This is a genomic window from Alteribacillus bidgolensis, assembly GCF_002886255.1.
GTDB lineage: Bacteria > Bacillota > Bacilli > Bacillales > Marinococcaceae > Alteribacillus > Alteribacillus bidgolensis.
Genome location: NZ_KZ614149.1, coordinates 1,091,134 through 1,148,804 on the forward strand (window position 1 = coordinate 1,091,134; position 57,671 = coordinate 1,148,804).

59 protein-coding genes and 2 pseudogenes (2 of these 61 only partly in view) are annotated in these 57,671 nt (G+C 40.5%); 3 read left to right on the plus strand and 58 right to left on the minus strand.

What is annotated here, in order from left to right; genetic code table 11:
- From frr to CEF16_RS05650, 12 genes and pseudogenes are all read right to left on the minus strand, one after another.
- On the minus strand, nt 1–248 hold the start of the coding sequence (gene frr / locus CEF16_RS05595) for a ribosome recycling factor (protein WP_091583083.1). Its footprint begins 310 nt before the window's first position; only the first 248 of its 558 coding nucleotides appear in the window; the start codon lies at nt 246–248; its stop codon lies off the left edge, out of view.
- On the minus strand, nt 248–967 hold the full coding sequence (gene pyrH / locus CEF16_RS05600; RefSeq protein ID WP_091583081.1) for a UMP kinase: 720 nt from the start codon (nt 965–967) through the stop codon (nt 248–250). The genes frr and pyrH overlap by 1 nt, the downstream gene beginning before the upstream one ends.
- A gap of 257 nt (nt 968–1,224) precedes the next feature.
- Nucleotides 1,225–2,106: a translation elongation factor Ts gene (gene tsf, locus CEF16_RS05605; protein WP_091583078.1), complete on the minus strand. Its 882-nt coding sequence runs from the start codon at nt 2,104–2,106 to the stop codon at nt 1,225–1,227.
- Between the two features lie 164 nt (nt 2,107–2,270).
- Nucleotides 2,271–3,026, minus strand: a complete 756-nt coding sequence (gene rpsB, locus CEF16_RS05610; protein ID WP_091583075.1) for a 30S ribosomal protein S2 — start codon at nt 3,024–3,026, stop codon at nt 2,271–2,273.
- A gap of 150 nt (nt 3,027–3,176) precedes the next feature.
- On the minus strand, nt 3,177–3,710 hold the full coding sequence (locus tag CEF16_RS05615; protein WP_091583073.1) for a DUF6115 domain-containing protein: 534 nt from the start codon (nt 3,708–3,710) through the stop codon (nt 3,177–3,179).
- Between the two features lie 347 nt (nt 3,711–4,057).
- The gene (locus CEF16_RS05620; protein WP_091583070.1) at nt 4,058–4,963 is read right to left on the minus strand and encodes a flagellar assembly protein A; all 906 of its coding nucleotides are present in this window, start codon (nt 4,961–4,963) and stop codon (nt 4,058–4,060) included.
- A 30-nt stretch (nt 4,964–4,993) separates the two neighbouring features.
- Nucleotides 4,994–5,437, minus strand: coding sequence for a flagellar assembly protein A (locus CEF16_RS25095; RefSeq protein ID WP_091583068.1), 444 nt, complete (start codon nt 5,435–5,437; stop codon nt 4,994–4,996).
- Between the two features lie 62 nt (nt 5,438–5,499).
- Nucleotides 5,500–6,270: a FliA/WhiG family RNA polymerase sigma factor gene (locus CEF16_RS05630; RefSeq protein WP_091583065.1), complete on the minus strand. Its 771-nt coding sequence runs from the start codon at nt 6,268–6,270 to the stop codon at nt 5,500–5,502.
- Nucleotides 6,271–6,283: 13 nt separating this feature from the next.
- Nucleotides 6,284–6,622: a heme biosynthesis protein HemY gene (locus tag CEF16_RS05635; RefSeq protein WP_139185921.1), complete on the minus strand. Its 339-nt coding sequence runs from the start codon at nt 6,620–6,622 to the stop codon at nt 6,284–6,286.
- Nucleotides 6,619–7,119 (minus strand): chemotaxis protein CheD, encoded by a 501-nt coding sequence (locus CEF16_RS05640; RefSeq protein WP_091583059.1) that lies wholly within the window; start codon nt 7,117–7,119, stop codon nt 6,619–6,621. The genes CEF16_RS05635 and CEF16_RS05640 overlap by 4 nt, the downstream gene beginning before the upstream one ends.
- Nucleotides 7,116–7,752: pseudogene (locus CEF16_RS05645) on the minus strand (chemotaxis protein CheC). The gene CEF16_RS05640 and the pseudogene CEF16_RS05645 overlap by 4 nt, the downstream one beginning before the upstream one ends.
- 27 nt (nt 7,753–7,779) lie before the next feature.
- Entirely contained in the window at nt 7,780–8,829 is a 1,050-nt protein-coding gene (locus CEF16_RS05650; RefSeq protein ID WP_091583057.1) for a protein-glutamate methylesterase/protein-glutamine glutaminase, read from the minus strand.
- A gap of 483 nt (nt 8,830–9,312) precedes the next feature.
- Between CEF16_RS05650 and CEF16_RS24300 the strand changes: the two are divergent.
- Nucleotides 9,313–9,611: pseudogene (locus CEF16_RS24300) on the plus strand (IS21 family transposase); the annotation flags it as partial.
- Between the two features lie 731 nt (nt 9,612–10,342).
- Here the strand turns inward: CEF16_RS24300 and codY are convergent.
- From codY to smc, 27 genes are all read right to left on the minus strand, one after another.
- Nucleotides 10,343–11,119, minus strand: coding sequence for a GTP-sensing pleiotropic transcriptional regulator CodY (gene codY, locus CEF16_RS05665; protein ID WP_091583049.1), 777 nt, complete (start codon nt 11,117–11,119; stop codon nt 10,343–10,345).
- Between the two features lie 23 nt (nt 11,120–11,142).
- The gene (hslU, locus tag CEF16_RS05670) at nt 11,143–12,534 is read right to left on the minus strand and encodes an ATP-dependent protease ATPase subunit HslU (RefSeq protein ID WP_091583046.1); all 1,392 of its coding nucleotides are present in this window, start codon (nt 12,532–12,534) and stop codon (nt 11,143–11,145) included.
- Nucleotides 12,535–12,574: 40 nt separating this feature from the next.
- On the minus strand, nt 12,575–13,117 hold the full coding sequence (gene hslV / locus CEF16_RS05675) for an ATP-dependent protease subunit HslV (protein WP_091583232.1): 543 nt from the start codon (nt 13,115–13,117) through the stop codon (nt 12,575–12,577).
- Nucleotides 13,118–13,129: 12 nt separating this feature from the next.
- A complete protein-coding gene (xerC, locus tag CEF16_RS05680) occupies nt 13,130–14,053 on the minus strand; it encodes a tyrosine recombinase XerC (protein ID WP_245917771.1) in 924 nt (307 codons plus the stop codon).
- Nucleotides 14,054–14,120: 67 nt separating this feature from the next.
- Complete coding sequence (gene trmFO, locus CEF16_RS05685) at nt 14,121–15,425, minus strand: FADH(2)-oxidizing methylenetetrahydrofolate--tRNA-(uracil(54)-C(5))-methyltransferase TrmFO (RefSeq protein ID WP_367888731.1); 1,305 nt, start codon at nt 15,423–15,425, stop codon at nt 14,121–14,123.
- A 172-nt stretch (nt 15,426–15,597) separates the two neighbouring features.
- Nucleotides 15,598–17,670: a type I DNA topoisomerase gene (gene topA, locus CEF16_RS05690; protein WP_091583041.1), complete on the minus strand. Its 2,073-nt coding sequence runs from the start codon at nt 17,668–17,670 to the stop codon at nt 15,598–15,600.
- A 330-nt stretch (nt 17,671–18,000) separates the two neighbouring features.
- Nucleotides 18,001–18,831 carry a DNA-processing protein DprA gene (gene dprA / locus CEF16_RS05695; protein ID WP_091583040.1) on the minus strand — a complete coding sequence of 277 codons (831 nt, stop codon included), beginning with the start codon at nt 18,829–18,831 and terminating at the stop codon, nt 18,001–18,003.
- Between the two features lie 62 nt (nt 18,832–18,893).
- Nucleotides 18,894–19,805, minus strand: coding sequence for a succinate--CoA ligase subunit alpha (gene sucD / locus CEF16_RS05700; RefSeq protein ID WP_091583037.1), 912 nt, complete (start codon nt 19,803–19,805; stop codon nt 18,894–18,896).
- Nucleotides 19,806–19,824: 19 nt separating this feature from the next.
- On the minus strand, nt 19,825–20,985 hold the full coding sequence (sucC, locus tag CEF16_RS05705; protein ID WP_091583035.1) for an ADP-forming succinate--CoA ligase subunit beta: 1,161 nt from the start codon (nt 20,983–20,985) through the stop codon (nt 19,825–19,827).
- A 248-nt stretch (nt 20,986–21,233) separates the two neighbouring features.
- Nucleotides 21,234–21,407: a hypothetical protein gene (locus CEF16_RS23600; RefSeq protein WP_170031626.1), complete on the minus strand. Its 174-nt coding sequence runs from the start codon at nt 21,405–21,407 to the stop codon at nt 21,234–21,236.
- Nucleotides 21,408–21,615: 208 nt separating this feature from the next.
- Nucleotides 21,616–21,900: an EscU/YscU/HrcU family type III secretion system export apparatus switch protein gene (locus CEF16_RS05710; protein ID WP_091583032.1), complete on the minus strand. Its 285-nt coding sequence runs from the start codon at nt 21,898–21,900 to the stop codon at nt 21,616–21,618.
- Nucleotides 21,897–22,784 (minus strand): hypothetical protein, encoded by an 888-nt coding sequence (locus CEF16_RS05715; protein ID WP_091583029.1) that lies wholly within the window; start codon nt 22,782–22,784, stop codon nt 21,897–21,899. Before CEF16_RS05715 ends, CEF16_RS05710 begins: the two co-directional genes overlap by 4 nt.
- Before the next feature lie 39 nt (nt 22,785–22,823).
- Complete coding sequence (locus tag CEF16_RS05720) at nt 22,824–23,714, minus strand: hypothetical protein (RefSeq protein ID WP_091583027.1); 891 nt, start codon at nt 23,712–23,714, stop codon at nt 22,824–22,826.
- Between the two features lie 110 nt (nt 23,715–23,824).
- Nucleotides 23,825–24,598 carry a ribonuclease HII gene (locus tag CEF16_RS05725; protein ID WP_091583024.1) on the minus strand — a complete coding sequence of 258 codons (774 nt, stop codon included), beginning with the start codon at nt 24,596–24,598 and terminating at the stop codon, nt 23,825–23,827.
- Nucleotides 24,599–24,655: 57 nt separating this feature from the next.
- A complete protein-coding gene (gene ylqF / locus CEF16_RS05730; protein ID WP_091583021.1) occupies nt 24,656–25,528 on the minus strand; it encodes a ribosome biogenesis GTPase YlqF in 873 nt (290 codons plus the stop codon).
- Between the two features lie 15 nt (nt 25,529–25,543).
- The gene (gene lepB / locus CEF16_RS05735) at nt 25,544–26,098 is read right to left on the minus strand and encodes a signal peptidase I (protein ID WP_091583018.1); all 555 of its coding nucleotides are present in this window, start codon (nt 26,096–26,098) and stop codon (nt 25,544–25,546) included.
- A 339-nt stretch (nt 26,099–26,437) separates the two neighbouring features.
- Nucleotides 26,438–26,782: a 50S ribosomal protein L19 gene (gene rplS, locus CEF16_RS05740; protein ID WP_091583015.1), complete on the minus strand. Its 345-nt coding sequence runs from the start codon at nt 26,780–26,782 to the stop codon at nt 26,438–26,440.
- A gap of 119 nt (nt 26,783–26,901) precedes the next feature.
- Nucleotides 26,902–27,636 carry a tRNA (guanosine(37)-N1)-methyltransferase TrmD gene (gene trmD / locus CEF16_RS05745; protein ID WP_091583227.1) on the minus strand — a complete coding sequence of 245 codons (735 nt, stop codon included), beginning with the start codon at nt 27,634–27,636 and terminating at the stop codon, nt 26,902–26,904.
- A complete protein-coding gene (gene rimM, locus CEF16_RS05750) occupies nt 27,636–28,160 on the minus strand; it encodes a ribosome maturation factor RimM (RefSeq protein ID WP_091583224.1) in 525 nt (174 codons plus the stop codon). Before rimM ends, trmD begins: the two co-directional genes overlap by 1 nt.
- Entirely contained in the window at nt 28,141–28,560 is a 420-nt protein-coding gene (locus tag CEF16_RS05755) for a YlqD family protein (protein WP_170031628.1), read from the minus strand. Before CEF16_RS05755 ends, rimM begins: the two co-directional genes overlap by 20 nt.
- Nucleotides 28,551–28,673: a hypothetical protein gene (locus tag CEF16_RS24765; RefSeq protein WP_281259149.1), complete on the minus strand. Its 123-nt coding sequence runs from the start codon at nt 28,671–28,673 to the stop codon at nt 28,551–28,553. Before CEF16_RS24765 ends, CEF16_RS05755 begins: the two co-directional genes overlap by 10 nt.
- A gap of 155 nt (nt 28,674–28,828) precedes the next feature.
- A complete protein-coding gene (locus CEF16_RS05760) occupies nt 28,829–29,059 on the minus strand; it encodes a KH domain-containing protein (protein WP_091583010.1) in 231 nt (76 codons plus the stop codon).
- A 63-nt stretch (nt 29,060–29,122) separates the two neighbouring features.
- A complete protein-coding gene (gene rpsP, locus CEF16_RS05765) occupies nt 29,123–29,395 on the minus strand; it encodes a 30S ribosomal protein S16 (RefSeq protein ID WP_091583008.1) in 273 nt (90 codons plus the stop codon).
- Nucleotides 29,396–29,490: 95 nt separating this feature from the next.
- Nucleotides 29,491–30,837 carry a signal recognition particle protein gene (gene ffh, locus CEF16_RS05770; RefSeq protein WP_091583005.1) on the minus strand — a complete coding sequence of 449 codons (1,347 nt, stop codon included), beginning with the start codon at nt 30,835–30,837 and terminating at the stop codon, nt 29,491–29,493.
- Nucleotides 30,837–31,184, minus strand: a complete 348-nt coding sequence (locus CEF16_RS05775) for a putative DNA-binding protein (RefSeq protein ID WP_139185920.1) — start codon at nt 31,182–31,184, stop codon at nt 30,837–30,839. The genes ffh and CEF16_RS05775 overlap by 1 nt, the downstream gene beginning before the upstream one ends.
- A gap of 96 nt (nt 31,185–31,280) precedes the next feature.
- Nucleotides 31,281–32,306, minus strand: coding sequence for a signal recognition particle-docking protein FtsY (ftsY, locus tag CEF16_RS05780; protein WP_091582999.1), 1,026 nt, complete (start codon nt 32,304–32,306; stop codon nt 31,281–31,283).
- A 25-nt stretch (nt 32,307–32,331) separates the two neighbouring features.
- A complete protein-coding gene (gene smc / locus CEF16_RS05785; RefSeq protein WP_091582996.1) occupies nt 32,332–35,904 on the minus strand; it encodes a chromosome segregation protein SMC in 3,573 nt (1,190 codons plus the stop codon).
- Between the two features lie 196 nt (nt 35,905–36,100).
- On the opposite strand from smc, the gene CEF16_RS05790 reads away from it, so the two are divergent.
- The gene (locus CEF16_RS05790; RefSeq protein ID WP_091582993.1) at nt 36,101–36,328 is read left to right on the plus strand and encodes a DUF1128 domain-containing protein; all 228 of its coding nucleotides are present in this window, start codon (nt 36,101–36,103) and stop codon (nt 36,326–36,328) included.
- Nucleotides 36,329–36,459: 131 nt separating this feature from the next.
- Here CEF16_RS05790 and rnc read toward each other — a convergent pair whose 3' ends face one another.
- From rnc to CEF16_RS05840, 10 genes are all read right to left on the minus strand, one after another.
- Nucleotides 36,460–37,260 (minus strand): ribonuclease III, encoded by an 801-nt coding sequence (gene rnc, locus CEF16_RS05795; RefSeq protein WP_091582990.1) that lies wholly within the window; start codon nt 37,258–37,260, stop codon nt 36,460–36,462.
- Between the two features lie 316 nt (nt 37,261–37,576).
- The gene (gene acpP, locus CEF16_RS05800) at nt 37,577–37,810 is read right to left on the minus strand and encodes an acyl carrier protein (RefSeq protein WP_091582987.1); all 234 of its coding nucleotides are present in this window, start codon (nt 37,808–37,810) and stop codon (nt 37,577–37,579) included.
- Between the two features lie 164 nt (nt 37,811–37,974).
- Nucleotides 37,975–38,718, minus strand: a complete 744-nt coding sequence (fabG, locus tag CEF16_RS05805) for a 3-oxoacyl-[acyl-carrier-protein] reductase (protein ID WP_091582984.1) — start codon at nt 38,716–38,718, stop codon at nt 37,975–37,977.
- Nucleotides 38,719–39,669: an ACP S-malonyltransferase gene (fabD, locus tag CEF16_RS05810; protein ID WP_091582982.1), complete on the minus strand. Its 951-nt coding sequence runs from the start codon at nt 39,667–39,669 to the stop codon at nt 38,719–38,721.
- Nucleotides 39,670–39,672: 3 nt separating this feature from the next.
- Complete coding sequence (gene plsX / locus CEF16_RS05815; protein ID WP_091582979.1) at nt 39,673–40,662, minus strand: phosphate acyltransferase PlsX; 990 nt, start codon at nt 40,660–40,662, stop codon at nt 39,673–39,675.
- A 165-nt stretch (nt 40,663–40,827) separates the two neighbouring features.
- Nucleotides 40,828–41,382 carry a transcription factor FapR gene (gene fapR, locus CEF16_RS05820; RefSeq protein WP_091582976.1) on the minus strand — a complete coding sequence of 185 codons (555 nt, stop codon included), beginning with the start codon at nt 41,380–41,382 and terminating at the stop codon, nt 40,828–40,830.
- Between the two features lie 82 nt (nt 41,383–41,464).
- Nucleotides 41,465–43,507 carry an ATP-dependent DNA helicase RecG gene (recG, locus tag CEF16_RS05825; RefSeq protein WP_091582972.1) on the minus strand — a complete coding sequence of 681 codons (2,043 nt, stop codon included), beginning with the start codon at nt 43,505–43,507 and terminating at the stop codon, nt 41,465–41,467.
- Nucleotides 43,508–43,683: 176 nt separating this feature from the next.
- Nucleotides 43,684–44,550: a DegV family protein gene (locus tag CEF16_RS05830; protein WP_342750465.1), complete on the minus strand. Its 867-nt coding sequence runs from the start codon at nt 44,548–44,550 to the stop codon at nt 43,684–43,686.
- A gap of 79 nt (nt 44,551–44,629) precedes the next feature.
- Nucleotides 44,630–46,303 carry a DAK2 domain-containing protein gene (locus tag CEF16_RS05835; protein ID WP_091583219.1) on the minus strand — a complete coding sequence of 558 codons (1,674 nt, stop codon included), beginning with the start codon at nt 46,301–46,303 and terminating at the stop codon, nt 44,630–44,632.
- 62 nt (nt 46,304–46,365) lie between these two features.
- Nucleotides 46,366–46,728: an Asp23/Gls24 family envelope stress response protein gene (locus CEF16_RS05840; RefSeq protein ID WP_091582969.1), complete on the minus strand. Its 363-nt coding sequence runs from the start codon at nt 46,726–46,728 to the stop codon at nt 46,366–46,368.
- Nucleotides 46,729–47,064: 336 nt separating this feature from the next.
- Here CEF16_RS05840 and rpmB point away from each other — a divergent pair, with 336 nt between their 5' ends.
- Nucleotides 47,065–47,253, plus strand: coding sequence for a 50S ribosomal protein L28 (rpmB, locus tag CEF16_RS05845; protein ID WP_091270303.1), 189 nt, complete (start codon nt 47,065–47,067; stop codon nt 47,251–47,253).
- Between the two features lie 137 nt (nt 47,254–47,390).
- Here rpmB and spoVM read toward each other — a convergent pair whose 3' ends face one another.
- From spoVM to priA, 9 genes are all read right to left on the minus strand, one after another.
- A complete protein-coding gene (spoVM, locus tag CEF16_RS05850; RefSeq protein ID WP_091270301.1) occupies nt 47,391–47,471 on the minus strand; it encodes a stage V sporulation protein SpoVM in 81 nt (26 codons plus the stop codon).
- A gap of 360 nt (nt 47,472–47,831) precedes the next feature.
- Nucleotides 47,832–48,485, minus strand: coding sequence for a ribulose-phosphate 3-epimerase (gene rpe / locus CEF16_RS05855; protein ID WP_091582966.1), 654 nt, complete (start codon nt 48,483–48,485; stop codon nt 47,832–47,834).
- A 3-nt stretch (nt 48,486–48,488) separates the two neighbouring features.
- Nucleotides 48,489–49,367, minus strand: coding sequence for a ribosome small subunit-dependent GTPase A (gene rsgA, locus CEF16_RS05860; protein ID WP_091582963.1), 879 nt, complete (start codon nt 49,365–49,367; stop codon nt 48,489–48,491).
- Nucleotides 49,368–49,375: 8 nt separating this feature from the next.
- Nucleotides 49,376–51,352 (minus strand): Stk1 family PASTA domain-containing Ser/Thr kinase, encoded by a 1,977-nt coding sequence (gene pknB, locus CEF16_RS05865; protein ID WP_245917772.1) that lies wholly within the window; start codon nt 51,350–51,352, stop codon nt 49,376–49,378.
- Nucleotides 51,352–52,104, minus strand: a complete 753-nt coding sequence (locus CEF16_RS05870) for a Stp1/IreP family PP2C-type Ser/Thr phosphatase (protein WP_091582962.1) — start codon at nt 52,102–52,104, stop codon at nt 51,352–51,354. The genes pknB and CEF16_RS05870 overlap by 1 nt, the downstream gene beginning before the upstream one ends.
- Nucleotides 52,105–52,113: 9 nt before the next feature.
- Entirely contained in the window at nt 52,114–53,199 is a 1,086-nt protein-coding gene (rlmN, locus tag CEF16_RS05875) for a dual-specificity RNA methyltransferase RlmN (protein WP_091582959.1), read from the minus strand.
- Between the two features lie 22 nt (nt 53,200–53,221).
- Complete coding sequence (gene rsmB, locus CEF16_RS05880) at nt 53,222–54,562, minus strand: 16S rRNA (cytosine(967)-C(5))-methyltransferase RsmB (RefSeq protein ID WP_091582956.1); 1,341 nt, start codon at nt 54,560–54,562, stop codon at nt 53,222–53,224.
- Nucleotides 54,552–55,499: a methionyl-tRNA formyltransferase gene (fmt, locus tag CEF16_RS05885; RefSeq protein WP_245917773.1), complete on the minus strand. Its 948-nt coding sequence runs from the start codon at nt 55,497–55,499 to the stop codon at nt 54,552–54,554. Before fmt ends, rsmB begins: the two co-directional genes overlap by 11 nt.
- A 70-nt stretch (nt 55,500–55,569) precedes the next feature.
- Nucleotides 55,570–57,671, minus strand: partial view of a primosomal protein N' gene (gene priA / locus CEF16_RS05890; RefSeq protein WP_091582951.1) — the 3' portion only. The gene runs 313 nt beyond the window's last position; the window shows 2,102 of its 2,415 coding nt (coding positions 314–2,415); its start codon lies off the right edge, out of view; it ends in the stop codon at nt 55,570–55,572.

A 57,671-nucleotide genomic window follows, 5' to 3' on the forward strand; every position in this document is an offset into this window, starting at 1 on the left:
TGTATTCCTTTTTCAACATCTCCAATAGAAGATTTATCGAACGGAGTAACAATAAGAAGTCTTGCTTCTGGTACAGAAATCGTGGCAAGTTGATTCAAAGGTGTTTCTGCTCCATAGTAATTAACCATTACTTTATCAAGCATCGACGGATTTGCCCGTCCCGCTCGAAGCGTTGCCAGTTCTCTGTGAAGAGAATCGACAGATTTGCCCATTTTTTCAGTTGCTTCTTGAATTTTTTCTTTCGCCATTATTCGTTCCCCCTGACCACGGTTCCTATATCTTCTCCAAGAACCGCTTTTTTAATATTTCCTTCTTCCATAATAGAGAAAACAAGCAGCGGAATATTGTTATCCATGCATAGAGTAGAGGCGGTTGAATCCATAACCCCTAACCCGCCGTTTAAGAGATCTAAATATGTTAATTCCTGGTATTTTTTTGCATTTTCATTTACAAATGGATCTGCGTCATATACTCCATCTACTTTGTTTTTAGCCATCAATATAACTTCTGCTTCAATTTCCGCTGCTCTAAGCGCTGCAGTCGTATCGGTCGAAAAGTACGGGTTTCCTGTACCAGCAGCAAAAATAACAACGCGTTTTTTTTCGAGATGACGTATTGCTTTACGGCGTATGTATGGTTCTGCTACCTGTCTCATTTCAATAGAGGTCTGCACTCTCGTTTCAACCTCATTATCCTCTAAGCTGTCTTGCAGAGCTAATGAATTCATCACCGTAGCTAGCATGCCCATGTAATCAGCGGTAGCCCGGTCCATCCCTTTTGAACTGCCTGCCATACCGCGCCAAATATTGCCGCCGCCGACAACTACAGCTACTTCTACATCTAATTTTACAATTTCTTTTATCTGCGAAGCAATGGATTGAATGACATCCGGATCAATTCCATATCCTTGCTGCCCTGCCAAGGCTTCTCCGCTCAATTTCAATACTACCCTATTATATTTTCCCATGTTTAACCCCCGTTTTCCTTAAGTGCAGTGTGCGGCATGGTTAAAGCGTTAAACGTTGGACCGTTTTAATATTTGATTTATCACTTATGAAAAAGAGGGGCTGCCTTTATATACGAAGCAGTCCCTGTTTCTCAAACACAAAGAAGGGGCCGGGGTAGACCTTCTCAATAGAAGAGGGTACCTGGTTTGTACCACCAGACTGCCGATGTAAATCATTTGAGACAGCTACGCCTTTCAGCCCCTGTCAAAGTGTTTTATTATTTTTTCACTTGTGACATTACTTCTTCAGCGAAGTTGTCATCACGTTTTTCCATGCCTTCTCCTACTTCATAACGCACAAATGTTTTGACAGAAGCACCTTTACTTTTCACGTATTTACCAACTTTTTGATCGGAATCTTTTACAAATTCTTGATCAAGCAGGCAAATTTGTTCAAAGTATTTATTGATGCGGCCTTCAACCATTTTTTCTACAATATTTTCTGGTTTGCCTTCATTTAAAGCTTGCTGCTTTAACACTTCACGTTCTTTTTCAGTTTCTTCTGCAGGCACTTCATCGCGGGAAACATAACTTGGGTTGATAGCAGCTACATGCATTGCAATATCTTTTGCCAAGTCTTCATCTGTTGTACCTTCTAAGAGAGTCAGCACGCCAATACGGCCGCCCATGTGCAAGTACGCACCAAATGCTGCATTATCGTCTTTTTGAACAACTTCAAAACGGCGGAGAGAGATTTTTTCACCAATTTTTGCAATCTGGTCATTAATGTATGCTTCTAATGTTGCACCGTTTTCGATTTCTCCGGAGAGAGCAGCTTCTACATCAGCTGGCTCCTTTTCAAGCAAGTAGTCTGCGATATTTTGAACGAGAGTTTGAAAGTTTTCATTTTTTGCAACGAAGTCAGTTTCTGCGTTCACTTCAACAATAACTGCTTTGTTTCCTTCATTTGTAACGTAAGTAAGACCTTCTGCTGCTACACGGTCTGCTTTCTTAGCTGCTTTAGAAATTCCTTTTTCGCGAAGGTAATTTACTGCTTCATCCATATTACCGTCCGTTTCTGTTAACGCTTTTTTGCAGTCCATCATACCTGCACCTGTTTTTTCACGAAGTTCTTTTACCATGCTAGCCGAAATTGCCATGGATTATTCCTCCTCCAAATAGTTTAAAGGTTGTGTTAAGTACATTTTCACTGATTGTATGGCTAATTATGCAAGGAAAAAGGGTGACAAAGGGCATGCCCCTTTTATCACCCTTTATAGTTAAGCATATATCTGCCTGCTAAAGAGCAGGGATGCTGTGAAGATTAGGAAAGGGTTTCTTCTTCTTCCTTCTCTTCTGCTTCGTTTTCTTTTGGCTGTTCAGCAACAGCTTCTTCTGCTCCTTGAGTAGCTTCGATAACAGCGTCTGCCATTTTAGAAGTTAAAAGACGCACAGCACGAATCGCGTCATCATTACCAGGAATTACTTTATTAATTTCATCAGGATCACAGTTAGTGTCCACGATAGAAATGATCGGAATGTTTAATTTATGAGCTTCCGCAACGGCAATACGCTCTTTGCGCGGGTCAATGATAAAAATCGCGTCCGGAAGTTCGTTCATTTCTTTAATACCGCCGAGAAATTTCTCAAGACGATCCATTTCTTTTTTCAAAAGCATAACTTCTTTTTTCGGAAGAACATCAAATGTTCCATCTTCCTGCATTTTTTCAATGTCTTTTAGACGTGCGATACGCTTACGGATTGTTGCAAAGTTTGTAAGAGTTCCGCCGAGCCAGCGCTGGTTGATATAATACATTCCAGAGCGCTGCGCTTCTTCACGCACAGAATCTTGTGCTTGCTTTTTCGTTCCAACAAACAAGATTTTACCGCCGTCTGCTGCGAGATCACGCACATACTTGTACGCTTCTTCTACTTTCTTCACCGTTTTTTGTAAATCAATGATGTAGATGCCGTTTCGCTCTGTAAAGATATAACGGCTCATTTTCGGGTTCCAGCGACGTGTTTGATGTCCAAAGTGAACCCCTGCTTCTAACAGTTGTTTCATGGATATAACAGCCATGTTCTATTCCTCCTTAGGTTTTTTCCTCCGTCTGCTTCATATTTAAGCAAGACCCTGTCAAGGGCACCGTTGCTTAAATCAGTCAGACGTGTGTATTAACACCGTGGATTAATATACCATACGTTTTATAGCAACGCAAGATTGTCAGCACTATTTATGATAAAATTTTAAAAGTAAATCGACTTCTCCTTTTCCCATGTTAAGTTTTTTTGCAATCTCATCTTGCTTATATCCTTGTGAAGCAAGAGACAGAACTTGCGCTTGGGAAGACTGTTCCAACGTATCCTCTGTCTTTTGCTCTGTTAGAGGAGAATAATTTTCAAATGAAGGATCCAAAGGAGAGGAAGCTTGTTCATGGAAAGATTGCTCTTTGTCTTTATATTTTTGTGACTGACCCTCATTCTTTTCCACAGTAGTAAGATGCTCATTCGTATTTGTCGGAAAAACAGCCTGCTCTTGTTTAAGATTGGACGTGCTCCTTTCATCGAATAAATGTTTTAATTCTTCATTTTCTTTTTTTATATCTGCTGTACAGCTTTCCAATAGTTCTTCCAAATCTTCACGCATATCATATAGCTCACGCCGCTCTTCTTTTAATTTTTGCTGTTGTTGATAAAAAAGAATGAACACAAAAAATGTAAGCAAATGGAAAGCCATGCTGATAACAAGTAAAACAATGGTCATTTTTTATTCCTACCCTGTATAATCAATCTTTTTTCCTTTATAAGGATGATCTATCGTTTCGTCTTCTTCATTTTTCCTTTGCTGCTTTGGAAACCCTCTCGGCTCGGCTCGCCGTCTTTTTGTTTTTCAAACTGGTTTTTATTCGTTTTTTGTTTATTAGTAACTTGTGTCTGTTCAATTTTTCTTGTTTAACTGACATCCTGTCCTGAGCCGCTTGAGATCAATGATGAAGCTGCTCTTGAATCTTACCTGCATCTTGTGTCCTTGGAATAGCTACTTGTAACTCAACTGCTTTCCAACTCATTATACCGCCTCCTAATCAGGACTATTACGAACGTATAATGAACCTATACTATTTTTAATGCAACTTCTCCTTCTTCATATAGCATTTTTACCTTCTTGTAAGTCGAATTTATTTTACGGCGGTACTTTCCAAAATGAAAATCCACATTCGGATGCAGTGTACCTTCAACAATTACTAAACCTTTTTCTTCATTATTACACATACCTTGCATTTCTTCTAATTCTTCAGCTGCATCTTTTGCCCGCTCTTTCCAAGACTTCAGTGTATTGCGAGCTCTTAGTTTCATCACTCTTTCTTTAGACGACAGAGGTGTTCCTTGCTTCTCTTTTGCCTCCAAAGCTTTTAACAGCTGCATGATTTTTTGGCTTTCTTCTTTCGCTTCTATTAAAGTATGTTCGTATTGACGCTGCACGTTTAAAAAATGATGTGGAATACCAATGAAAAAAGAAGTGGCCGTATTCATAGGGTTACCAGCTTCTTTTACGTGTATGGAACGAACAGCAGATAAATTCCCCCCTACAACGAGCCCTCTATTTTGCAGACAATAAATGCTTTCTCCTGCCTCACAATTACTATGCATGATAGCTTGTTTGACAGTGATTGTCCCACCTGCTTGTACATTCGCTTCATTTAAATATGTTGTTTCAATATCCTTTCCTGCTTGAATAAATCCTTTATTTTGAGCAGTAACTCCTGAAGAAATATAAATCGAGCCTTCCGCTTCTAAATAGGCACCTTCTACTGTTCCTTGTACTCTTATGTCTCCCTTAGCTTTTACTTCAAAACCTGCTGGAATATGACCGCGGATTTGAACGTTCCCAGTAAAATCAATATTTCCGGTCTTCAAGTCTAGATCGCCGTTAATTTCATACAATGGATAAACATGGATGGTCTTTTTTTGGATACTTACTTGTCCAGATGTTACCGCGTAAAGACTGCTGTCTTCCACTTTCGTGTTTTTCCCGGACGAAGCACAAAATCACGCCCATCTTTTTGCTTCTAACGGCTCATTATCTACTGCTCTTCCATCACTGCCTTTTTCAGCTGCTACTTTTTCACCGACAAGCTCGCCTTGCTCTACCATTGGAATGTCCACGACATTTTTTAAATTGACTGCCCCTTTTGTTTCTTTCATTTCTTGCTGTTTCTCATCCTCTATTGCTGGCTTTATATATGCATGTGCTCCATCTTTAGGAGCGATTCCTATGGCCACTTCTATTGGAAAGTCAACAGAAGACGGATCATTTACCAAAGCGTCGATGTTTTCGTCAAGGACCCCAAAAACGACACCCTCTTCCTTTAAAAAAACATCCCATTCTTCTCGCGTCCAATCAGAAGTTGACTCTAGTGAAGCTGCTGCCAACACATGAGCTGAAAGCTTATCTTCTGAAATCCTCACTTCGAAAAAATCTTGTAAACTCATAGCATCAAGCCTTCTTTGTTACGAAATGAAATACAACATATGACGAAAAACCGATTTTTTACTTAGTTCTCCAAGCGTTTCATCAAAGCCTGTTTTAATCGAAAAAGGGCTTTAGAATGGATTTGAGATATCCGGGAAGTGGAGAGATTCATTATTACTCCTATTTCTGTTAATGTCATTTCTTCTTGATAAAATAACCCAATTACTGACTTTTCCTTTTCCGGTAAGTGCTGAATGACCTCAGCGAGTTCCTGTAATGCTGCCGTTTTTATTAATGTTTCTTCTGGAGACAATACGTCTCTATCTTCTATGGAAGCACTGAACGTTTCTTCTCGTTCCCCTTCTGGTGTTTCTTCATCAATTGATAAGGTATTAGCAAAAAAACTCTCTGATGTAATTTTTCTTACCTCTTCTCCACTCATACTAAGGGCTTTTCCTACTTCTTCTTCCGAAACATAGCGACCATATTTTTGTTCAAGACTTTCCATAGTTTCTTCTATTTTTTTTGCTTTTTCCCTTAAAGATCTTGGCATCCAATCTTCTTGGCGCAGCCCGTCAATAATGGCGCCTCGAATACGAAAAGAAGCATAAGTATCAAATTTTAACTCCCTTGAAAAATCAAATTTTTTCATTGCGTCATATAATCCTGTTAATCCATGGCTGATTAATTCTTCTCTTGCTACATTTTTGGGAAGGTTTGATCCAATTCGCTGAACATGGTAATGAATGAGCGGCATATATGCTTCTACCAATTGATCGGCAGCATTCTCATCGCCGTGTCTTATCCATTTATCCCATATCTCTTGATGAGCATGCGTAGTCGAACGTGCCATAAAGAGCCTCCTTTCATTCGTTCAGCTTTTCTTTCATAAATCGAGACGCCAATTCTATTTCTTCTTCTGACAAAGAATCCTCATTTTCTTGTTTTTCTTCAGACTCCCTGCCTTTTTGTTCAACAGAATCCCCTTGTGCTTCAATGTGATCATCATCTTCTATTGGGGCCGCTTGTATTTTACGCAGCATCCAGCGAAACAAAAAAGCAGTTACGAAGATAATGAGACTAAAAAGTCCTGCTCTCATCAACGAAGTCGTTAATAGATTTACTCTCCATGATAAAAAAAAGAAAACAATAAAACCTATAAGTGCAGCAAAAACATTTGTTTTCCAAGAATCAAATTTCATCAAATCACGGCCTCTCCTTGATTAACCGTACGAATGTGAAGCGTGCTAAACTCTGGGTCAAATTCAATTGTTCTTCCTTTGTTCCCGCCAATATCTTCTGCTGTCACAGGTATATGATATTTTCGTAATATATTTTTTACAGCCTCTGCATTTCTCGGACCGATTTTCATGATGTCATTTGCTGAAGAAAAAGAGAACATTTGGGCACCTCCTGCTATTTTTGCTTTCATATTCTGGATGGAACACCCCTTTGTTAGCAATACAGCTACGACATCCTCTATAGCTGTATCTGCAAATTTAGCCCGGTTGATTTGTTTGTGCCTTGCCATCGTAGAATCTGGGAGCATAATATGGGCTAAAACAGCTTTCTTTCTCCATTGATCGTAAACAACTACACCTACACAAGAGCCAAGTCCGGAAGTGCGTATTGTATTTGGTGATTCTATTAGCTTCCATTCAGCCATTCCTACTTTTATTACCTTTTTATGGTCGATTTTCATGGCAGCTCTACCCCTAAGGCTTCAAAAATTTTTATAAACGCATCAGGATCAGGAAACAGAAAAAATTGACCAGTGGCTGCCGACGACAAGTTTCCTTCGTTTTCTTCCATAATCGTATCGATCACAATTGCATAATCACCTGCTTGAGAAATTTCTATCAACCCTGAACTCATCACAGCTCCTGCCATGTCTACAGCCAATGACGGGACAGAAGGCTGCATATTAATCGATGTAAAATCAGATAATGCAGACAAGTACGAACCAGCTAATATGTTTCCTAATTCTTGCAGGGCAGAACCCGCCAACTCATCAAATGTTCCTTCTGCGATATCTACCTTCTTACCCGTTAGATAATAGGATAACTCTTCTGCTTCTTCTTTTTGCAGAATAAGAAATATGCTGCCAGGTGCTTCTCCTGTGATACGAAGAAATGTGGCCGCAACTATCGTTTCTTCCCCGCCTGCTAACACCTTGCAGTTCCTGAAAACCAGCAATACGAACAGAAGGCACTTTCATATCTATTTTTTTATTCAACAGTTGTGATAAAGACGTTGCTGCATTACCAGCTCCAATGTTTCCTGCCTCTTTTAGTACATCTAAATGAAAGGGTTTAATTTGCTGAATAACTTCCATTTTCTTATTCCCGCCTTTACACAAAATTCAAGTCCTGCAAAATTGTTGGTTTAAAAAAGGGGCTATTTCGTCAAGATCTAGATTGTAGTCAGTCTCAGCTGTGTTGGCTGCTGCTTTAGGCATTCCGTAAACAACAGCTGTTTTTTTCGATTCTGCCACTGCGAGACAGCTTTGGTTCTTTTTGATTTCAAGTAAGCCTTTTGCACCGTCACTTCCCATTCCTGTCATGATTAACGCAGCTGTATGATACTCTTTTAATTCAGCTAGTGAGGAAAAAAGTACATCTACCGAAGGCCGATGACCATTTAACGGTGGAGCGTTTGTCACTTCATTAACAAGAGACATCCCCATTTTTCTCACTTTTAAATGTTTTCCTCCTGGGGCTATGTATGCTGTTCCTTTTTTAGCTACTTCTCCATCTACTGCTTCTTTAATGGAAATACTGCTTAAATGATCCAGGCGTTTAGCTAATGACTCCGTAAATGCTGGCGGCATATGCTGTACTATAAATATAGGTGCTGGGAAATTTCTTTCTAAACACGGCAATACGTTCTGAAGAGCTTTTGGTCCTCCGGTTGAGGTACCAATAGCCAAAATTTTCTTTTCCTCTATCTTGTGAGGAAGTGTCTTTTTTGCTGGCAACCTCCCTGGAATAGTCTTTTTATTTAAATGAGCGCTCATATTTACCTTTGCAGCAGCTTCGATCTTAAAAATTAAATCTTCTTTTATAAGGTGTAAATCTAAAGAAATAGCTCCAGAAGGTTTCCCAACAAAATCGACAGCTCCTTCTTCCATTGCCTGCATGGTCTGTTCGGCCCCCTCTTGGGTTAAAGAACTAACCATAATTACCGGACAAGGGTGATCGTTCATTATATGGGTTAATGCTTCTAAGCCCCCCATTTCAGGCATCTCTATATCCAAGGTTACAACGTCGTACTTGTGTTTTGTTAATTTTTGCAGGGCATCTTTGCCGTTTCTTGCTGTGTCGTTTGCTTTCATGCCAGGGTGTTCATTAATAAAATCAGATATGAGTTTGCGCATAAATGCTGAATCATCTACCACCAATACATTAATCATTCCTAGACCCCCTCCATCATACCCGTATTTTGTATGCATTTTAAGCAAATGTTTCCTTTATATTCAAAAATTTAGCCATTACTACCCATAAAACTATTGTACTATTAAACATTTAAATATTTATTAGATTTCACACACGTGATGAAAGTCTCATTCATTTAGTTCACTATATATAACCCAATCTGCTCTGGTTGTTCACTAAATATAACTTATATACCATGAAATTTCTTGTAATGTTCACAAAAATTTTAATAGGTCTTTTTTCCTATCATTTTCTATTCTTTCAAAATGGATACATTTTGCTCTCTACCCTGTCTTTAAAACTAAACACGAATTATATTTTTAGCATTACCGACATTATTTTTATTTTTTTCAAATAGAAAAACTCGGCTTACTGCCTATTCCTTATCGCTGAGGCCGTAGTTTTTCTTTAACAAAGTTAAACTTTCCAAAAGTACAATCGAGTAGGAGGGGATGACTAATGGACACGTAGGAAAGTATATGAAAGCAAAAGTAGGTGCCGAGAAAATTAAATTATTTATGGAAGGAGAACTGGTCACAGAGCATCCGCGTAATTGGGGCGTACACTAATGGGAAATGAATATTTATCATTATTTAAAAACATTCCAAAAGAAAAAAGGTCCGTAGCTCAAAGTGAATGTTTGAAGCAGATACCAACAAAAATTAAAAATTTATACAACGATTTTTATATAGGAAAAGAGAAAGAATTCATAGAGTTACTCCTCTATATTAAAGAAAAGAATGGGAAGGACCAAATCATGTAAGGAGAATAACCACCTTTGCTTACGCATCCTTGATGAAGCAGAAACATGAAAACCTTCCTAACGGAGGAAGCGGTGAATCCCGCGGGGGACGTTAGAAGGGTGGAGAGACGATGCCACACAAGAAGAACGGTTATTCACGAGGGAGTCGATAGCATGTTGGAGAGAATCTTGAATGATCAGAATCTACATCAGGCACTGGAAAGAGTGGAGAGAAACAAAGGAAGCCATGGCATAGATGGCATGCCTGTAAAATCCCTGCGAGAGCATCTTCTATCGGAATGGCCTACCCTTAACTGCCCTCATTACACGATCAAAGTTTGTCTTTCCGGAAAGGCAGGTACTACGACCTCGGCTGACTTCTGATCGTTCAGCGACCTCTCATGAAGCCGGTTACCGTAAGTGTACGGCATATTTCGATCAGACCTCCCCGGTTAAGCGCACAAACTTCCTCTCCATGTACCCGCCTCATTTACAGCCCTTCCCTTTGATCGTAAGGAATTCGGCTTGTTTTACAGCCTCGGCCTTGTATGAGATTCGTGTTCCTCGGGTCGGAGATTTGCCTCCAGCTTCCTTCAGATTCCATTTCGCAATGGACACCCTTGCCTTCAGCTAACGGCTACTACGACCTTCGCCGTTCAGGACTTGAACCTTAAAGCGTGTACGCATGCCAGGCACACAAAAAAACAGAGAAAGAATTTATCTTTCCCTGTTCTTCAACACTTTAGTTTTTACGTTTTTACTTTTTCAAGTTCATACAGGAATTTATTATTAAGTACTTTAATGTATGTTCCTTTCATACCTAGTGAACGAGATTCAATTACTCCTGCACTTTCTAACTTTCTTAGGGCGTTTACGATAACGGATCTAGTAATGCCGACGCGGTCAGCGATTTTACTAGCTACCAGCAGACCTTCGTTTCCTTCTAGCTCTTCAAATATATGTTCTACCGCTTCTAGTTCACTGTAAGACAGCGAGCTGATAGCCATTTGAACAACTGCTTTGCTTCTTGCTTCCTCTTCAATTTCTTGTGTTTTTTCATGTAGAATTTCCATACCGACAACCGTAGCACCATATTCGGCTAGAATGAGGTCATCGTTATCAAATGAATCATTTAACCTGGCAAGGACGAGTGTCCCAAGACGCTGCCCGCCGCCGATGATCGGTACAACGGTTGTAAGCCCGGAACTGAACAGTTCTTTGCTTTCGACAGGGAAAGCAGTGTATTCACTTTCAATTCCTAGGTTAGGTGAAGTCTCTTCAATCTTAAATAAACCCGATGTGTATTCTTCAGGAAATTGTCTTTCTTCAAGCATTTTTTTCATTCGATCATTTTCAATTTCTTGTTTGATGGCATAACCTAATAACTTCCCACGGCGGCTGACGACAAATACATTTGCCGTGATTATATCCCGCAGTGTTTCTGCCATATCTTTGAAGTTCACATGATCCCCAGCAGTTTTTTGAAGCATGTCATTGATTTTTCGGCTTTTTGATAATAAATCCATTTTAATGTCTCCTCCTGTTTTCCTTATAAAATATATCGACTCATGTCACGATTTTTTGCAATGGTTGCTAATTTTTCTTCCACATATTCTGGAGTAATCGTTATTTTTTCCATCGTAATATCGGGTGCTTCAAATGAAAGATCTTCAAGCAGTCGTTCTAACAATGTGTGAAGCCTTCTAGCCCCTATATTTTCAGTATGCTGATTGACATCTTCAGCAATTTCTGCGATTTTATGCACAGCATCGTCAGAAAATTCCACATTTATACCTTCAGTTTGCAATAAAGCTTGATATTGTTTCAATAAAGCCTGGTCTGGCTCTCTTAAAATCTTCTTAAAGTCTGCAGGACCGAGACTATTCAGCTCAACTCTTATCGGAAACCTGCCTTGCAGTTCTGGAATTAAATCAGAAGGTTTAGACATGTGAAACGCTCCAGCGGCGATAAATAAAATGTGATCTGTTTTTACAGGACCGTGTTTTGTAGTAATGGTAGAGCCTTCCACAATCGGAAGAATATCACGCTGTACCCCTTCTCTAGAAACATCTGCACTGCTTTGCTGCTGTTTGCCGGTCACTTTATCAATCTCATCTATAAAAATAATACCCAGCTGCTCGGCTTTTGAAACAGCCAGTTGTCCCACTTCGTCCATGTCTATTAATTTTTGGGCTTCTTGTTCAGTGAGAATTTTTCTTGCATCTTTCACTGGCAGTCTCCGCTTTTTCTTCTTTTTAGGCATCATACTGCCCAGCATTTCCTGCATATTCATCCCCATTTGTTCCATTCCAGAACCCTGGAACATATCCATCATATTAGCAGCTTGTTCTTCCACTTCAATAGTCACCATATGGTCCTCAAGCTCTCCGAGGGCGAGCTGATGTTCCATCTGCCTGCGTTTTTGAGCAAGATTCTGGTCTTCTTGTGGCTGATCTTCTTCATCGTTATTTTGCTGCTGAAAAATCATTTCAAATGGGTTTTTATAATTTTGCTGTTTCTTCCTTTCCGGAACGAGCAGCTTAACAAGTTTTTTGTTTGCTTCTGTTTCAGCTTCTTTTTGGACTTCCTGCATTTTTTCCTCTTTTACAAGGCGAACGGATGTATCAACTAAATCGCGCACCATAGACTCCACATCGCGGCCTACATATCCGACTTCTGTAAACTTTGTTGCTTCCACCTTTGTAAATGGAGCCCCAGTTAATTTTGCGAGACGTCTTGCAATCTCTGTTTTTCCGACTCCAGTGGGCCCTATCATTAAAATATTTTTAGGAGTGATTTCCTCTCTTAGGTTTTCGCTTAATTTACTCCTGCGGTACCGATTACGAAGTGCGACAGCTACAGACCTTTTTGCTTCCTTTTGGCCAATGATATATTGATCAAGTTTCTCTACTATTTGTTTCGGCGTAAGCGGGGTTTCCATTTAGTTGCAATCCCCTTTCTTTTCAAAAAAATTTTTAACGTTATTCCGAAAGCTCTTCCACAACGAGCTGATCATTTGTGTATACACAAATATCGCCCGCAGTTTTTAACGAAGCTTCTGCTATTTCTTTTGCTTCTAAGTGGGCGGCATGCTGTTTAAGCGCTCTGCCAGCAGCAAGTGCATAATTTCCTCCGGAGCCAATCGCAATAATCCCGTCATCCGGTTCAATTACTTCCCCTGTACCAGCCACTAATAGTAAGCTGTTCTTATCCATAACGACCAGCATTGCTTCTAGTCTGCGCAGCATTTTATCACTTCGCCACTCTTTTGCAAGTTCAACCGCTGCTCTTTGTAAATTGCCATTCCATTGTTCGAGTTTCCCTTCGAACATATCAAACAATGTAAAGGCATCTGCTACTGAACCAGCAAATCCAGCTAGCACTTGATTGTTATAAATTTTTCTGACCTTTTTTGCTGTGTGCTTCATAACAACCGCCTGCCCAAACGTGACCTGACCATCGCCTGCCATTGCTCCTTTGCCGTTATGTCGTACCGCAAATATTGTTGTTGCGTGAAAGGACATATCCAATTGTCATCAACCTTTCTTACGTGCCCGAGGATGGGCACTTTCATACACACTTTTTAAACGGTCTTTCGTTACATGAGTATATATTTGGGTGGTTGATAAATGTTCATGACCTAGTAAATCCTGTACGGTCCGCATATCCGCCCCGTTGTTTAACAGATGGGTGGCAAACGTATGCCGCAGATCATGCGGAGAAATATTAAGCGTTTGTGATACAGCTTTCACCCTCTTATTTACTACATAACAAACTCCTCTTTCCGTTAGAGGAGCGCCGTTATTATTCAAAAACAACGCTTCGGCCGGTTCTCCTTTATTCTTTTGTGAAAGTCTTTTTCTAGCATGTTTTTTATAATAAGCTATTGCTTCTAGAGCAAAGCTGCCGACTATCACGAAGCGTTCTTTTCTTCCTTTTCCTTTTACAAGTAATGTGGCTAAATCTTCATCTACATCATCTACTCGAACGCGGCAGCATTCACTAACGCGTATCCCAGTAGCATAAAAGAGCTCAAAAATAGCTAGATCTCGTTGATCGAGATCTTTCGTTATATCAAAGGAATGAAACAATTTGGTCAATTCATCTTCGTACAAAAAACGCGGCAGTTTCCTCTCTTTTTTCGGCAAACTAGAGGACAAAAAAGCATTGTTTTCTACATAGCCTTCTCTTTTTAAAAACTTGTAAAACGTGCGAAGAGCAGATATTTTTCTTGCTACGGTGGCCCGATCGTATTTTTTGTTATATAAATGGCTGAAATAAACCCGGGCAATGCGTGCATCTGCCTCAATCGGACTTGTTAATCCCTCTGTGTGTAAAAACTCATGGAAATCTGTTAAATCTCTTTCGTATGCCTTCAAAGTTAAATCAGAGACACTTTTCTCCACTTGAAGGAATTTTTTAAAACCGTTTAAGTAATACGAAAACATTTTTTCAGCCATTTACTCACCCTTTACACAAAAGCTATTAAATTTTATCATAGTCGTTCATAGCAGGCAAGGGAATTGATTATTTTTTCATAAAATTCTGAATGGACCCAAGTGCTCGTTCTGCTAATTGTTCATTTCGTTCTTTTTTATTTTTGATTTTTTTTGAAAGAGGCGGCAGCAAGCCAAAATTAGCATTCATAGGTTGAAAGTTATTTGGATTTGCTGTGGTTATATACTGGGCAAGTGCTCCAATCACTGCATCCTCAGGAAGCACCTCAGGGCTTTTATCTTCATTTAAAAGAGCAGCATTTCTTCCAGCAATCAGCCCTGCCGCTGCAGACTCCACATACCCTTCTACTCCTGTAATCTGTCCAGCAAAAAACAAATCCTCTCTTTTTTTGAACTGATATGTCGGATGGAGAAGATTAGGCGAATTGATAAACGTATTCCGGTGCATAACCCCATATCTTACAATCTCTGCGTTTTCCAACCCAGGTATCATTCGAACCACCTCTTTTTGAGGCCCCCATTTTAAGTGCGTTTGAAAACCGACTATATTATAGAGGGTGCCAGCCTGGTTATCCTGCCGAAGTTGAACAACAGCATAAGGCCTTTCTCCTGTTTCAGGATGCTCAAGCCCAACTGGTTTCATCGGGCCAAACAACAACGTTTTTTTTCCTCTTGCCGCCATTACTTCAACAGGCATACACCCTTCAAAAAAGATTTCTTTCTCAAATTCCTTTAACGGCACGGTTTCTGCTGTCGTTAATGCCTCATAAAACCGATTAAATTCTTCTTCGGTCATCGGACAGTTAATATAAGCAGCCTCCCCTTTATCATAACGGGATTTTACATAGGCTCTATTCATATCGATGCTGTCGGTTTCTATTATCGGTGCTGCTGCATCATAAAAATAAAGATAATCTTCGCCGCTTAATGCTTTAATGTTTTTGGACAGCCCTTCTGTTGTGAGGGGGCCAGTTGCAATGATGGTCAGTCCTTCTGGAATTTCGTTGATTTCTTCTTGGTAAACATTAACATTTTCATGACCTTTTACACGTTCCGTTACATTGGCTGCAAATTCGTGACGGTCTACTGCAAGCGCCCCTCCAGCAGGAACAGAACACTCATCAGCAGCTCGGATAATAACGGAATCAAGTATACGCATTTCTTCTTTTAGAACTCCAACCGCATTGGTTAAACTGTTCCCTCTTAACGAATTGCTGCATACAAGCTCAGCAAATTTATCAGTATGATGTGCTGGTGTCTGTTTGTTTGGCCTCATTTCATAAAGGTTTACTTGCACTCCTCTTTTTGCAAGCTGCCAGGCAGCTTCACTACCAGCTAGTCCTGCTCCTATAACATTTACTTTCTGTTTATCTATACCCATACGTACATTCTCTCCTTTTTGGTTCATACCTAAGCAAAACTTAGCAAACTGCCAAATCATTATAGCATTGTGGTGATATTCTGCTGACCGGCTCCTCTTAAGGTCTTAACAGCGAGACATAGGAAAACCCCCTTTTTTAAAAGGGGATCTTTCCGTTTTTATATTGTTAATTTGGTTCTTCTTTATAATCACATTCGCTGCATTGAACGGTTACGCCTTTTTTCGTTTTCTTTTCAACTAACAAAGATTCGCATTTTGGGCAAGGTCTTGCTATTGGTTTGTCCCAGGAAACAAAGTCGCATTCCGGATAGCGGTCGCAGCCAAAAAACTTTCGCTGCTTTTTGCTTTTTCTCTCGACAATATTTCCTTCTTTACATTTTGGACATTTTACCCCGATTTCTTTAACAATAGCCTTTGTATTGCGGCAGTCTGGAAAATTAGAACAGGCCATAAATTTACCATACCGGCCCATTTTATACACCATAGGATGTCCGCATTTTTCACAATCCTCACCGGCGGGTTCATCACGAATCTCAACTTCTTTCATTTCTTCTTCGGCAACTTTCAGCCGTTTTTCAAATCCATGATAAAACTCATCAATGATCTGAATCCAATTCTGACGTCCTTCTTCAATATAGTCAAGGTCATTTTCCATTTTTGCCGTAAATTCTACGTCTAATATTTCCGGGAAAAATTCAACGATTAGCTCAAGCACTATTTCACCGAGTTCAGTAGGAACAAACCGTTTATCTTCTAACGCTACATAATTTCTGCGCTGAATTGTATCGAGTGTCGGCGCATAAGTAGAAGGCCGGCCAATCCCCATTTCTTCCATTGTTTTTACTAGACGTGCTTCTGTATAGCGTGGAGGCGGCTGAGTAAAATGCTGGTTTTCATTTAACTCTTCTTTGTTGACCGTTTCCTCTTCCTTCAAATCAGGAAGAAATTTATCCTGTTCTTGTTTGCCATCATCTCTGCCTTCGATATATACCTTCATAAAACCTGGAAACTTTAGTTTGGATCCGTTTGCACGAAAGGTTACTCCGCCGTTTTCCAAATCTACAGACATCGTATCCATGATGGCAGGTGCCATTTCACTTGCAACGAGACGTTCCCAAATAAGTTTATAAAGCCTGTATTGATCACGACTTAAATATTGTTTAATGGTCTTTGGGTCTTTTTCTACTGTAGTTGGTCGAATTGCTTCATGAGCGTCCTGTGCATTATTGCTGTTTTTTGTTTCTCTTTTGCCTTTTCTCGTATATTCACTGCCATATTTTTCTTCAATGTAAGCCTTTGCGCCTTCTTTTGCAGTATTAGAAATACGAGTGGAATCGGTTCTCATATAGGTAATTAAACCGACCGTTCCTTCCTTGCCAATATCAATCCCTTCATATAGCTGCTGGGCAATCATCATCGTTTTTTTCGCTCGAAAGTTTAATTTCCGGGCAGCTTCCTGCTGCAGGGAAGACGTGGTGAACGGCTGGACAGGGTTTCGTTTCCGTTCTTTTTTAGTAACTTTTTGTATCGTAAAATCGCTGCCTTTTAAACGAGATAGGACCTCATCTACTTCTTCTTTAGAACGAAGGTCTTTCTTTTTTCCGTCGATTCCATAAAATTTGGCTTCAAATTGATCTTTTCCTCGTGTAAAAGTGCCCTCAATACTCCAGTATTCTTCTGGCACAAAGTTTTTAATTTCTTTTTCACGGTCTATAATCATCTTTACCGCAATCGATTGAACACGCCCGGCACTGAGACCTTTTTTGACTTTTTTCCATAATAACGGGCTGATATTATACCCTACAAGCCGGTCTAAAACGCGTCGTGCCTGCTGCGCATCAACTAAATCCATATTAATAGGTCTAGGGTCTTTAAAAGCGTCTTTAATGGCACTTTTCGTAATTTCGTTAAAAACGACCCTGCATTTTGAATGCTCATCAATTCCAAGGCTGTATGCTAAATGCCAGGCAATAGCTTCTCCTTCTCTATCAGGGTCGGCTGCGAGGTAAATTTTCTTTACTTTTTTCGCAGCTGCTTTTAACTCTTTTAAGACAGGACCTTTACCTCGAATCGTTATATATTTAAGGTCATAATTATGCTCTGTATCTACTCCCATTTGACTTTTCGGCAAATCCCGAACGTGACCCATGGAAGCTTTGACAGTATACTTCTTCCCAAGATACTTACCGATCGTTTTTGCTTTAGCGGGAGATTCAACGATTACTAAATAATCTGCCATATCTCTTGTTTCCTCCCCCTTTTTTATTCTTAGAATTCTACATATTATCATTCAGTTTAAGGTACTTTGTCAAATTGTATACATCATAATATTAAAATAACAAACCGCCTGATTTTTATACTTCATTTCTTTTTCTCCGCTAAAAGTCCAAATCGCATCGTTTTTGGGAAACAAATCACAATCATTTTTTCACAGTTTATGTGCCGTGTCTACCCAAAATGTCTATGTTTCTCTTTTATGCGCATATTTCAGGAAAAATGAAGCCTATTTTTCACACCCATCGCTCATACCATAAATCTTTGCTGCTCAAGACAGGAGCAGCTCCTTCTGCTAGTAATTGATTGGTACCTTTGGACTTGGAGAAAATATAGATCCAGGCAGCACTCTCACATCTTTTCCTTGTTCTAAGGCTTGATATGCAGTAATCAGAGAACCGCTTCTCTCCCCCGCTTCTGAAATAAATGTTATATCTGATAATGCGCTGATAAGACGGTTTCGCATGGGGAATTGCCATTTTCTTGGAGGGATTGATGGAGGATATTCACTAAGCAATAAATGCTTTTCTGCAATGACGGATGCAATACGGGAATGATGTCGGGGATAAATATGCTCAAATCCAGAACCGAGCACAGCAATGGTTTTTCCACCTTTATTTATTGCGATATTGTGAGAAAATGCATCTGTTCCTTTCGCAAGACCGCTGACAATTGTTACTCCGCTTTTTATCAGTTCTGGCAGAAGATGATGCAGAGCGTTTTTACCATATTCTGTAGGTGTTCTCGTTCCAACTACAGCTAAACTTAAAGGGGAATGGAGTAAACGAAGATCTCCTTTTGCATAAAGGATCCATGGGGGATCATACATATAATTCAATCTTTCCGGAAAGCATTTGTCAAAAGAAGTGAGAATATGAATGCCCTTATCTTGATACATTGTAAGTTTTTCATTTGGAGAGCAGGAGTGTAAGTAATGGTAAGTGAGAGATGCTTGAGCAGGAGAAATACGTAAAAAAGAGGAAAGATCGGAAGGATTCATTTGATAGGGAAGTTCAAAAGCAGGATCGGCTTGATAAAAAGCAAGTATTCTCTTCCAATGAATACAGGGGGCCTCGTGAAGATGCAGCAATTTTTCAGTGAAAGTAAACGTATACCATCCCTCCATTTTTTTAAGGAAGGACAGGCTTTTTTGAAGCCTGTCCTTCCTGCCTTATTCCTATGGATATGTTATTGCGGATCGTGGGTTTTGCATTTTTCATAGATGCCATTGTCTTTTAAAGAAGAAATAAGGGTTTCCCCAATTTCTGCAGGTGTGTCTGCTACACTTACTCCGCATTTTTCAAGCGTTGAGATTTTTTCGTCCGCTGTTCCTTTACCTCCGGAAATAATCGCACCAGCGTGGCCCATACGTTTTCCTGGAGGTGCAGTACGTCCGCCAATAAAGCCGACTACTGGCTTTTTCATGTTGGCTTTAATCCATTCAGCAGCTTCTTCTTCTGCTGTACCGCCGATTTCACCAATCATAATTACAGCTTCTGTATCATCATCATCATTAAATGCTTGCAGCACGTCAATGAAGTCTGTTCCATTCACCGGATCACCGCCAATACCTACAGCTGTAGACTGGCCAATCCCAGCTGTGGAAAGCTGATGTACTGCTTCATAGGTGAGTGTACCAGAACGTGAAACCACACCTACGTGGCCTTTTTTATGAATGTAACCAGGCATAATACCGATTTTGCATTCTTCTGGTGTTATAACGCCTGGGCAGTTTGGCCCAACAAGACGAGTTTTCTTGCCTTCCATAAAGCGTTTCACTTTTAACATATCAATAACAGGAATACCTTCTGTGATACAAATAGCAAGGTCCATTTCTGCGTCTACCGCTTCCATAATAGCATCAGCGGCAAATGCAGGCGGCACATAGATAACGGAGGCATTCGCACCTGTTTCTTTCACTGCGTCTGTTAATGTGTCAAATACAGGAATGCCTTCTACCTCTGTTCCGCCTTTACCAGGCGTTACACCGCCGACAATCTGCGTGCCGTACTCGACGGCCTGCTGGGTATGGAATAAACCAGTAGAACCGGTGATCCCCTGTACAATCACCTTTGTATCTTTATTAATAAAGATGCTCATTAGTCTTCGTCCCGCCTTTCTATTTCACTAGAGATACAATTTTTTGTGCCCCGTCTGCCATAGAATCAGCAGCTGTAATGTTAAGTCCGGACTGTTCCAAAATTTCTTTTCCTCGTCCTACGTTCGTACCTTCGAGGCGCACAACAAGCGGAATTTTAAGGCCGATTTGCTTTGTCGCTTCTACGACGCCTTCCGCGATGACATCACACTTCATAATTCCTCCGAAGATATTAACGTAAATGCCTTTTACGTGCTCATCGGAAAGAATAATTTTAAACGCTTCTGTTACTTTTTCTGCCGTAGCGCCGCCACCTACATCTAAGAAGTTGGCTGGGTCGCCCTTGTAGTGTTTAATAATATCCATCGTTGCCATCGCCAAACCGGCTCCATTAACCATACAGCCGATGTTGCCGTCAAGAGCGATATAGCTCAAATCAAACTTCGAAGCTTCAATTTCTTTTGGATCTTCTTCATCAAGATCTCTAAATTCTAAAACATCTTTTTGACGGTACAATGCGTTTGAATCAAAATTCAACTTGGCATCAAGCGCCATTACATTACCGTCCCCTGTCGTAACGAGCGGATTAATTTCTGCAATGGAGCAGTCTTTTTCTGTGAAAACTTTGTAAAGCCCAAGCATAAATTTAACTGCTTGTCCGACAAGCTCTTTTGGGATATTGATATTAAATGCAAGACGGCGTGCTTGATAGCCTTGCATGCCAACAGCCGGATCAATAAATTCCTTAAAGATCTTTTCCGGCGTTTTTTCAGCTACTTCTTCAATTTCAGTTCCGCCTTCTTCTGAAGCCATCATTACGACTCTAGAAGTAGCACGGTCAAGAACAAGGCCGACATAGTACTCTTTTTTAATATCGCAGCCTTCCTCAATAAGTAAACGCTTTACTTCTTTGCCTTCAGGTCCTGTTTGATGCGTGACAAGCGTTTTACCAAGAATCTCATCAGCATATGTACGTACTTCATCAAGGTTCTTGGCAACCTTTACACCGCCTGCTTTTCCGCGGCCTCCAGCGTGGATCTGAGCTTTTACGACATTAACGTCAGATCCTAGTTCTTTTGCAGCTTCGACAGCTTCCTCAACAGAAAAGGCTACTTTTCCATTTGGTACGGAGACACCGTACTTTCTGAGGAGCTCTTTTCCTTGATACTCATGAATATTCATGTTCTCTCCATCCTCCTAACGATTCGATACGAATACCATGCAGTAAACCTGCGTGCAAGGATCGGGTGGAATCATTGGCTTGTGTTGCGGCCATTGTTTCGCACACATCAATTATCGTATAAAAAAAATCCGATAAATTCAACAATTCGTCAAAAAATTTATGAAAATCTTTTTATTATTTACTCGTAAAAATGCAAAATCCCCCGGTAAATTAGTACCAGGGAAATTTGTCATTTTAAAATTGTTATTTAACAATTTTTTTCATTTTCATTATTGCCATTGTCTTTTTTCCACCATTTTCCTATAGATGCAAGGGCTTTTATTTCTGCCATATTTCGAAAAAATCCTAATTCGTGGCCTGCTTCTTCCATGTATTGACCGTTTCGAGCCCGCTTTACCACTGGTTTTCTTTGTTCTTTCATAGGATACTCCTTTTTTTATACTTTAGGAAAGTTTTACTTAGCTAAAGGATCAAAGTATATTGCCATAAGGACTTGGCGGTAAGCCAAGTTTTTCTAATACTTTAAGAAAGTTTAACTTTACTAAAGGATTAAAGTATAAGGTAAACTAAGGCTTCCGCCATAAGGACTTGGCGGTAAGCCAAGTTTTTCTAATGTTAGGTTATCCTGTTTACTCCTTTTCATGCGTATTTTGATCAATTCTATATAAAAACGCGAACACTTCTGCGGCCACTTCATAAAGGTCAGGCGGAATTGTTTTATTCATTTCTAGTTGAGACAAAAGTTCTACGAGCGATGGATCTTCTTGAACAGCTATATTATTTTCTTTTGCTTTTTTTATTATTTCACTGGCAATATATCCATTCCCTTTTGCTTTCACCATAGGTGCAGCATCAGATTGAGGTTGATACCCTAAAGCAACGGCCGATTTTTGTGCATCTTTTTTGTTTTTCATATCCGCACATCCACTCCTCTAGATTGTGTGTATGGCTGATAAGCGTTTCTTTGTTTATTAGAAGCGTTTTCTTGCAGCCTTTTCCAATTAACAGAGCTCAGCATATATTGGTGTTCGTTTAATCTTTCTTTTAAAAAAGGCTGCAGCAGTTCCATTAACAATATTGGTTTTTCGTTATCGTTAAAAATGTTGACCGTTACAAAACGATTCTGAATTTGGACATCAGCTATCGTTTCCCCAAGCCGTTCCATTTCTAAATAAAACAAAATTCGGCAGTGGTCGGGATGAAGCTGTCCGTCTTCTAGTTTTCTGCCTTCCCATTGTACTGTTAAATCAGTGTGATAGTCTCCTAGCACTAAAGGAAACTGTAATACAGCTTGTTGTATCGGCCCATGCTGGTCTTGTGCCAGAAGCTGTTGACCCGTTAGTCTGAACAGCAATGATTCAGCGCTTTCTCTCGCTGAAGCTGGAAGTTGAGGAATATGCTGCAGCAAAGATTGTTTTAATTGGTCTTTTGTTAACTCATTTTTTTCAGACTGTGCAGTAGTAAGACTAAGGTCTGATTCATGCTGGAAGCCAAGCTGTATCAGCAATTTTGACAGCTGTACTGCTACAGAAGACATCACTTGAGCACCGGCTGATTCGTTGGAAAATGAACCTTGTAATATGACCGTTAAAGCTTGTTTTTCTTGCGATGACAGAGGTATCTCCTGCATGCCTTGAATGGCTCTTGATAGCTGCCCTGACGTTAGTTCTACACGTCTTGATCGCCCTTCTGCCTGCTGAAACAATGACAGGAGCTGATTCATTTGCTGACGGCCGCTCTCTCCCTCTTGAAAGGACAGTCGATTCATTAATGCTTGAAAAAGCTCTTTAGGTTCCATGCTGCTTAGAGGGGTTCTCTCTCCTTTTGTTATACCCGGTCACAACTGTTGGATAACAGTACGGTTAGAGGAGTAAAGAATCGTATTTTTAAAAGATTCGAGCCAAGATATTGATCCAGTTGATTCGGGCACAAGGCCTATTTTTTGCAATAATGCAGCTGCTCCACCTTTTACTATAACAGGTGCTTGAGAAGTAGCAGATAACTGCAAAAGCTGCTGTACAAGTTTGTGTCCGCTTTCACCATTCATCGTACCTTTCATAGAGGCTATTTCCATTGTTCTAGTAAGTTGTTTTTGAAGTGTGGCTGCTGCTTGTATTGCTGAAGGATCAGCTGTTTTTTCACTCATCCCATCAAGCAGAGAAGAGAGTTCTTGCATTTGAGAAGAAATAGGGGCGCCGTTTTTTACTTGATAAAGAGCTTGAAACGTTTGCTGTGTCAACGGAAATTGCTTTTGACTCATCACAGCCAGTATTCGAATGCCTTCTTGGTTCAATGCGTTCGCATTCTTAAGGATTTTACCCCCTTCTTCAATCATTTCTTTGGAAAAAGAAATTTGTTCTGCAAGCAGCATACGAAGCATGGTTTGGCTTTGTTTATTATCTGAAAGACCTAACGCTTGCAGCACGTTTGCTGTTTCTATTGAACCAGACGAATTTCTAAAAGAGGAATATTTTGTATCCAGCACTTGCAAACGAGGGATCCCTTCGTTTTGTTTCACTTGAAATAAATAACGTTCTCCTGCGCTTAAAGCTGCTTCTAGACGAGCAGTAACATTCATGGATCCTAAGCGGAGAGCTGCTGTTTGGTTGGGAAACAACTTTAATACTTTCCCTTCAAACATTTGGCCTTTTTTTAATGGGAGCGTTTTTCCGCGAATATTTTGTGTGTGAGACATCGAAGCAGATGACAATATTTCTGGTCTTCTCATAAGGGAGCACACCTCCCGCTTTTTGTTGTATGTAGTATATCGTTTTGTGATGTAAAACGAATGAAGCTGAAAGAGACTGCTTTAAGCAGAGAAACGAATAAAAGCCTGTGTTAGGATAAACATGCTTTAACCGGCGAGAAACTTTTACGGTGTTCTGGAGTGGGTCCATAAGTTCGAAGGGCTTCAAGATGATGTTTTGTTCCGTAGCCCATATGTTTCTCAAATCCGTACTCTGGATAAGAGTTGGCCTTTTCTTTCATATAACGGTCTCTTTCGACTTTAGCAAGCACCGAGGCAGCTGCTATAGATGCACTTTTTGCGTCCCCTTTAGTCAATGATAATTGTTTCAAAGGAAGGGGCAGCGACATCGCATCAATAAACAATGCATCTGCTTTTATACTTAAGCCAGCAACGGCTTGTTTCATTGCTTCTTTAGAAGCCTGGTAAATATTGATGGAATCAATTTTTTCAGCAGGAATATGAACAACATGATAAGCAATTACCTGTTCTTTTAGAAGGTTATAATAGTATTCTCTTTTTTCTTCACTTAGTTTTTTGGAGTCGGTCAGACCTGGAAATAAAGCATTATCTGGTAAGATTGCAGCTCCTGCTGTGACCGGTCCGGCAAGCGGGCCTCTTCCTACTTCGTCTACTCCAGCAATATAACGATACCCCAACGCCTGCCATTCTTTTTCGTTACGAAGAAGGGTTGCATACTCTTCTTCTAATTTTTTATTATAAGCAAGCTTTTTTTCATACTGAGCTATCAGCTGCTGCACACCTTTTCTTTCGTCTTTGCGCAGCTTTTCCAGCCATTTGTCTTCTACATTGCTGCATGCTAATATTTGTTTTATCTCTGAAATAGTTTTCTTTTTTTGTTCCATGTGATCTTCCCCATTAATAAATATCGGTATGTTTTGCCTTTTTAACAGTATTATTATTTATTCGTCTTGTATTTGCTCTCTGTCTGCAGGAGTTTCAAGCGTAATTTTTCCGAGCTTTTCATTTCGCAGATCTCTTAAAATAATTTCTGCTGCTTTCTCATAGTCTACGTATCCGCCTGCTTGCAAGCAGCCCCTTTTCTTCCCTATGACATCAAACAACTCCACTCCGTCTTCTGGAAGAGGGTCCTCTAAGTTATATCTGTCTTTTAATGCGACAGGATACCTTTCTTTAAAAATGTTAAGCACAAACAATGCGATATCTTCAAAATCAAGAAGTTCATCTTTAATCGCTCCAGTAGCTGCGAGACGGTATCCAATCAGCTGATCTTCAAATTTAGGCCAAAGAATCCCAGGAGTATCCAACAGTTCCATGTCACGTCCGACTTTCAGCCATTGCTGTGCTTTTGTAACGCCTGGTTTATCTCCGGTTTTTGCGCTCTTTTTTCCTACAAGCCGGTTAATAACTGTTGATTTTCCTACATTAGGAATACCTACAATCATCGCTCGGATCGCGCGCGGCCGAATGCCTTTTCTCGCCATTTTTTCAAAGATAGGAGCGGTCAGCTTTTTTGATTTTTCAATAATCGGTTTTGCTCCTTGGTTTTTCAATGCATTGATAGAAAGGGCTTCCATCCCTTCTCGTTGAAATGTTTGAAGCCATTCGTTTGTCATAGCAGGATCAGCCATATCACTTTTTGTCAGAACTAATAGACGCGGTTTTCCCTGCAAAATAGAATCAAGCATAGGATTCCTAGAAGAATGGGGTATTCTTGCATCAGCCAGTTCTATTACCATATCTACTTTCTTTAATTGTTCGGTTACTTCTCGTTTAGCTTTTGCCATATGTCCGGGAAACCATTGTATACTCATCTGTTCACTTCCTTTCTAATTACGCAGCCAGTTAAGATGAGAGACGGGCCAAAAGGTTATCTCTGCTTCTCCCACGATATCTTCCGTTTCCACAAGCCCGATACTTCTTGAATCGAAGCTGTGCCTGCGGTTATCTCCAAGTACAAATACATGCCCTTCCGGAATAGTGCTCATACCTGTAGCATCTACTAAAGTGAAATCAAAAGTAACTGGTTTGTCATCGTTTGTTTCTTTTAATGATTGTAAATATGGTTCTGGTATTTTTTTATCGTTTATATATAACGAATCATTATCGTAATATAGAGTGTCTCCAGGCACACCGATCACTCGTTTAATATAGTCTTTCTCTTCTGAGGCGTGAAATACTATTACATCAAATCTTTCTGGGTCTGAAAACCAGTAGCTTGTTTTATTAATGATCATGCGGTCATCGTCAGCCAAAGTTGGAGCCATCGATTCTCCATCTACAATAATAGGGGCAATTAAAAAAGTACGTGCAACAATGGCTATTGTCACTGCAAAAAACAACAGTCTGATCCACTCTTTCCAGCTATCACTCATTTGGTACATATGTATCTCCTCTTAAGCTCGTTCATCGAATATCTATTATTATAGCACGATCCTGCAGGACATAAGAGTATTCTGAGTGTCTTCGAAAAATTGAATTTATCTCCAAGCTTTAATGACAGATGTCCTCGTTTTCTTAAATAGTTAACCAGCTGTACAATGTACTTATTTAGAAAAACTTGGCTTACCGCCAAGTCCAAATGGCGGAAGCCTTAGTTTTACTTATACTTTGATCCTTTAATAAAGTTAAACATTCTTAAAGTATAAAAATAAAAAGTATAAAAATAAAATGAAAAAAAGACTGTAACGGTTCGGGCCGCCACAGTCTTTTTATCTTTTCTTTTATCGAATTTCTTTGATGCGGGCTGCTTTTCCGCGCAGGTTGCGAAGATAGTAAAGCTTCGCTTGACGGACTTTTCCGCGACGCTTCAATTCGATCTTGTCAATACGCGGGGAATGTACAGGGAATGTACGCTCTACACCAATGCCGTAAGATACTTTACGAACAGTGAATGTTTCGCTGATTCCGCCTCCGCGACGCTTAATAACGACACCTTCGAACACCTGAATACGTTCACGGGAACCTTCTACAACTTTCACGTGAACACGTACAGTGTCTCCGGCACGGAATGCTGGAAGATCCGTTTTAAGCTGTTCTTTTGTAATTTCGCGAATAAGGTCTTGCATCGTATTCGCCTCCCTTTCTCCAAATGCTCATGCCTTGCATTAAACGGCAGCGGAACATCGTAGTAAACGGCTTTCGCCACAACGTAAATCATATCATAAGCAAACTTTGTAAGCAATGTTTAGTTATCATTTTTCAATGTTTCCAGCACCTTTTTTTCTTCTTCTGTCCATTGTCTGCCTTCTAGAAGATCGGGACGTCTTTCCATTGTACGTTTTAGAGATTGCTGTTTTCTCCATTTAGCAATATTTTCATGATGACCAGACAATAATACTTCAGGTACTTTCCAGCCTTTAAAATCAGCAGGTCGTGTATAATGCGGGTGTTCAAGCAGCCCATTGGAAAACGAGTCTTTTTTTGCAGACTCCGCGTTGCCTAAAACGTCTGGAAGCAATCTTGTGATGCTGTCTGCCATGACCATCGCTCCCAGCTCACCTCCGGTTAATACAAAATCTCCAATAGAATATTCATCTGTTACTAAATTTTCGCGTATTCGTTCATCATATCCTTCATAATGCCCGCAAATGAAAATTAAATGTTCTTCAGACGCCAGCCTTTCAGATTCAGCTTGACTAAAAGGTTTACCTTGCGGACAAAGCAAAATAACACGAGGTTTCCCGCGAGCTTCATTAGCTGCAAAAGCAGCAGCGTCAAAAACCGGCTGCGGGGTAAGTACCATTCCTGCTCCGCCTCCGTAAGGATAATCATCTACTTTACCGTGCTTATTTTCAGAGAAATCCCGAATGTTAAGCACATTAAAGGAAACTGCCTTTTTTTCAGCAGCTTGTTTTAATATCGACGATTCAAGTACTCCTGGAAACATTTCCGGAAACAGCGTTAAAAAATCCATTCTCATCATGGGAGCAGCCCCTCCATTAAATGCACGGTAATTTTTTTATGGACGGTGTCTACTTTTTTTACCACATCATCAATATACGGGATCATAATATCTTTTTTTCCTTCCAAAGGCTTTACGACCCAGACATCATTTGCCCCCGGAGATAAAATTTCAAAAACTTCACCGAGCAGTTCTTCTTCTTCCGAGTAGACCTGGCATCCGATGATTTCATGGTAATAATACTCTCCTTCATCAAGTTCTTGAAGATCAGCTTCAGGAACGTAAATCATCCCGCCTTTCCATTTTTCTGCTTCATTTAAAGAAGAAATTTCTTCAAGCATTAATAAAACAAATTGCTTATGAGAGCGGACATTTTTCACGGTTACTTTTTCTTTGTCATTGCTTGTTTCTTGACTAATGTACAACTCTTTTCCCTTTGCGAAGCGTTCTTGTTCAAAATCAGTTATCGGAAGGACTTTTATTTCTCCACGGACACCATGGGTATTAACGATTTTACCGACATTAAACCATTCCATTATTATCATCCGCCCTATTGTTACGAATAGAAATTATTTTTCCGTCTTCGACTATTATTTCTTGTTCGGCTAGAGGCCAGTCGTCTCCTGTCTCTATTTCTTCTATCGCATCGACTTGTCCAGCAGTAATCTCTGAAAAAAGCGGCAGCTGTTCGAGCTGAGAACGCTGAAACAATACTCTATTTATTTTTTCTTTTCGTTTTTCGACTTCCTTTTCAAACCGTTCTTTTATTTCTGTTTTGCGTCTCGACGTTTCCTCTGCTCTCCACTGTTTCTGCATTTGAAACCGGAGCTGTTCGATTTCTTTTTCCAGCCGGTGCTGTTCTTCATAGAAATCATCTGTCATTTTTTCTTTTAATGACTCCGTAAGTACATGCTTTACCGTTACTTTTTTAATTATTCGCATGATCCACTCCATCCAGATTCAATTTGAGAGGCTTTGAAGTTAGACATACTATTATCATATTTAGAAAAACTCGGTTTGCCGCCAAGTCCAAATGGCGGAAGTCTTAGTTTCACTTATACTTTTATCCTTTAGCAAAGTTAATCTTTCCCAAAGTATAACAAATGTGTCGTTCCATTATGTGTTCTTAGTTAAAAGCGATATGCTTATTTTTAATATTCTATCATCGCAAAAAAGGCAAGGACCGAATCCTCACCTTTTTTGTCTGCTATTATTCTACGATATCAAGGCGAACACGCTTTTTTTGATGAGAAGCGGATGCGTACAAAACAGAACGTATCGCATTAGCAATTCTGCCTTGTTTTCCAATCACTTTTCCCATATCACTCTCATGGACAGACAACGTTAAGACGAGGGTGTTGTCCTGCTGACGTTCTTCTACATCAACACTGTCTGGATAATCCACGAGGGCGCGGGCTATCGTTTCAACAAGCTCTTTCATTGCTCTCCCCCGCCTCCTTAAAGTAATGATCCTTCACGCACTTCTTTTAGAGTGCTGAGACAATTACTTTTCGTTTTTAGCGTTGTGAAGCTTTTCCATAAGACCTTCTCTAGAGAAGAGGTTACGAACGGTATCAGATGGTTTTGCACCGTCAAGCATCCACTTGAGTGCTTTATCATCATTGATGTTCACTTCTGCAGGTTCTCTCAATGGATTGTACGTCCCGATTTCTTCGATGAAACGTCCGTCACGCGGCGCGCGGGAATCTGCTACCACCACACGGTAAAAAGGCTTTTTCTTTGAACCCATACGTTTTAGTCTAATTTTTACTGCCATTTATGACACCTCCATAATTATTCACAAAAAATTATTTCACACAATAGCACATTATAATAGGAATTGGATTCCCTGTAAAGGTTTTTTCCTTTTCACTACATAAAAGGCAATTGGAAACCGCCTTTTCCTTTTTTCTTACCCTTTTGCATAGACGTCATCTGCTTCATCATTTTTTTCATATCTTCAAACTGTTTTAACAGACGATTGACATCTTGAATAGTTGTACCGCTCCCTTTAGCAATACGGCGTTTACGGCTGGCATTCATTACAGAAGGGTTTTGCTTTTCATGTGCTGTCATAGAGCGCACTATCGCTTCAACACGGCCAATTTGACTCTCATCAATCTGAATGTTCTTCATCGCCTTTTTGTTGGCGCCAGGCATCATCGCTAACAATTCATCGAGCGGTCCCATGCTGCGAACTTGTTCTAACTGTTCGAGAAAATCATCAAAGGTAAGATCCGCTGAACGTATTTTTTTCTCAAGTTCCTTAGCGCGCTCTTCATCTACGTTGGTTTGAGCCTTTTCGATGAGAGAAAGTACGTCTCCCATACCTAAAATACGGGAAGCCATCCGTTCAGGGTGGAAAGGTTCAAGCTGATCTACTTTCTCCCCCATCCCCGCAAACTTAATCGGAGTTTCCGTTACTGCTTTAACGGATAGAGCGGCGCCGCCTCTTGTGTCACCATCAAGTTTTGTCAGGACAACGCCAGTCAGGCCAAGCTGTTCATTAAAACTTTCAGCGACGTTTACAGCATCCTGCCCTGTCATTGCATCCACAACTAAAAGAATTTCATCAGGCTGAACTGTATCTTTTATCTCCTGAAGTTCTCCCATCAGCTGTTCATCTACATGCAAACGGCCGGCGGTATCGATGAGAACATAATCTTGATGTTCTTCTTTCGCCTGATTTACCGCACCGCTCGCTATATCAACAGGATTTACTTGATTACCTAGAGAAAATACAGGCATATCAAGCTGTTTCCCTAATGTATTCAGCTGATCAATAGCGGCCGGGCGATATATATCAGCAGCAGCCATCAGCGGTTTTCGATTATTATTTTTGCGGAGATAGTTGGCAATCTTCGCTGTCGTCGTTGTTTTCCCGGCACCTTGCAGACCAACCATCATTACAACGGTAGGCGGCTTTTGAGCGTGAGCGATTTTGCTTTGTTCACCGCCCATCAGCTTTGTGAGCTCTTCATTAACCACCTTAATAACTTGCTGGCCTGGGGTGAGGCTTTTCATCACTTCTTGGCCGACTGCACGGTCTTTCACGTCATTGACAAACTTTTTCACGACTTTAAAGTTAACGTCTGCTTCAAGAAGGGCAAGACGCACTTCACGCATCATTTCTTTAACGTCTGCCTCTGAAACTTTCCCTCTGCCCTTCATTTTGTCAAAGGTTGCCTGCAGTCGTTCCGCCAAACCTTCAAAAGCCATTATTTTGTCCCCTCCTCCTCTAATTTTTCGAGCGCATCAATGGTTTTCATCAGACCGGGGGAAGGAGAGCTTTCTTCAGCGTACTTTCTTAACTGACGGTATCGCTTTGTCCGCTCTTTATATTTTTGATAAAGACCGAGTTTTTCTTCATACTCTTCTAGCATCGCCTCAGTCCGTCTAATGTTATCATAAACGGCTTGACGGCTGACGTCGAATGTTTCGGAAATTTCTCCTAGCGAAAAATCGTCAAGAAAGTAAAGCTCCATATACTTCTGCTGTTTTAACGTTAACAAGGGCTGATAAAAATCAAATAAAGCGTTCATGCGTACAGTTTTTTCGAGCATGATCGTTCACCCTCTTAATGTTAAGTCAAATCCCTTTACAAACAAGGATGATACTAAAATTATCACTGTCTGTCAAGAAAATACCTTTACGTCCAATTATTATTCACGTGTATTTTCTATTTCTCCTTCTTCCATTTCTTCCCCTGTCTCTTCTTCGACTAGTTCTTTAAAAAGACCATATACAAACTGTTCTGCATCAAATGGCTGCAGATCATCCATGCCTTCCCCTAAGCCTATCAGCTTAACCGGTATATTTAATTCGTTTCTTATGGCTAGTACAATACCGCCTTTTGCAGTACCATCCAGCTTTGTCAACACAATCCCGGAGACTTCCGTTGCTTCACCAAATGTCTTGGCCTGGCTCATTGCATTCTGACCTGTGGTGGCGTCAAGTACCAAGAGGACTTCATGAGGGGCATCGGGTATTTCACGCGAAATCACCCGCTTAACTTTTTCAAGCTCTTTCATCAGATTTACTTTGTTTTGCAGTCTTCCTGCCGTATCACATAAGAGTACATCTGCCTTTTTAGCACGAGCCGATTGGATAGCATCATACATAACAGCAGCAGGGTCAGAACCAGCTTGCTGCTTTATGACATCAACTCCCACTCGATCCCCCCATACTTCTAGCTGCTCAATCGCGCCTGCCCGAAACGTATCTCCCGCAGCCATAACAACTGTTTTCCCTTTTTCTTTAAACGAATGAGCCATTTTTCCGATAGTTGTCGTTTTACCTACTCCGTTAACGCCGACAAAAAGAATGACAGTCATTTGATCGTCCTGCATGTTAAGGTCTGCATCTTCTCCACTTTTATCCAGTTTTTCAGCCAGTTTTTCACTAATGACTGGTGCAATCTCTCTTGATTCTTTAATGTTGCGAAGTTTTACTTCATCTTTTAATTCGTCAATAAGCTCCATGACGGTCGAAACACCGACATCTGCCCCAATTAAAATTTCTTCTAGTTCTTCAAAAAAGTCTTCATCCACCGTGCGGTACTGGGCAAATAACTCGTTCATCCGGCCGACAAAAGAGTCTCTTGTCTTCGTCAGTCCATCTTTAAACTTTTCTGTCACTGTTTCTGTCTGTTCAGTAAATTTATCTTTTAATTTTTTAAAAAAACCCATAATAAATATGTAAACTCCCTTCTGATTAAGTGGCGGATTCTATTAGTTCAGACGTTTCTTCAAGTCTGACAGAAACCATTTTAGAAACACCTGATTCTTCCATCGTAATCCCGTATAGCACATCGGCCTCTTCCATTGTGGCTTTTCGATGACTGATTACAATAAATTGAGTGGTCTGGCTGAATGTTCGCAAGTACTTGGCAAAGCGTGTGACATTTGCTTCATCAAGGGCTGCTTCCACTTCGTCAAGCACACAAAACGGTACAGGTTTTACTTTGACAATGGAAAACAATAACGCTATCGCTGTTAATGCTTTCTCTCCCCCTGATAACAAAGAGAGGTGCTGTCGTTTTTTCCCGGGAGGCCTTGCAATAATATCTACTCCCGTTTCAAGCAGCTGCTTCGGGGCTGTTAAGTGAAGATCTGCCTCTCCACCGCCAAACAGCTCTGTATAGGTTTCTTGAAAATGATGGCGTATCTCGGTAAAGGTCTCTGAAAAACGCCGCTTCATTTCTTCATCCATTTCATTAATCACATCACGCAGGGATTGCTGCGCTTGAAGCAAATCACTTCTTTGCACTGATAAAAACGACACCCGTTCATGTATTCTTTCATATTCTTCAATGGCACCGAGGTTCACCGTGCCTAATTCTTCTATTCCCAATTTAATTAATTTAATTTTCTTTCTAGCCTCTTGTGTCTCCATAGTGAGAGGATACATGTCTTTTGCTCGTTCGAACGTCAGCTCATAAGTGTCCTGGAGACTGTTCAGCCTTGTATCTAGTTCCACGTCAAGCCGGTTCAGCTCCACTTGTTTGTCGTGAAACGTCTTCTGATGTTCATTATAGTCATAGGAAAGCTGTTGAATACTAGCCTTCAAACGTTCCGCTTTTTCATAGCCTTCGACCCGGTCTCGGCGAAGGGCTGTCATTTCTTGGGTTAACTGTTCTTTCTTTTCTTTTATGGCTTCAATATCTACTTGCAGAGCATCGTCGCCCCCATCTAAGGAAGACAACTGTTCTTGTAAGATTTCAATGTCTTTTTGCAGCGTCTCAAGGTCTTTTTCTTCTTCTTTATGTTGAGACACTAAGCGTTTCATTTCAGACGAATCATGAGACATCGTTTCCTTTGCAGCTGCTAGTTCGACTTTCCAAGCCGTTTCTTCTTCCTTTAATTGCTCTAATTTTTGACCGCGTTCTTTTTCCATCGACTCAAGCTCAGTCATCTTTTCTTCAACTTGTTTCAGCTTAGCTTTAATCGATTCTTTATTTTCACTAAGTACCTTTTGACGGTGGTCAAGTTTTCTTTTTTCTTCTTCAAGAGAAGTTGATTCTTTATCAAACAGGGACAGACGAGAATTAGCGCGGGAAAGCTCTGCTTCTGCTTTTGCAAGTTTTTCTTTTGCAAGCTCGAGCTTGTCTCTGGCTTCCTCTCCTTCTTGACCGCGCGTTTCTAATTGTCTAGTAAGTTGTTCTCTCTTTTCTTTTAAGGTTTTAACGGTGAGCTCCAAGTTTTCTGTTTTTTCCTGCATGATTTTATACTTTTTCTTTAATTCTTCAAGCTCTTGCTGCCGTGCAAGCAGCTGCCCTTTTTTCTGATTAGCTGCTCCTCCGCTCATTGAACCGCCTGGATTAACGACATCGCCATCCAATGTTACAAAACGAACTTTATAGCCGGAAATTCTAGCCATGTTGTTCGCTGCCTCTAATGTCTTAGCAAACACAACCTGGCCGAGCAGGTTTTCGATAATATGCTTATAAGCGTCTTGTATTTTCACCGCTTCTGAGCCAACTGTAATAAACCCTTCCGCAGCCTCAAGTTTTTGTTTTATGGAAGCAGACAAGGGCCTTTTACGGATAACGTTTGACGGCAAAAAGGTTGCTCTTCCTTTTTGTCTGCTTTTTAAATATTGAATAGCTTGTCTAGCATCACTTTCTGTTTCGGTTACGACATGCTGTAAAGAACCGCCAAGCGCTGTTTCTACAGCAGTAACATACTTTTTTTCCACATCAATTAATTCTGCTACTGCTCCGACAATCCCTGTTAGATTTGATTCTTTAGCTTTTAATACTTCTTTTACGCCTTGAAAAAAACCAGAATAATCAGCTTCCATTTCTTCTAGTACATTCATTCGTGATTTCGTCTGATCTAAATAACGATAGGCTTCATACAACTTTTTCTCTTGCTTGTCTGTTTCTTCTGTATGTTCACTCCATTGTTTGTGAAGTTGTTTGTATGCTGTTTTCATTTTTTCATAATGCGCTTGCAGGTTTTCGGTTTCTTCCCGTCGTTCTGCTGCTGTTTTTTCCGATTGTTGTCTTTCCCTTACATACATCTCATTTTCTTTTTGCAGGGAACCGGATTTTTTATTTAATTGCGCTTTTTGATCTGATACATGTCTTTCTTCATTTCGAATCGCAGCTTGTTCATTTAACCGCTCAATATATTCGCTTTTTAACGATTCAATTTCCGATTCTTTGCTATGTGCATAACGTTTCCACTTTTTTTGATTTTCTTTAAGTTTTTCTTCGAGTTCTTTTACTTGTGATGTACTTTTCTGCAATTTTTTCTGCTGGGTTTCAAGGTCAGTTTTGGTTTGCTCATTTTTTCGTGTTATTTCTTGTAAACGCTTCTCCCATTCTTCTTTTTTCTCTCCAGCGTTTTTTCCTCGTTCTTCTAAAAGACGGCGCTGACCTTCTTCTTTTTCCAAACGTTCGCTGGTGGCTACAAGCTTATCTTGCAGTGTGTTGATGGACTCATCAAGTAATTCGGCCTCTTTTTGGACTTTTGATAACTGAACTTCATCTTGCTGCAGTTTGTTGTTTACTTTCTGTTTTTTTTCTTCCACATGATCTAATTCATTTTGAAGCGCTGTCCATTTTTCATGCTTTTCTTCTATTTCCCTTACCGTCAGTGCAATTTCATGTTCTTCTAATTCTTCTTTTTTAGCAAGGTAATCTTTAGCCGCTGATGCTTGCATTTTCAAAGGTTCCACTTGGCCCTCGAGTTCATGTAAAATGTCTTCGATCCGATTCAGATTATCCTGCGTTTCAGTTAATTTTTTCTCAGCCTGATGTTTGCGCTGTTTATACTTCACAACCCCGGCAGCTTCTTCAAAAATAGCCCGGCGTTCTTCCGGCTTGCTTGAAAGTACTTCTTCAACTCGACCTTGGCCGATAATCGAAAATGCTTCTTTTCCCATTCCCGAATCCATAAACAATTCAACAATGTCTTTTCGTCTGCATGGCTGTTGATTGATTAAGTATTCACTTTCCCCAGAGCGGTATAATTTGCGTGTTACGCTAACTTCACTATAACCAAGCTCCATCTCGCCATCTTCATTATCTAAAACAAGTGTAACTTCTGCTAGGTTTAATGCCCGGCGTGTATCACTGCCAGCAAAAATAACATCTTCCATCTTAGATCCTCTCAAGGACCTTGCCGACTGTTCTCCTAGAACCCAGCGTATACCATCTGAAATATTACTTTTTCCGCTTCCATTCGGGCCAACCACGGCATTTACACCAGACAAAAATTCTATGTTCATCTCTTCTGCAAATGATTTAAATCCTTTAATTTCAAGTCGTTTGAGGAACAAATCTGTATCCTCCTCTGTTTTCTTTCTATGTTGAAATCTGCATGCTGCAATCCTTATGTTAATGTGGCTACACTATTTTACCATACCTGCAATTTTCGAAGAAGGTCGTATTGCCAGGACTTAATGCCTGTTTGCGCTTTTAGCGTAAAACCCCTAAAATGAATACATGGAAAAGCAGTGAAAAAAGGTGGGGAAAATGTTGAGTTTAGAAGAAAAAACACAAGAAAATTTGAGCTTTATGGTAGAAGAAATCACGCAAAAACTGCAAGTAGTGAACACAGCTGTCATGAAAGGGGACAGCTTTGACTTGAAAAATTACGAGGACATTAAAGATATTTATGAAATGGTAGAAAGCAAAGAACATTTCAGTGTAAGTGAAATGGACGCTATTGTTTCAGAGCTTGGAAAACTTAAAAAGTCATAAAGCATTATATTCTAAAGTATTAGAAATAACCACGCGGAGATATTTTTGTTTCGCGTGGTTTTTCATTCCAATGCCTGGTTCAGACTCAAACTGAAACGCCGTGCACATATACTATCTTCCAAAGGAACTTGTTACTCTATCTTTCCCTTCTCGGTTTCCGTTGGATCTAATTTTGACAGCGCTTGCTGAGCAGCATGCTGTTCCGCTTCTTTTTTAGAACGGCCCCGTCCTTCCCCAAGTACTTTTTCATTTAAATATACTGCTGACACAAATTCACGGCTATGTGCCGGTCCGATTTCATCTTTAATTTCATAAACAATACTTCCCAGGTTATCTCTTTGAATATGTTCTTGTAATTGACTTTTAAAATCCATCATATGCGAAAAAGCACCGTGATCAATTTTCGGATAAACTGTTTGATTTAATAACGTATATACACGCTCGATCCCCTGATCAAGATATAACGCTCCTACAAATGCTTCAAATACATCTGCCAGTAAAGCCGGCCGTTTCCGCCCACCGGTCATTTCTTCTCCTTTGCCTAGAAAAACAAGCTCTCCAAAATGCAGCTCTTCTGCAAGATTGGCAAGCGATGCCTCACATACAATGGCTGCGCGGAGTTTTGTCATATCTCCTTCACTCATCGTAGCAAACCGTTTAAAAAGGTGCTGCGATACAGCTAACTCAAGGACAGCATCCCCCAGGAATTCCAGGCGTTCATTGTCATGAACGGAACGTATACGATGCTCATTCACATAGGATGAATGAGTAAAAGCTTGAATCAAAAGTTTTTCGTCTTCAAATGATAAACCAAGCGTTTCAAGCATTTTTGTAAGCTTTTGACGGTGTTCTTCGGTGAGCACCAATTTTTTTCTAGTCCTGCGTCCGCGCGAGGACGGATGTTTTTTTGATTTTTGTGATGGGTGTGCCATAGCAGGTCCTCCGTTTTTCGTACCAGTATCTTGAAAAATAATAAGAGGTGAGGAAACCACTTTCTCTTTTTTGTTTTTAGCAAATCCTAATCTCGAAAATTGCCGTTTTTTATACTGTGTACCGATAAGATTTTATGCGTCTTAACAGTATTAGAAAAACTTAGCTTACCACCGGGTCCAAATGGCGGAAGTCGTAGTTTTGCTTATACTTTGATCATTTAGCAAATTAAAACTTTCCTAAAGTACAAAGAAAAAGAGACCGCTTAAAAGAGCAGGTGGCATCAGCCTTTTTTACGGCCTCTTCTCATGATATCTATTATTGCTGTGCTTCTATGTAATTGACAACATCAGCAACAGTAGAAATTTTTTCTGCTTCTTCATCAGAAATTTCAAGGTCGAATTCGTCTTCTAATTCCATTACGAGTTCAACCACATCCAACGAATCGGCGCCTAAGTCGTCTTTAAAAGTAGCTTCTTTCGTTACTTCTGATTCTTCTACTCCTAGACGATCAGCAACTATATTTTTAATGCGATCGAGTGTATCAGCCATTATTTTCACCTCCTTTAAAGGATTTTTATTAGTACTAATTGACATTATAGAAGATGTGTCCTTCATTTACTAGTTACAGTTAACCAAGGGGCACACTCTTTTATAAAACGCAGATGCAATTATGCCGATTGTCACACTTAACCTTTATACCTATTTTTTACAGGTTAGGGCATAGCCATACCGCCGTCCACATGAACGGTTTGGCCCGTAATGTATTTTGCATCTTCGGAAGCAAGAAAACTCACCGTTTTCGCGATGTCTTCCGGTTCTCCAAGCGCGCCAAGCGGAATCTGCTGCAGTAAAGCTTCCTTAGAGTCTTCTTGCAGCTCTTCTGTCATATCTGTCGCGATAAACCCAGGAGCTACCGCGTTCACCTGAATGCTGCGAGGAGCAAATTCTCTTGCCAATGTTTTAGTCAAACCGATTACACCAGCTTTTGCAGCTGTATAATTTGCTTGTCCTGCATTCCCTAAAACGCCAACGACAGAAGCAATATTAATAATTTTACCGCCGCGCTGTTTCATCATCGGACGTGCAGCTGCTTTCGCGCACTGGAAGACACCTTTTAAGTTTGTATCAAGTACAGCATCCCAATCTTCTTCTTTTAAGCGCATCACTAGGTTGTCACGAGTAATACCTGCATTGTTAACTAAAATATCAATACTTCCGAATACATTGGTCACTTCTTTTATCATTGCTTTTACATCATCTTCTTTTGACACATCCGCTTGGATCGCAAACGCCTCAACTCCGTAATCTTTGCAGGCTGCAGCGACTTCTTCTGCTTTTTGAGCACTGCCTGCATAATTGACTGCTACATTTGCTCCTCTTTTAGCAAGTTCAAGAGCAATTGCTCTGCCAATCCCGCGGGAAGCGCCAGTAACAAGCGCTGATTTACCATTTAACAATTACGACTCCTCCTTTTTTAATTTCTCTATTGTTTTTTCCATCGATTCCATATCTTGAACAGCGTGGACGTTTACCCCTCTGCGCTGAACCCGTCGCACAAGACCGCTCAGAACATTGCCAGGTCCTACTTCGACAAATGTCGTTACATTAAGTTCAAGGAGACGTCGTATGGTGTCTTCCCAATACACAGGGGAAGTGACTTGTTCAACTAACTGCTGTTTGAGCACTCCAGCTTTTGTGGCTTCTTTTGCATTTACATTAGCAACCACTGGTACTTCAGCGTCTTGAAAAACTACCGGGGAAAGAACACTTTCTAACTTGTCCTGAGCCGGCTGCATCAACTTAGAATGAAAAGGACCGCTCACTTGCAATGGTATGACCCGTTTGGCCCCTTTTTCCTTGGCAAGTTCTCCTGCTTTTTCTACAGCTTCTTTAGCCCCGGAAATGACAATTTGCCCAGGTGCATTTAAATTTGCCAGCTGAACAATGTCACCGCTTCCTGATACATTTTCAGTCACTACTTGCAGCTCTCTTCTATCTAACCCCATGACAGCTGACATTGCTCCAACACCCGACGGTACTGCTTCTTCCATAAATAAACCGCGCTGCCTTACAATCTTAACCGCATCAGAAAAAGGAAGTACCCCTGCTGCAACCAGAGCAGAATATTCGCCTAAACTATGTCCTGCCGTATAATCAGGTGTCAAACCTTTCTCCTTTAGCATTTCAAACAAAGCTGTACTGGCTGTAAGCAACGCTGGCTGAGCATTTTCTGTCCGCTTCAATTCTTCTTCTGGTCCATTTAACATTAGTCCAGACAATGGATGACCTAACGTTTCGTCTGCTGACTCTATTCTATTTTTTGCACCGGAATGGTTGTCATAAATATCTTTTCCCATACCGGCGTGCTGCGACCCTTGTCCGGGAAAAAGAAACGCTGTTTTTGCCATGTCTTATTCCTCCTGTTTATTTGCTTCCTTGCTTATTACATCTGTTACTTTCTCATTTACCATTTGTCTAGCCTGGCGGATAGCATGATATACAGCTGTATGATCAGAAGAACCGTGCGCTTTAATAACCGGAGCTTTTAAACCGAATAATCCAGCTCCTCCGTAATGTGAATAGCTCATTTTTTCTTTGATATTAATAAAACTAGATCGCAATAATCCTGCTGCCAGTTTATTCGTGAAACTAGAAGTCAATTCCTGCTTTAAAAGTGTAAATAAGGTGCCCGCTGTCCCTTCAATCGACTTCAAGACTAAATTGCCAGAAAAACCATCACATACAGCAACATCGCATACTCCGTTTAAAAGATCACGAGCTTCTACATTTCCTATAAAATGCAGCGGAGCTTCTGATAACAGGTCAAATGCTTCTTTAGAAAGTTCATTTCCTTTCCCATCTTCTGTTCCTACGTTGATAAGTCCGATTCTTGGACGGTTCACTTTTTTTACCATTTCCATATACGTGGATCCCATATATGCATTTTGGAGTAAATGTGAAGCTTTTGCATCAACGTTTGCGCCAACATCAAGAAGCAGAAAACCTTCCCCATCTACTGTGGGAAGCATTGGAGCAAGGGCTGGCCTTTCAATGCCTGTTATACGGCCGACATGCAATAAACCAGCTGTCATGAGAGCTCCTGTATTACCTGATGAAATGCAAGCATCAGCACGTCCTTCTCTCACTTCTTGTACTGACAGCACCATCGAAGCGTTACGTTTTCTCCGAACGGCTCTTGTCGGTGTATCGTCATCTTCTATTTTTTCGTCCGTATGTAACACAGAAATATTCTTTGATTTGGTTAAATGTTTGCGGATTTCCGGTTCATTACCTACTAATAGAATTTCAACATCTTTAAAGGAACGAACCGCAGCCATTGCTCCCGCAACATGAGCTTTAGGAGCATGATCTCCGCCCATTGTGTCGATGACAATTTTCATGAACGTCTTCTCCTTTTCTTAGACAAACTCGGCTTACTTCTTTGTAAAAGAAACCGCCTAAAAACACCGCACCTATGGCAGCGGCATTCGTTACTTCTGTACGTTGAAGCCGTTGTTTTGTTTATTCTGTTTAAATGAACGTAAGAAATTAAAACCATATATGTTTTATCTATGAGAACGATACATCACAAATTCTCCGTGAAAGACAGTCTCCCGATTCACTCGGCTGGTAATCTCGACGACTGTTTTACTTTTTCCCGTTCCAGCCACAACAGCCTTAGCAACTACTCTCTCCCCGGATTTAACCTGTCTGCTGAAATGCACCGAAGCTTTTGTAGTAAGAGCTAATTCATCATTAATAATGGCAACTGCCAAAGAATTCGCCTGGGCAAATAAATAATGTCCGCGAGCAATCCCGGTACGCGAAAAAACATGTTCTTCACCAATATCTAAAATAGAAATAGCTTCTTCATCTAATCGTAAATCAACAATTTCCCCGATGACTTCTTCTAATGGCAGAGCTTTCACTTCATCTAGGTGTTCTCTCGCAACGTGTTTAATCCGCTCACGTAATTCTGGTATAGACAGCTCCAGCCGGTCGAGACGGATAGTCTGTACACTTACATTAAAGGCTTCAGCCAAAGCTTCATCTGTAATAAATGGGTCAGCTTCAATTTTTTCTTTTAAAAAGTGTTGTCTTTCTTTTTTATTTCTTTTCACGCCTCCGCCACCATCCGCTTCTATGACTAGGTACTAAAAGTAGTATATAATTCTGCTTTTTTAATTTCAAGCATACACTTTCCTAATCTATTTTTTGACCGCTTAACACACCGCTTTTATCTAAATAGTGTCTTAAGCTCGAATACTCAGCAGCTGTCCAAAATTCTTTGCTTTTTATTAACCGGGCTGCATCCTGCCGCGCTGTTTCAAGTGCTCTATAATCATGGACAGGATCGGCAATTTTAAAGTCAGGAAGTCCACTTTGTTTGCTTCCAAAAAAATCCCCTGGTCCTCTTAATTCTAGATCTTTTTCAGACAAAACAAAGCCATCTTCTGTTTCCTGCATAATCTGCATCCGTTCTTTTCCTGTTTCTCCTTTGGGATCAGCAAGCAAAATACAGTAAGATTGTTGATCCCCTCGCCCAACTCTCCCTCTTAACTGGTGCAGCTGTGAAAGTCCAAAACGGTCTGCATCATAAATGACCATGACTGTCGCATTAGGAACATTGACACCTACTTCTACTACAGTAGTTGAAACCAAAATCTGAATGTCATTCGTAGAAAAAGCCTCCATTATTTGTTCTTTTTCCTCGGCAGCCAGTCTTCCGTGAATTAACCCTACTTTGCAGGAGAAATATTGCTGCAGCTGAGCATGAACATCAATGGCATTTTGAACATCGAGTTTATCAGACTCTTCAATAAGCGGACAAATGACATAAGCCTGTCTTCCATTGTTTACTTCTTTTTGTATAAACCGCAGCACTCTCTCTAGTACAGGAGGTTTAACCCAATACGTTTCTATTGTTTTTCGTCCAGCTGGCAATTCATCGATAATAGAAACATCCATATCTCCAAACACAGTAATTGCAAGAGTACGAGGGATAGGGGTTGCCGTCATAAAAAGCACGTCTGGTTCATACCCTTTATCGCGAAGGACCCGTCTTTGTTCAACCCCAAATCGGTGCTGTTCATCAGTAATGACCAGCCCGAGATTTAAAAAAGCTACATCCTCTTGAATAAGCGCGTGCGTCCCTACGACAATATGCGTGTCCCCATCTTCTACGGAAGCATTTACTTCCCTTTTTCTTTTACCTTTTGTAGAACCGGTTAATAGAGAAATCTTCACATTTGTGTTCGATAATAATTCCTTCAGCCCTTGGTAATGTTGTTCCGCTAAGATTTCTGTAGGAACCATTAATGCAGATTGTGACCCTGATAAGTAGACAGCATACATAGCTATAGCGGCTACGACCGTTTTTCCCGATCCTACATCCCCTTGTAAAAGCCGGTTCATTTTTAATGGATCTCTTAAATCTTGGGTTATTTCTTCTATGACACGTATTTGAGCGTTTGTTAAAGAAAACGGCAGCTTGTTTATAAATGTTGTTATTTTTTCTTCATCAAAAGAATGAACTCTGCCATGTGATGAGAGACGTTCTTGTCGTTTAAAGGCCTGCATTTTCAATTGAAAGAATAAAAGTTCTTCATATACTAATCGGCGTCTGGCATGCTTTAATTTTTCTTTATTTTCTGGACGGTGTACAGCTGTGTAAGATTCTTTCCGAGAGGGAAGCTTATAAGAGACTAAAAATGATGACGGCAAACTTTCCTTAATGTGTGTGCTGTATTCTGTAAGAGCAGAATGAATATATCGGCGCAGCTGTTTTACTGTTACGTTACCTCCAGTAGAGTACACAGCTTCCAGCTGCTTTGTTGGATCTGGGCTTCCCTGCTTAAAATCCTGAACGGTAATGGTCAGCTTATATTTGTCCCACTTTCCTGTAAGCGTTACCGTTTCGCCCCTTTTTATTTTATTTTTTAAAAAGGCGCGATTAAAGAACACAGCCGTAATGAGTATGTTTTCAACCATTAAACGAACCGTCATTCTTGATTTCTTTTTCCCGTAAAATCGAATAGCAGGCTCTGTTTGAATCGTTCCTGAAACAGTAACTCGATCATCATGCCGCAGCTCTTCTATTGGAAGAACTTCATGATTTTCATAGCGATAAGGAAAATGCTGCAAAAGATCTGCGATCGTAAATAAACCAATCTTGTTAAGTTCTTTTTCTTTTTCCTCCCCAATTCCTTTTAATATGGAAACCGGCTGATTTAAGGTGCGGTTCATCTTCTATCGAAGGAAACACCAGCTGTATTCGTTTCCCATCCTATCGCTGCTTTATTTCCTAAAACATTCCAGTTTATCATCATAAGAATCCTCCCGCTGACAGATAATATTGATGAGTATAAACACGAAAATAAGGACTGACCTGGTTTAAGCATATTTCCAGGACAGTCCTCTTATCATTCAGCCGGAGTTACTGAAATGGCAACCGTGCCACGTCCAGTGTGAGCTCCAATGACAGCTCCGATTTTTGTGGTCGTCATTGATTGTGTATTCAATCCGTCTGCCACATTTCGAAGCAGCTGCTCTCCACTTTCCTCTGCATCTGCATGAGAAACCCCGACATGGACCGGCTGATCTCCGTACTGATTTTTCACCGCTTCCCGAATGACTGCCAATGCCTTTTTTCTTCCTCTTGCTTTGTGGTATGGGTATACCTGCCCGTCTTCCGTTAAACTTAACACCGGTTTCATTTTTAACAAGGAGCCGATTAAAGCTGAAGCTTTTCCGATGCGGCCATTTTTTTGTAAATATTCGAGTGTATCGACCAAGAAATAAACATTTGTACGCTTTAGCAACATTTCAAGTTTTGCCTTACATTCAGACAAGCCAGCACCATTTTGGGCCATTTTTGCAATTTCCACGACTATAATGCCGATGGCATAAGAAGCACGCTTAGAGTCTATAACTTCAACCTTTACAGCATCTTTCACTTCATCTGCAGCAAGTGTAGCTGACTGAATCGTACCACTCAATTGAGACGATAAATGAATAGAGAGAATCGTTGTATCATTTGAATGATCATTTTCAGCAATGCGACGGTAAACTGTCTCAAACTCATACGGAGTAGGCTGAGATGTTGATGGCAAATCGTCCATTTCATCTAGTTTTTGATAAAAAGACTCAGGTGTTAAATTGACCCCGTCTTGAAACGTCTCATTTCCGATCACCACTTTTAAAGGTATCACCGAAATGTTAAATTTTTTTACCAAATCTAATGGAATGTCAGCCGTACTATCGGTTACAATTTTCACGCGTGCCACCATGAATTCCCCTTCCTTGGTGCACAAACAACTGTGCAATTCTGCTTCCTTCCGTACAAAACGACCTTTCATTATCACCTAATTATTCTACAGAGATAATATAGGAATATAAGGGCTGACCGCCTTCATGTATTTCGACCTCTACATCCGTATATGCTTTTTCAATAAAAACGGTAATTTTTTCTTCCAATTTTTCACTGCCGTCTTCTCCCCGAATCAATGTCACAATTTCTGATTCTTCCTCAATCATATTCTCAAGAAGGTTTTTGGTAACTTTTTCGACATCCGATCCTGAGGCTATTATCTCTTTTTCGGCAATAGCCATGTAATCTCCTTTTTTAATTTCCAAACCGTCAATAACTGTGTCTCTGACAGCGTACGTAACTTGTCCGGTTTTCACTTCTTTTCTGGCACATTCCATGGCTTGTTTGTTTTCTGAAGCGTCTTCTTCTTCATTAAAAGCAATCAAGGCGCTTAGACCTTGAGGTACCGACTTAGTCGGAATCACTTCAACATGGGAACCAACAACTTCTGCTGCCTGTTCAGCAGCCAACACGATGTTCCCGTTATTTGGCAAGACAAAAATGTGATCTGCGTTAACTTTACGTATAGCTGTAACAATATCTTCCGTACTTGGATTCATCGTTTGACCGCCTGCAATAATCTCATTAACACCCAGGCCTCTGAATAACGTTTCAATACCAGCTCCCATAGATACCGTGACAAATCCATAAGGGGCTGAAACTGGCTCATCACTTTTCTCTTCTTCCGTGTTAATTTGACTGGTACCTTTCGTTCCTTCTTGTTCTTTGTCTGTTTTATTACTTGTGAGAGCCTGATGCTGTTCTCTCATATTTTCAATTTTTACGTGTACGAGACTGCCGTAATTTTGGGCTTTTGATAGAATATCTCCTGGGTATTCTGCATGAATATGTATTTTTAATAAATCTTCGTCGCTAACGACAAGTAAAGAATCGCCTGACCGAGCCAGCTCATTCCTAAAAGCGTTTTCGTCAAAACGGTTTTCAAGCAGCTTATCCTCTTCAAACTTCACCATCACTTCTGTGCAATAACCAAACTCAATATCTTCTGTTGCCAAATGTGATTGAGCGTTTTGGTGATGCTCGACTTTAACAAGCTCGTCTAAAGAAGGAGCTGCAGACTCTGCATCGTCTTTTGATGTTTTCCCTTCAAGTGCATGGAGCATGCCTTCATAAATATATACCAAACCTTGACCGCCGGAATCTACTACACCGACTTCCTTTAATACAGGTAAAAGCTCAGGCGTTTCTTTTAAGGAACTGCTGGCTTTTTCTACGACAGATTTCATCCAGTCCATCGGCGTTATATTTGCTTTTGTTTCCTTTGAAGAAGATGCATCTTTAGCAACGGTCAATATTGTTCCTTCTACCGGTTTCATGACTGCTTTGTAAGCAGTCGTCACCCCTTCCTCTAGAGCTCGTTCTAGATCCTTTGTCGTTAGTTCTGCTTTATTTTCCACTGCTTTGGAAAATCCACGGAATAGCTGTGAGAGTATGACTCCCGAATTTCCTCTTGCTCCCATTAAAAGCCCTTTAGAAAAAGATTTCGCTACTTCCCCAGCATGATTGCTTGCATTCGTTTTCACTTCTTTTATTCCTGATTGAATGGTTAAATTCATGTTTGTACCTGTGTCCCCATCCGGTACAGGGAAAACATTTAGTGCATCTACTTTTTTAACGTTTTTCTTAAGAACAGCCGCTCCTTCTTCAAACATGGCAGCAAGCTGTCTGCCTTCAATTACTTCATTCACTGGTATTTCCTCCTAACTTCCTCTGCCTATGACTGCGTAACCCGTACACCTTGAACATATACGTTCACAGAATCAACGGTTAAACCAAGCATTTGCTGAAGCTGGTATTTCACTTTGCTTTGAACATTATAAGCGACTTCAGAAATTTTTGTACCATAGCTTACGATAATATACATATCTATATGGATTCCATCATCAAGCTCACGAATGACGACACCGCGAGAAAAGTTATCCCGGCCGAGCATTTCAGATAAACCGTCTTTTATTTGTTTTTGGGATGCCATGCCGACAATTCCGTAACAATCAACGGCTGCTCCTCCGGCAATAGTAGCTACAACTTCTCTTGAAACATCTATCGAACCTAGCTGTGAATTCATTTCAATTGTCATTATTAAGCCTCCCTTTACCGTTTCCTTCAATGGCTAAGATTATTTTACTATACTCTTCCTTTTTTTGAAAGGTCGTAAGAAAAGCGTAAGCGCCATGTAATAAGGAAGTTTAGTTAAAGTGCAAGACACAGCACCTGCAGCAAAAGATTATTTATCGATTACGCGCAAACCTCGGTCATTGAAGCTAGAAATCTGCACTTATTAGTTGAAAAAAATACAGATGTCAAGAATAACCCTTTTGGAAACAACCTATGATTGCAATGGTATTGGTGCTGTGCTAAAATATGAAAGTATGCTTTGAAACTGAAAGATGGAATGTATAAGGAGGTGCATGTCATGGCACGTAAATGCTACGTGACAGGCAAGGGACCGAAATCCGGTCACAACCGTTCTCACGCAAACAACGCTACAAAGCGCCGCTGGGGCTCTAATGTTCAAAAAGTACGCATCATGGTTGATGGAAAACCAAAGCGTGTTTATGTTTCTGCCCGTGCTCTTAAATCAGGCAAAGTTCAGCGCGTGTAATACAATACGTGTAAATGAAAATGAGATGCAAAAATAACCCCGGAACTATCCCTATTATCTGTGGAATGGTGCCGGGGTTATTCATTGTTCAATGGATAAACTATCTTTTTTAGTTTACATAACATTATTATTAACAACTACTCTTTTTTTATAGTACCGATAACGGCGCGTACAAATCCTCCCAGGAACTTAGGCAGTTTAATAGTATAGAATTTCATTATAACTCCTCCTCTTTCCTTTACTATAATGCGGCACGCGCCGCTTCCCTTAAGCCCTTTTCCGATGGTTAAAGCCTATATTTCTTAAGGCATCGTTTTTCCCAAATGAGATTCTTTTATATGTATATTCAGGAACTTTAAAATAGTACATAGAAAATCTTGAAAAATTAGAAAAACTCGGGTTGCTGGGCCAGCCATAAATTTTAAATCTGAATCAACATTTCCCCTGTAAAAATTTTCATAGCGTAAAGGAGAAGTACATCCATTTAGAAAAAAAGAGGTTTAATTAGTGGTTATTAGAAAAACAACAAAGAACCGCCCCCTGCCTTGGAACGGTTCCCTTTGTCTACATACCGCATTCTATTCAGCAGACCCACGAATTTGTTCTATTGCTTTTTGACGATCTGCATGTTTGTACACAGCCGAGCCCGCTACCAAAACATTGGCCCCAGCAGCCCTGCAAGAAGCAGCCGTTTCTTTGTTGACGCCGCCGTCCACTTCAAGTTCTGCATCGTGCCCAAGCTCTGACAACATGTTTTTTACTTCCTCGATTTTTGCCACAACTTCCGGGATAAATGCCTGTCCTCCAAAACCAGGATTTACGGTCATTAATAAAACGAGATCAACTTCTTTTAAAATATGTTTTATGGTTTCTGCAGGCGTCGCCGGATTAAGCACTACCCCAGTTTTCGCTCCATGTTCTTTAATAAGGTGAATCGTCCGGTGTAAATGACGGCAGGCTTCTACATGAACAGAAATGATATCAGCGCCTGCTTTGGCAAAATCAGCAACGTAACGATCTGGTTCTTCAATCATTAAATGAACGTCAAGAGGAAGTTCTGTATGAGGGCGAACCGCTTGTACAATAAGCGGTCCAATTGTAATATTCGGCACAAAATGGCCGTCCATCACGTCAATATGAATATAATCGGCCCCGCCTTTATCTACATCAATAATTTCTTCTTTTAGTTGAGAAAAATCAGCTGACAAAATTGATGGTGCTACTTTAACCATGTATTAATACCTCCGATGATCGAAAATCTCTTTATAAAATTGAATGTAATGGACATAACGATAGGAAGGAATATCCCCGTTTTCTAACGCTTGTTTCACTGCACAGCCAGGCTCTTTTCGATGGGTGCAGCCACGAAACTTACAATCAGGTAATCTTTCTTTCATTTCAGGGAAACAGACATCAAGATCATCCTCACTAATAGACTTAAAATCGAGCAAGCTAAAACCTGGAGTATCGGCAACCCATCCGTTATGCATAGAAAGAAGTTCAACATGTCTCGTTGTGTGTTTACCTCTTCCTAGATGAGCAGAAATTTCTGCTGTTTTTAACTGTAAAGAACGATCCAAGTTATTTAAAAGAGTTGATTTACCAACACCAGATTGTCCTGCAACAATAGAGATGCTGCCTTCTAAGAGTGGAGGAAGCTGTTCTATCCCGTCCCCGCTTTTTCCCGACACAAAATAAAACGCATATCCTATATTATTATAGTCTTGTTGAAATGCCAGCAGTTCCTGTTCCCGCTTTTCTTTTACTAAATCCATTTTATTGACTACAATAATCGGTTCAATATCTAAGGATTCCATATGAATAAGAAAACGGTCGAGCAAAAGAGACGAAAATGCTGGCTCCTCTGCTGAAAACACGAGCAAAGCCTGATCTACATTAGCTACTGGGGGACGGTTCAATTCGTTTTGCCGTTCAAAAATTTCGTAAATATAACCTTCTTCTTTTTTTTCTGCTTCAAATCTTACATTATCACCAACGAGAGGTTTAATCTTTTGTTTTCTGAATAATCCTCTTCCCCGGCATTGGAAGACACCTTGTTCATTTTCTACATAATAAAATCCGCTCAGTGATTTTACGATGATTCCTTCCTCCATAAATCCTCCTATTCATCCCCGTAATTAAAAGTATTAGATTGGACTTCTTCATCATCAACATAGAGCTTGTAATACCCATCCGTTTCCGGAGTAACTTCGAGCGGTACCCTGTACGTTTTTGTTTCTGAAATTGTTTCTTCCGTAAAAGTGGTTTCTCCATCGGTGGTTGCATCTTCATAAACGATCCGAATGTCGAAAGACTGGTCTTCTTCTTCCTCACTTTCCTCCACTTCTACCGGAATGACAGCTTCGATTTGTTCAGTTTCATTTTCTTCCACAGATTCTTCTTCGGGCCCTTCCGAAATGACAAACGTAATTTCATCTCCGTCTGTGACAGTGGTGTAAGGTCCTGGAGAATGTTCAATGACACGGCCGCTGCTTATCTCATCTGAATGACGAGTTTCAAAACTTCCGTTTAAGTTGTTATTTTCTAAATATTTTTCCACCGCATCCTTCGATTCACCTTCTAAATTGTCTAAGGAAAACTCTCGTTCTGTGCTATATGTCAAATAAACTGTTGTTTCTTCTGCTACGACGTTTTCCCCGGCTTTTGGTGTTTGCTCAATGATATGATCAGGAGGATATTCTGATGTTTCAGAGGCAGTGTATTCCACCCCATTGTAATCACTTAACATATCTTCTGCCTGGTCCCGGTCCACTCCCTCTAGATCAGGCATTTCCACTTCCTCTTGTCCCTCACTGACATATAAAGTAACCGTGCTGTCAATTTTAACAGTTGAGCCGCCTCTTGGATCTTGGCCGACTACAAAGTTTTCCTCCACTTCATCGTCGTAGACATTTTCCACTTCAGCCTCTAAACGTGCTTCTTCTATTTCTTGTACCGCCTCATCTTCTTCCATGTTTTGAACTTCAGGGACTTCTGCTTCATCTACTTTCAGCCAGTCAGGAAGAATAGTAAACGCAGCAGCTGCTGCTCCAATGATAAACAATAAAATGAAAAACAGTATCCATCCCCAGCGCTTTCTTTTTTTCTTAGGGGGAGGAGGTTGATTATCCATATTATTATTATGAACCGCCGTTGCTTCGGAAGGAGCCACTTTTGTTTCTTCTGCAAATCCATCCTCATCTTTTATAATTGGGACAGCTTTTGTAGCATCCTCATCTTCAGGAAGAATATAAGGGGCTTCGTTACGGCGTTCCATCGAAAGAACGGTTTTTAAATCGTCCTGCATCGTGAAAACACTATCAAAACGTTCAAGCGGATCTTTTACTGTTGCTTTTAAAATAACATTTTCAAGACTTTGCGGCAGTCCCGGTCTTTTTTCAGATGGAAGCGGCAATGGCTCTTGTAAATGCTTTAATGCAATACTAACCGCTGAGTCACCTGTGTAAGGAAGTGATCCGGTCACCATTTCATAAAGCACAACCCCGAGTGAATAAATATCTGACTGAGCTGTAATGCGGCCGCCTTTTGCTTGTTCTGGCGATAAATAATGAACAGACCCCATAACCGAATTTGTATGCGTGATTGTGGCTGCTGAAGCTGCTCTCGCTATACCAAAATCCGTTACTTTTGCTTCTCCATTATGATTTATTAAAATATTATGCGGCTTTATATCCCTGTGTATAATCCCATTGGCATGGGCATGCCCGATTGCGCCTAAAATTTTATCCATGAGACTGACAGATTGTTCTAATGGAAGAGGCCCTTGCTGCTGGATTTTTTCTTTCAGCGTTTCTCCTTCAATATACTCCATTACAATATAATAAAGGTTTTCTTCTTCCCCTACATCGTAAATATTAACAATATTTGGGTGGGCCAAGCTGGTTGCCGCCTGCGCCTCTCGGTGAAAGCGCCGGATAAATTCTTCATCCGTGTTATATTGCGGCTGAAGCACTTTCACCGCAACGGAGCGCTCTAATATTATATCTTGCGCTTTGTAGACGTGAGCCATACCGCCTCCGCCTATCTTATCTTGAATTTGATACCGTTCACTTATTCTTTTGCCAATCAGGTTAGACATTACATCATCCCCTCTTCAAGTGGGACATTCATCACAACAGCAAGAGTAATGTTATCTTCTCCCCCTCGTTCATTGGCAGTATGTATAAGAATCTTGGCACTGTCATCTAGAGATTGCTTACTGCACAGCTCCTGTTTTATTTCATCATCTGTTATTTTATTTGTTAATCCATCAGAACAAAGGATTACAGCATTTCCTTGATTCCATTCCAAAGCCAATTTTTCACTTTTGATTACAGGTTCTGTCCCCAATGCTCTTGTTAAAATGTTTTTGCGCGGATGATTCTCTGCTTCTTCTTCTGTTAATTGGCCGCTTTTTTTCAATTCATTTACTAGCGAATGATCTTGTGTTTTAAGCTGCAATGCTGCTTCCGTTAAAAGATACGCTCTGCTGTCGCCAACATGAGCAATTACTATAAAGGAAGGAGTACAAACAGCCGCAACTAAGGTTGTTCCCATTCCTTGCAAATGACTATTTTCATTTGCTTTGTCAAATACTTTCTGATTCACTTCGTCTATCTTAACACTGAGCCATTCTCCGGCTTCATCTGGGGTAAATGGCTTTTCTAATGACTTCCACGCTTGGCTCAGCAAATCTGTTGTCATTTTACTTGCAATATCCCCGGCTTGGTGGCCTCCCATTCCGTCGGCCACCACTGCCAGGTACTCTCCTGCTTTGTTTATAAAAATTCCGCCTGCATCTTCATTATGATCCCGAACCTTACCGGCATCGGTTAAAAATACGGTATCCACAGACAGGGTTCACCTCGTTTCTTGTTTGCGTTCCTTCGCGCGAAGCTGCCCGCATGCTGCATCGATGTCGTGTCCTTGCTCACGCCGGATTGTAACGTTTACACCGTGCTCTTTCAACGTCCGTTCAAAAGCAAAAATATCATTTTTACTCGTTCTGACATAATCACGCTCAGGAACGTAGTTAACAGGAATCAAGTTCACGTGGCATTTTAATCCTTTGATCAATTCTGCAAGTTCTTCAGCATGTTCGACTTGATCGTTCACGCCGCCAAATAGACCATATTCGAAGGTTATGCGTCTATTCGTTTTTTTCTGGTAATAACGGATAGAGTCCATTAGCTTATCAATCGGCCAGGCGCGGTTGACTGGCATGAGCCGGCTGCGGATTTCTGTATTCGGTGCGTGAAGTGAAATTGCAAAGTTAATTTGCATGTTTTCATCAGCAAAATCATAAATCCTCGGTACGACACCACTAGTTGAAACGGTAATATGACGGGCGCCAATATTTAACCCTTTATCATGATTAATCACTTTTAGAAAAGAAATCAGTTCATCATAATTGTCAAATGGTTCACCGATCCCCATGATTACTACTGAATCTACACGCTCTCCTTTTTCATCTAGTGCACGCTGTGCTTCCAAAACTTGAGCTGTAATTTCACCAGCTTCTAGATTTCGTTTTAATCCGCCAAGTGTGGAGGCACAAAACGTACAGCCAAGCCGGCAGCCTACTTGCGTTGTTACACATACGCTATTTCCATAGTTGTGTTTCATGACCACCGTTTCAATCGTGTACCCATCTTGCAGTTCAAATAATAATTTCACCGTTCCGTCGGATGATTCCTGTCTAGCAGCTTCTTTTAATACGGTAATCGAAAATGCGTCTATTAATTTTTGGCGCAGTGTTTTCGATAAATTAGTCATTTCCTCGAAGCTTTCTACTCTTTTTTGGTACAGCCACTCGAAAATCTGATCTGCACGAAATGCTGGTTCTTGCTGTTCTTTCAGCCAGTCTTGGAGCTGTTCAAATCGCAACGTAAAGATGGATGTTTTCCCAGGCGCTTCCGCTTTTACTTTTTTCTTTAATTGCTGCATGAATATTCTTCCTTTCAAATGTTTATAAATCCTGCTTTTTTAACAAAGCCATAAAAAAACCGTCCGTACCAAATTGCTGCGGTAATATGGTTTTTTGTCCATGTTCGGCTTGCAGCGTATTCGCTAAAAATTCATTTCGTTCTCTTTTAAACAAGTTGTTTTGGCTTAAAAATGCTTCTACTACGTCTTCATTTTCTTCTTTTCTTACCGTACAAGTACTGTAAACAAGCATCCCGCCAGGTTTCACCAATTTAGAGGCTTCTGCTAAAATGTCCGCTTGAATCTTTGGAAAACGTTCTAAATTTTCTTTTTGCTTCTGCCACTTTAATTCAGGTTTGCGTCTTATAACGCCAAGACCACTGCAAGGAGCATCTACAAGTACTCTGTCAAACTGTTCGTCTAAATGAGCTGTAAGCTCTCTAGCGTCCATGGCTTTTGCCTCAATAATAGATAAACCAAGGCGTTTTGCTTGTTCCTCAATTAATTTTATTTTTTTCTTATGAAGGTCAAATGCATTAATTGATCCCTTATCTTCCATACATTCGGCTAAGTGCGTCGTTTTTCCTCCAGGAGCTGCACAAGCATCTAATACCCTCATTCCAGGCTCAGGCTGAAGTAACCTCGCCACAAGCATAGAGCTTTCATCCTGTATCGTAACATATCCATTTTTATACGTTTCTGTTGTTATTACACTCCCTGAAGTTATAATAAGGGCATCAGGAGAGAGAGCACCTTCTTCGATTTGACAGCCTTCTTCGAGTAATTTGTTTTTTATTTCTTCTTTTGTCGATTTTGACAGATTTACCCTCACGGTTAAAGGAGGGGGATCTAAATTCGTTAGAGCCATTGCTTTTGCTTCTTTTTCCCCATAAGCTGCAATCCAGTCTTCTAGAAGCCATTCTGGATGGCTCGTTTCGATTGCCAGACGTTCTATACCTGATAATGAATTTGTACGCGGAAGACCTTTTCGCTGAATCGAACGAAGCACGCCATTCACCAGGCCGCTTATTCCTTTATGCCCTCGCTTTTTCGCTATATTGACGGCTTCATGAATAACCGCTCTATCTGGCACCCTGTCTAAATATACAAGCTGATACACGGAGAGACGAAGCAGCTGCAGCACCCAGGGCTCTATCGAATCTATTCCGTTTTTTAAAAAGGGAGTTAAATAAAAATCAAGCGTATTTTTTCGTTTTATCGTGCCATAGACAAGCTCTGTTAGCAAAGACTCATCTTTTTTTGAAACTTGTCCATGACTTAATACATGATTTAAAAGCAAATGGCTGTAAGCCCCTTCTTTTTCAATTCGCTGAAGAAGTTCCAATGCTTTTTCTCTTACGTTTTTATTAAAATTATTGGTCATTATTAAATTGCTCTCCTGTTTTAAAACCGTGATTTCCTCGTAAAAAGTCAGCAGCTTTCATTCGTTTCTTTCCGGATGGCTGAATTTCTTTTATATCAATGGATTGATGATCTCCTGTTTTTACGATAATGCCATCTTCGTTTACCGCCTCAATGGTCCCAGGCTGCTGTTGATCCGATGAAGATGGCGCTTTTTTTACTTCCCAAATTTTAAACGGTTTACCGTTGTAGGTTGTATAAGCGACCGGCCAAGGATTCATGCCGCGTATATGATCATAAACAGCTTGTCCTGGCTGGTTCCAATCAATTTTTTCCTGTCCGCGCTGAATATTAGAAGCAAACGTTGCTTCTTGTTCGTTTTGCGCTATAGGTGCAATTTTTCCTTGTAAGAGATCTGGCAAAGTTTCTAATAATAAATCTCGACCGGCAATGCTTAATTTGTCATGGAGTCTTCCTGTAGTGTCGGTATCAGTAATTTCAACTTCTTTTTGAGTTAAAATATCCCCTGCGTCTAGCTGCTTTACCATATACATGATCGTGATGCCTGTCTTACTTTCACCGTCAATAATAGCTTGATGAATCGGTGCTCCTCCTCTGTACTTAGGAAGCAGAGAAGCATGGACATTAACCGCACCGTGAACAGGAGCTTCAAGAATGGATTCAGGGAGGATTTGTCCAAACGCAGCTGTTATTATTAAATCTGGTTCTAGATTTACGATTTCCTCCACATTTTCTTTCTTTTTAAGTGTTTCCGGCTGCAGCACTCTTAAACCGTGTTTAAGGGCTTCTTCTTTTACTGGAGGAGGAGTGAGCGTTTTTTTTCTTCCCTTCGGACGGTCCGGCTGGGTAACAACTGCTTCAATCGTATACCCTTCTTCCACTAATCCTCTTAAAATGGGAACAGAAAAATCGGGAGTTCCCATAAAAATAATTTTCATCCTATCCGTCCTTTCTTTTCTGTATTCATAAAAGGAGCCCCGCGATTAGAATCGGCAGCGGGGCTTTATACTACATGAACATTTGCGGGTTCATATCAATGGAAATAAATAATTTATCAGTTGCCATTTCTTTTTGGTACCGGTTTGCTATTTTATTTAAGATACTCTTTAAATCTGGCTCATTTCTGTATTTTATCATGCATTGATATCGATATCTATCTTTAATGCGGGCAATAGGTGAAACAGTCGGCCCGAGTACTTTTGTTTGAGGAGAAAATGAGCTTCTCAGAAAAGAAGCAATTTTTTCCGCAGTCTGCATCACTTTTACTACATCTTCATGCGCAATTGTTACAAGTGCTAAGTAATAATAAGGGGGATAACCGCTTCTTTTTCTATGTCCCATTTCTTCTAAGCTGAAGGCTTCATAATCATGGGTTTTGGCATGCTCGATACTATAATGGTCTGGAGTATATGTTTGAATGACGACTTCTCCAGTCAGCTTATCCCTTCCAGCCCTGCCGCTTACTTGTGTTAAAAGCTGAAACGTTCGTTCCGATGCTCTGAAATCAGGTAAGTGAAGCATCGTATCAGCTGCTAACACTCCGGCTAACGTGATTCTTGGAAAATCAAGACCTTTTGCTATCATTTGTGTTCCAAGTAAAATATCGGCTTCACCGTTTCCAAATGCTTGCAGCAGCTTTTCATGAGACCCTTTTTTTGAGGTTGTATCCACATCCATTCTGATGACTCTTGCTTCAGGCAGCAGCTTTGTCAGCTCTTCTTCTACCTTTTGTGTTCCTGTACCAAAAAAACGGATATGTTCACTTTCACAAGCAGGACAAGTTGTCAGCATAGGCTCTTCATACCCGCAATAATGACATTTCAGCTTTCGCTGGGTATGATGATAAGTAAGCGTAATCTCACAGTGCGGACACTCCGCCGTGTAGCCGCAATTACGGCACATGACAAATGTGGAATATCCGCGCCTGTTTAGAAACAATACCGCTTGTTCGTTTCTATCCAGCCTATCTTTTAGCTTTTGCAGCAGAAGTTCTGAAAAAGCAGAGCGGTTACCCTTTCTTAGTTCCTTTCGCATATCGACGATGTTTACTTCTGGCATGGCTATATTATTTACACGTTCTTTTAATTCAAGCAGTTCATAAACGCCCCGTTTTGCTCTTGCATAAGATTCTAACGAAGGAGTGGCACTTCCTAAAATGACCGGACACTTATGATAACTCCCTCTCCAAATCGCAATGTGACGAGCGTGATACCTCGGGTGGTCTTCTTGTTTGTAGCTGCCTTCGTGCTCTTCATCTATAATAATTAAACCTAATTTTTCAAAAGGTGCAAATACAGCCGAACGTGCTCCCACTGCCACTTGTACTTCTTTTCGATGGATTTTTCTCCACTCATCGTATTTTTCTCCTGCGGACAAAGCGCTGTGAAGAACTGCTACTTTAGAACCGAATCTTCCTTTAAATCGTTCCACCATTTGCGGAGTAAGTGAAATTTCAGGTACAAGAACGATGGCTTCTTCCCCTTTTTCCAAGACTTTTTCAATCGCTCGCAGATAAATTTCCGTTTTCCCGCTGCCTGTGACCCCGCGCAGCAAAAAAGTCGTATCTTGATTATGGTCGACAGCTGTTCGGACCGGAGCGAGCACATGTTTTTGCTGACCGGTCAGTTCAGGGCGAGGATCAGGCTCAAAAAAACGGTCACTATATGGGTCTCGGTATTCTTCAAGCTCTTCTAAAAATAACATTTCTTTTGTTATTAGCTGCTGCATAGTATGTTTAGATGTTTGTAAAGTATCTATTACTTCTTTAATGGGTATTTTTTCATCCGGGTAACGAGTATCAAACCATTCCATAACAGCTATTTGCTTTTTAGCTCTGTTTCCCAGAATATCAGCGAAACGGACACCTCTGTATTGTGGATTCATACGTATGGATTGGATGGTTTTCTTTTTGGTTTTGTCTTTCACCAGATAATCTACTTCTATTTCTTCTTTTTCCACCGCTTGTTTGATTGACGAAAAAATTTCTTTTTCGTTCGGAATAGTGTTCCAATCTACTGATGATTTACCTGCAAATACAGCTTGAAGCGAAGCGGGGAGGTACTGTTCCTCTGTACTAAGCTTTAAAATCTTTTTTGGTTTTGCTCGTATGG

Bases quoted from the DNA above. Each gene is read 5' to 3' on its own strand.
- pyrH (WP_091583081.1), bottom strand. From the start codon at position 967: ATGGGAAAATATAATAGGGTAGTATTGAAATTGAGCGGAGAAGCCTTG.
- tsf (WP_091583078.1), bottom strand. From the start codon at position 2,106: ATGGCAATTTCGGCTAGCATGGTAAAAGAACTTCGTGAAAAAACAGGT.
- rpsB (WP_091583075.1), bottom strand. From the start codon at position 3,026: ATGGCTGTTATATCCATGAAACAACTGTTAGAAGCAGGGGTTCACTTT.
- CEF16_RS05615 (WP_091583073.1), bottom strand. From the start codon at position 3,710: ATGACCATTGTTTTACTTGTTATCAGCATGGCTTTCCATTTGCTTACA.
- CEF16_RS25095 (WP_091583068.1), bottom strand. From the start codon at position 5,437: ATGAGTTTACAAGATTTTTTCGAAGTGAGGATTTCAGAAGATAAGCTT.
- CEF16_RS05630 (WP_091583065.1), bottom strand. From the start codon at position 6,270: ATGGCACGTTCGACTACGCATGCTCATCAAGAGATATGGGATAAATGG.
- CEF16_RS05640 (WP_091583059.1), bottom strand. From the start codon at position 7,119: ATGAAAATCGACCATAAAAAGGTAATAAAAGTAGGAATGGCTGAATGG.
- CEF16_RS05650 (WP_091583057.1), bottom strand. From the start codon at position 8,829: ATGATTAATGTATTGGTGGTAGATGATTCAGCATTTATGCGCAAACTC.
- codY (WP_091583049.1), bottom strand. From the start codon at position 11,119: ATGGATTTATTATCAAAAAGCCGAAAAATCAATGACATGCTTCAAAAA.
- hslU (WP_091583046.1), bottom strand. From the start codon at position 12,534: ATGGAAACCCCGCTTACGCCGAAACAAATAGTAGAGAAACTTGATCAA.
- hslV (WP_091583232.1), bottom strand. From the start codon at position 13,117: ATGTCCTTTCACGCAACAACAATATTTGCGGTACGACATAACGGCAAA.
- xerC (WP_245917771.1), bottom strand. From the start codon at position 14,053: ATGGCTGAAAAAATGTTTTCGTATTACTTAAACGGTTTTAAAAAATTC.
- topA (WP_091583041.1), bottom strand. From the start codon at position 17,670: ATGGCAGATTATTTAGTAATCGTTGAATCTCCCGCTAAAGCAAAAACG.
- dprA (WP_091583040.1), bottom strand. From the start codon at position 18,831: ATGGAGGGATGGTATACGTTTACTTTCACTGAAAAATTGCTGCATCTT.
- sucD (WP_091583037.1), bottom strand. From the start codon at position 19,805: ATGAGCATCTTTATTAATAAAGATACAAAGGTGATTGTACAGGGGATC.
- sucC (WP_091583035.1), bottom strand. From the start codon at position 20,985: ATGAATATTCATGAGTATCAAGGAAAAGAGCTCCTCAGAAAGTACGGT.
- CEF16_RS23600 (WP_170031626.1), bottom strand. From the start codon at position 21,407: ATGAAAGAACAAAGAAAACCAGTGGTAAAGCGGGCTCGAAACGGTCAA.
- CEF16_RS05710 (WP_091583032.1), bottom strand. From the start codon at position 21,900: ATGAAAAACAAAAAAGATGCACAAAAATCGGCCGTTGCTTTAGGGTAT.
- CEF16_RS05715 (WP_091583029.1), bottom strand. From the start codon at position 22,784: ATGGAACCTAAAGAGCTTTTTCAAGCATTAATGAATCGACTGTCCTTT.
- CEF16_RS05720 (WP_091583027.1), bottom strand. From the start codon at position 23,714: ATGAGAAGACCAGAAATATTGTCATCTGCTTCGATGTCTCACACACAA.
- CEF16_RS05725 (WP_091583024.1), bottom strand. From the start codon at position 24,598: ATGGAACAAAAAAAGAAAACTATTTCAGAGATAAAACAAATATTAGCA.
- ylqF (WP_091583021.1), bottom strand. From the start codon at position 25,528: ATGAGTATACAATGGTTTCCCGGACATATGGCAAAAGCTAAACGAGAA.
- lepB (WP_091583018.1), bottom strand. From the start codon at position 26,098: ATGTACCAAATGAGTGATAGCTGGAAAGAGTGGATCAGACTGTTGTTT.
- rplS (WP_091583015.1), bottom strand. From the start codon at position 26,782: ATGCAAGACCTTATTCGCGAAATTACAAAAGAACAGCTTAAAACGGAT.
- trmD (WP_091583227.1), bottom strand. From the start codon at position 27,636: ATGAGAATGGATTTTTTAACGCTGTTTCCGGAAATGTTTCCAGGAGTA.
- CEF16_RS05755 (WP_170031628.1), bottom strand. From the start codon at position 28,560: ATGCGAATAATTAAAAAAGTAACGGTAAAGCATGTACTTACGGAGTCA.
- CEF16_RS05760 (WP_091583010.1), bottom strand. From the start codon at position 29,059: ATGAAAGAGCTTGTTGAAACGATAGCCCGCGCCCTCGTGGATTATCCA.
- rpsP (WP_091583008.1), bottom strand. From the start codon at position 29,395: ATGGCAGTAAAAATTAGACTAAAACGTATGGGTTCAAAGAAAAAGCCT.
- ffh (WP_091583005.1), bottom strand. From the start codon at position 30,837: ATGGCTTTTGAAGGTTTGGCGGAACGACTGCAGGCAACCTTTGACAAA.
- ftsY (WP_091582999.1), bottom strand. From the start codon at position 32,306: ATGGGTTTTTTTAAAAAATTAAAAGATAAATTTACTGAACAGACAGAA.
- CEF16_RS05790 (WP_091582993.1), top strand. From the start codon at position 36,101: ATGTTGAGTTTAGAAGAAAAAACACAAGAAAATTTGAGCTTTATGGTA.
- rnc (WP_091582990.1), bottom strand. From the start codon at position 37,260: ATGGCACACCCATCACAAAAATCAAAAAAACATCCGTCCTCGCGCGGA.
- acpP (WP_091582987.1), bottom strand. From the start codon at position 37,810: ATGGCTGATACACTCGATCGCATTAAAAATATAGTTGCTGATCGTCTA.
- fabD (WP_091582982.1), bottom strand. From the start codon at position 39,669: ATGGCAAAAACAGCGTTTCTTTTTCCCGGACAAGGGTCGCAGCACGCC.
- plsX (WP_091582979.1), bottom strand. From the start codon at position 40,662: ATGAAAATTGTCATCGACACAATGGGCGGAGATCATGCTCCTAAAGCT.
- recG (WP_091582972.1), bottom strand. From the start codon at position 43,507: ATGAACCGCACCTTAAATCAGCCGGTTTCCATATTAAAAGGAATTGGG.
- CEF16_RS05830 (WP_342750465.1), bottom strand. From the start codon at position 44,550: ATGGTGGCACGCGTGAAAATTGTAACCGATAGTACGGCTGACATTCCA.
- CEF16_RS05835 (WP_091583219.1), bottom strand. From the start codon at position 46,303: ATGTTTGAAGAAGGAGCGGCTGTTCTTAAGAAAAACGTTAAAAAAGTA.
- CEF16_RS05840 (WP_091582969.1), bottom strand. From the start codon at position 46,728: ATGACAATTGAAATGAATTCACAGCTAGGTTCGATAGATGTTTCAAGA.
- rpmB (WP_091270303.1), top strand. From the start codon at position 47,065: ATGGCACGTAAATGCTACGTGACAGGCAAGGGACCGAAATCCGGTCAC.
- spoVM (WP_091270301.1), bottom strand. From the start codon at position 47,471: ATGAAATTCTATACTATTAAACTGCCTAAGTTCCTGGGAGGATTTGTA.
- rpe (WP_091582966.1), bottom strand. From the start codon at position 48,485: ATGGTTAAAGTAGCACCATCAATTTTGTCAGCTGATTTTTCTCAACTA.
- rsgA (WP_091582963.1), bottom strand. From the start codon at position 49,367: ATGGAGGAAGGAATCATCGTAAAATCACTGAGCGGATTTTATTATGTA.
- pknB (WP_245917772.1), bottom strand. From the start codon at position 51,352: ATGTCTAACCTGATTGGCAAAAGAATAAGTGAACGGTATCAAATTCAA.
- rlmN (WP_091582959.1), bottom strand. From the start codon at position 53,199: ATGCAGCAATTAAAGAAAAAAGTAAAAGCGGAAGCGCCTGGGAAAACA.
- rsmB (WP_091582956.1), bottom strand. From the start codon at position 54,562: ATGACCAATAATTTTAATAAAAACGTAAGAGAAAAAGCATTGGAACTT.
- fmt (WP_245917773.1), bottom strand. From the start codon at position 55,499: ATGAAAATTATTTTTATGGGAACTCCCGATTTTTCTGTTCCCATTTTA.